The 57,671-nt window shown below is 40.2% G+C and carries 53 protein-coding genes (2 of these 53 cut by a window edge); 22 read left to right on the plus strand and 31 right to left on the minus strand.

Translation table 11 applies throughout. From position 1 onward, the window contains the following. Both AC2IOM_RS07890 and AC2IOM_RS07895 read right to left on the minus strand, forming a co-directional pair. Positions 1-1,332: the 5' portion of a methyl-accepting chemotaxis protein gene (locus AC2IOM_RS07890; protein WP_486358043.1), read on the minus strand. 306 nt of this gene lie to the left of the window's left edge; only the first 1,332 of its 1,638 coding nucleotides appear in the window; its start codon is at positions 1,330-1,332; its stop codon lies beyond the left edge, outside the window. Between the two features lie 144 nt (positions 1,333-1,476). Continuing rightward, positions 1,477-3,690 (minus strand): S9 family peptidase, encoded by a 2,214-nt coding sequence (locus AC2IOM_RS07895; protein ID WP_486358044.1) that lies wholly within the window; start codon positions 3,688-3,690, stop codon positions 1,477-1,479. 107 nt (positions 3,691-3,797) lie between these two features. On the opposite strand from AC2IOM_RS07895, the gene AC2IOM_RS07900 reads away from it, so the two are divergent. Then, on the plus strand, positions 3,798-4,196 hold the full coding sequence (locus tag AC2IOM_RS07900; protein ID WP_010561767.1) for an HIT domain-containing protein: 399 nt from the start codon (positions 3,798-3,800) through the stop codon (positions 4,194-4,196). A 157-nt stretch (positions 4,197-4,353) separates the two neighbouring features. Beyond that, positions 4,354-5,193, plus strand: a complete 840-nt coding sequence (locus AC2IOM_RS07905) for an HDOD domain-containing protein (protein ID WP_486358045.1) — start codon at positions 4,354-4,356, stop codon at positions 5,191-5,193. Positions 5,194-5,230: 37 nt separating this feature from the next. Here AC2IOM_RS07905 and AC2IOM_RS07910 read toward each other — a convergent pair whose 3' ends face one another. The 4 genes from AC2IOM_RS07910 to gpmM form a co-directional block, all read right to left on the minus strand. After that, positions 5,231-5,983, minus strand: a complete 753-nt coding sequence (locus tag AC2IOM_RS07910) for a divergent polysaccharide deacetylase family protein (protein ID WP_336435424.1) — start codon at positions 5,981-5,983, stop codon at positions 5,231-5,233. 150 nt (positions 5,984-6,133) lie between these two features. Continuing rightward, on the minus strand, positions 6,134-7,315 hold the full coding sequence (locus AC2IOM_RS07915; protein ID WP_486358046.1) for a S41 family peptidase: 1,182 nt from the start codon (positions 7,313-7,315) through the stop codon (positions 6,134-6,136). Positions 7,316-7,354: 39 nt separating this feature from the next. Further along, positions 7,355-8,479: a murein hydrolase activator EnvC family protein gene (locus tag AC2IOM_RS07920; protein WP_486358047.1), complete on the minus strand. Its 1,125-nt coding sequence runs from the start codon at positions 8,477-8,479 to the stop codon at positions 7,355-7,357. A 3-nt stretch (positions 8,480-8,482) separates the two neighbouring features. After that, positions 8,483-10,024: a 2,3-bisphosphoglycerate-independent phosphoglycerate mutase gene (gpmM, locus tag AC2IOM_RS07925; protein ID WP_486358048.1), complete on the minus strand. Its 1,542-nt coding sequence runs from the start codon at positions 10,022-10,024 to the stop codon at positions 8,483-8,485. A 204-nt stretch (positions 10,025-10,228) separates the two neighbouring features. Between gpmM and AC2IOM_RS07930 the strand changes: the two genes are divergently transcribed. Genes AC2IOM_RS07930 through gpsA form a run of 4 tightly spaced genes read left to right on the plus strand, consistent with a single transcriptional unit; the run spans position 10,229 to position 12,438 of the window. After that, on the plus strand, positions 10,229-10,660 hold the full coding sequence (locus tag AC2IOM_RS07930) for a rhodanese-like domain-containing protein (protein WP_100913906.1): 432 nt from the start codon (positions 10,229-10,231) through the stop codon (positions 10,658-10,660). Between the two features lie 2 nt (positions 10,661-10,662). Then, positions 10,663-10,917 carry a glutaredoxin 3 gene (gene grxC, locus AC2IOM_RS07935; protein WP_010561760.1) on the plus strand — a complete coding sequence of 85 codons (255 nt, stop codon included), beginning with the start codon at positions 10,663-10,665 and terminating at the stop codon, positions 10,915-10,917. Positions 10,918-10,938: 21 nt separating this feature from the next. Continuing rightward, positions 10,939-11,418 (plus strand): protein-export chaperone SecB, encoded by a 480-nt coding sequence (secB, locus tag AC2IOM_RS07940; protein WP_010561759.1) that lies wholly within the window; start codon positions 10,939-10,941, stop codon positions 11,416-11,418. 6 nt (positions 11,419-11,424) lie between these two features. Further along, a complete protein-coding gene (gene gpsA, locus AC2IOM_RS07945) occupies positions 11,425-12,438 on the plus strand; it encodes an NAD(P)H-dependent glycerol-3-phosphate dehydrogenase (RefSeq protein WP_010561758.1) in 1,014 nt (337 codons plus the stop codon). Between the two features lie 117 nt (positions 12,439-12,555). On the opposite strand, the gene trmL is transcribed toward gpsA, so the two are convergent. Then, complete coding sequence (trmL, locus tag AC2IOM_RS07950) at positions 12,556-13,020, minus strand: tRNA (uridine(34)/cytosine(34)/5-carboxymethylaminomethyluridine(34)-2'-O)-methyltransferase TrmL (protein WP_010561757.1); 465 nt, start codon at positions 13,018-13,020, stop codon at positions 12,556-12,558. 100 nt (positions 13,021-13,120) lie between these two features. Between trmL and AC2IOM_RS07955 the strand changes: the two genes are divergently transcribed. Beyond that, a complete protein-coding gene (locus AC2IOM_RS07955) occupies positions 13,121-13,990 on the plus strand; it encodes a cation diffusion facilitator family transporter (RefSeq protein ID WP_010561756.1) in 870 nt (289 codons plus the stop codon). Here AC2IOM_RS07955 and AC2IOM_RS07960 read toward each other — a convergent pair. The 3 genes from AC2IOM_RS07960 to AC2IOM_RS07970 are packed head-to-tail and all read right to left on the minus strand — an operon-like array spanning position 13,968 to position 16,944. Then, positions 13,968-14,888, minus strand: a complete 921-nt coding sequence (locus tag AC2IOM_RS07960) for an alpha/beta fold hydrolase (RefSeq protein WP_486358049.1) — start codon at positions 14,886-14,888, stop codon at positions 13,968-13,970. The genes AC2IOM_RS07955 and AC2IOM_RS07960 overlap by 23 nt on opposite strands. Further along, positions 14,881-16,260, minus strand: coding sequence for an ATP-binding protein (locus tag AC2IOM_RS07965; protein ID WP_486358050.1), 1,380 nt, complete (start codon positions 16,258-16,260; stop codon positions 14,881-14,883). The genes AC2IOM_RS07960 and AC2IOM_RS07965 overlap by 8 nt, the downstream gene beginning before the upstream one ends. A 3-nt stretch (positions 16,261-16,263) precedes the next feature. After that, positions 16,264-16,944, minus strand: coding sequence for a response regulator transcription factor (locus AC2IOM_RS07970; RefSeq protein ID WP_010561753.1), 681 nt, complete (start codon positions 16,942-16,944; stop codon positions 16,264-16,266). Between the two features lie 154 nt (positions 16,945-17,098). Here AC2IOM_RS07970 and AC2IOM_RS07975 point away from each other — a divergent pair, with 154 nt between their 5' ends. Beyond that, on the plus strand, positions 17,099-17,554 hold the full coding sequence (locus tag AC2IOM_RS07975; RefSeq protein WP_486358051.1) for a Spy/CpxP family protein refolding chaperone: 456 nt from the start codon (positions 17,099-17,101) through the stop codon (positions 17,552-17,554). Between the two features lie 197 nt (positions 17,555-17,751). Then, positions 17,752-18,474, plus strand: a complete 723-nt coding sequence (locus tag AC2IOM_RS07980) for a hypothetical protein (RefSeq protein WP_486358052.1) — start codon at positions 17,752-17,754, stop codon at positions 18,472-18,474. A 16-nt stretch (positions 18,475-18,490) separates the two neighbouring features. On the opposite strand, the gene yacG is transcribed toward AC2IOM_RS07980, so the two are convergent. From yacG to nadC, 13 genes are all read right to left on the minus strand, one after another. Then, on the minus strand, positions 18,491-18,724 hold the full coding sequence (yacG, locus tag AC2IOM_RS07985; RefSeq protein WP_486358053.1) for a DNA gyrase inhibitor YacG: 234 nt from the start codon (positions 18,722-18,724) through the stop codon (positions 18,491-18,493). A gap of 166 nt (positions 18,725-18,890) precedes the next feature. Beyond that, positions 18,891-20,573: a type IV-A pilus assembly ATPase PilB gene (pilB, locus tag AC2IOM_RS07990; protein ID WP_486358054.1), complete on the minus strand. Its 1,683-nt coding sequence runs from the start codon at positions 20,571-20,573 to the stop codon at positions 18,891-18,893. Positions 20,574-20,734: 161 nt separating this feature from the next. Further along, positions 20,735-21,328: a dephospho-CoA kinase gene (gene coaE, locus AC2IOM_RS07995; protein WP_486358055.1), complete on the minus strand. Its 594-nt coding sequence runs from the start codon at positions 21,326-21,328 to the stop codon at positions 20,735-20,737. 1 nt (position 21,329) lies between these two features. After that, a complete protein-coding gene (locus AC2IOM_RS08000) occupies positions 21,330-22,214 on the minus strand; it encodes a prepilin peptidase (RefSeq protein WP_486358056.1) in 885 nt (294 codons plus the stop codon). A gap of 5 nt (positions 22,215-22,219) precedes the next feature. Further along, positions 22,220-23,455: a type II secretion system F family protein gene (locus AC2IOM_RS08005; RefSeq protein ID WP_486358057.1), complete on the minus strand. Its 1,236-nt coding sequence runs from the start codon at positions 23,453-23,455 to the stop codon at positions 22,220-22,222. A 91-nt stretch (positions 23,456-23,546) separates the two neighbouring features. Beyond that, positions 23,547-25,232 carry a type IV-A pilus assembly ATPase PilB gene (gene pilB, locus AC2IOM_RS08010; protein ID WP_486358058.1) on the minus strand — a complete coding sequence of 562 codons (1,686 nt, stop codon included), beginning with the start codon at positions 25,230-25,232 and terminating at the stop codon, positions 23,547-23,549. A 222-nt stretch (positions 25,233-25,454) separates the two neighbouring features. Continuing rightward, a complete protein-coding gene (locus AC2IOM_RS08015) occupies positions 25,455-26,594 on the minus strand; it encodes an MBOAT family O-acyltransferase (protein WP_486358059.1) in 1,140 nt (379 codons plus the stop codon). Next, positions 26,591-27,472: a sulfotransferase family protein gene (locus AC2IOM_RS08020; RefSeq protein ID WP_486358060.1), complete on the minus strand. Its 882-nt coding sequence runs from the start codon at positions 27,470-27,472 to the stop codon at positions 26,591-26,593. The genes AC2IOM_RS08015 and AC2IOM_RS08020 overlap by 4 nt, the downstream gene beginning before the upstream one ends. Then, the gene (locus AC2IOM_RS08025; RefSeq protein ID WP_486358061.1) at positions 27,469-29,295 is read right to left on the minus strand and encodes a class I adenylate-forming enzyme family protein; all 1,827 of its coding nucleotides are present in this window, start codon (positions 29,293-29,295) and stop codon (positions 27,469-27,471) included. Before AC2IOM_RS08025 ends, AC2IOM_RS08020 begins: the two co-directional genes overlap by 4 nt. 4 nt (positions 29,296-29,299) lie before the next feature. After that, positions 29,300-30,106, minus strand: coding sequence for a hypothetical protein (locus AC2IOM_RS08030; RefSeq protein WP_486358062.1), 807 nt, complete (start codon positions 30,104-30,106; stop codon positions 29,300-29,302). Positions 30,107-30,111: 5 nt separating this feature from the next. Beyond that, positions 30,112-31,197, minus strand: a complete 1,086-nt coding sequence (locus AC2IOM_RS08035; protein WP_486358063.1) for a hypothetical protein — start codon at positions 31,195-31,197, stop codon at positions 30,112-30,114. Between the two features lie 22 nt (positions 31,198-31,219). Beyond that, complete coding sequence (locus AC2IOM_RS08040; protein ID WP_486358064.1) at positions 31,220-31,597, minus strand: pilin; 378 nt, start codon at positions 31,595-31,597, stop codon at positions 31,220-31,222. A 398-nt stretch (positions 31,598-31,995) separates the two neighbouring features. Beyond that, complete coding sequence (nadC, locus tag AC2IOM_RS08045; RefSeq protein WP_486358065.1) at positions 31,996-32,850, minus strand: carboxylating nicotinate-nucleotide diphosphorylase; 855 nt, start codon at positions 32,848-32,850, stop codon at positions 31,996-31,998. 238 nt (positions 32,851-33,088) lie between these two features. Between nadC and ampD the strand changes: the two genes are divergently transcribed. From ampD to AC2IOM_RS08100, 11 genes are all read left to right on the plus strand, one after another. Continuing rightward, the gene (gene ampD / locus AC2IOM_RS08050) at positions 33,089-33,631 is read left to right on the plus strand and encodes a 1,6-anhydro-N-acetylmuramyl-L-alanine amidase AmpD (protein WP_486358066.1); all 543 of its coding nucleotides are present in this window, start codon (positions 33,089-33,091) and stop codon (positions 33,629-33,631) included. A gap of 11 nt (positions 33,632-33,642) precedes the next feature. Continuing rightward, complete coding sequence (gene ampE / locus AC2IOM_RS08055; protein ID WP_486358067.1) at positions 33,643-34,491, plus strand: beta-lactamase regulator AmpE; 849 nt, start codon at positions 33,643-33,645, stop codon at positions 34,489-34,491. Between the two features lie 439 nt (positions 34,492-34,930). Beyond that, on the plus strand, positions 34,931-35,677 hold the full coding sequence (gene pdhR, locus AC2IOM_RS08060) for a pyruvate dehydrogenase complex transcriptional repressor PdhR (protein WP_274761587.1): 747 nt from the start codon (positions 34,931-34,933) through the stop codon (positions 35,675-35,677). A gap of 69 nt (positions 35,678-35,746) precedes the next feature. Next, the gene (gene aceE / locus AC2IOM_RS08065; protein WP_486358068.1) at positions 35,747-38,413 is read left to right on the plus strand and encodes a pyruvate dehydrogenase (acetyl-transferring), homodimeric type; all 2,667 of its coding nucleotides are present in this window, start codon (positions 35,747-35,749) and stop codon (positions 38,411-38,413) included. Positions 38,414-38,425: 12 nt separating this feature from the next. Beyond that, a complete protein-coding gene (gene aceF, locus AC2IOM_RS08070; protein WP_486358069.1) occupies positions 38,426-40,324 on the plus strand; it encodes a pyruvate dehydrogenase complex dihydrolipoyllysine-residue acetyltransferase in 1,899 nt (632 codons plus the stop codon). 226 nt (positions 40,325-40,550) lie between these two features. Continuing rightward, the gene (gene lpdA / locus AC2IOM_RS08075; protein WP_010561735.1) at positions 40,551-41,975 is read left to right on the plus strand and encodes a dihydrolipoyl dehydrogenase; all 1,425 of its coding nucleotides are present in this window, start codon (positions 40,551-40,553) and stop codon (positions 41,973-41,975) included. A gap of 130 nt (positions 41,976-42,105) precedes the next feature. Next, positions 42,106-42,777 (plus strand): tRNA-uridine aminocarboxypropyltransferase, encoded by a 672-nt coding sequence (locus AC2IOM_RS08080; RefSeq protein ID WP_010561734.1) that lies wholly within the window; start codon positions 42,106-42,108, stop codon positions 42,775-42,777. Between the two features lie 851 nt (positions 42,778-43,628). Further along, positions 43,629-44,630, plus strand: coding sequence for a Fe(3+) ABC transporter substrate-binding protein (locus AC2IOM_RS08085; protein WP_100913887.1), 1,002 nt, complete (start codon positions 43,629-43,631; stop codon positions 44,628-44,630). Then, complete coding sequence (locus AC2IOM_RS08090; RefSeq protein ID WP_010561732.1) at positions 44,630-46,276, plus strand: ABC transporter permease; 1,647 nt, start codon at positions 44,630-44,632, stop codon at positions 46,274-46,276. The genes AC2IOM_RS08085 and AC2IOM_RS08090 overlap by 1 nt, the downstream gene beginning before the upstream one ends. Then, positions 46,269-47,327 carry an ABC transporter ATP-binding protein gene (locus tag AC2IOM_RS08095; RefSeq protein ID WP_486358070.1) on the plus strand — a complete coding sequence of 353 codons (1,059 nt, stop codon included), beginning with the start codon at positions 46,269-46,271 and terminating at the stop codon, positions 47,325-47,327. The genes AC2IOM_RS08090 and AC2IOM_RS08095 overlap by 8 nt, the downstream gene beginning before the upstream one ends. A gap of 14 nt (positions 47,328-47,341) precedes the next feature. Continuing rightward, positions 47,342-48,253, plus strand: coding sequence for a Dyp-type peroxidase (locus AC2IOM_RS08100; protein ID WP_105170561.1), 912 nt, complete (start codon positions 47,342-47,344; stop codon positions 48,251-48,253). Positions 48,254-48,293: 40 nt separating this feature from the next. Here AC2IOM_RS08100 and argR read toward each other — a convergent pair whose 3' ends face one another. Then, the gene (argR, locus tag AC2IOM_RS08105) at positions 48,294-48,761 is read right to left on the minus strand and encodes a transcriptional regulator ArgR (RefSeq protein WP_010561729.1); all 468 of its coding nucleotides are present in this window, start codon (positions 48,759-48,761) and stop codon (positions 48,294-48,296) included. 286 nt (positions 48,762-49,047) lie between these two features. On the opposite strand from argR, the gene mdh reads away from it, so the two are divergent. Then, positions 49,048-49,986: a malate dehydrogenase gene (gene mdh / locus AC2IOM_RS08110; protein ID WP_010561728.1), complete on the plus strand. Its 939-nt coding sequence runs from the start codon at positions 49,048-49,050 to the stop codon at positions 49,984-49,986. A 109-nt stretch (positions 49,987-50,095) separates the two neighbouring features. Here mdh and AC2IOM_RS08115 read toward each other — a convergent pair whose 3' ends face one another. The 3 genes from AC2IOM_RS08115 to rdgB all read right to left on the minus strand — a co-directional run bounded on the left by AC2IOM_RS08115 (position 50,096) and on the right by rdgB (position 53,734). Beyond that, positions 50,096-51,922: a DUF885 domain-containing protein gene (locus AC2IOM_RS08115; protein ID WP_486358071.1), complete on the minus strand. Its 1,827-nt coding sequence runs from the start codon at positions 51,920-51,922 to the stop codon at positions 50,096-50,098. 82 nt (positions 51,923-52,004) lie between these two features. Continuing rightward, positions 52,005-53,141: a radical SAM family heme chaperone HemW gene (gene hemW, locus AC2IOM_RS08120; RefSeq protein ID WP_486358072.1), complete on the minus strand. Its 1,137-nt coding sequence runs from the start codon at positions 53,139-53,141 to the stop codon at positions 52,005-52,007. Further along, positions 53,141-53,734: an RdgB/HAM1 family non-canonical purine NTP pyrophosphatase gene (rdgB, locus tag AC2IOM_RS08125; RefSeq protein ID WP_105170564.1), complete on the minus strand. Its 594-nt coding sequence runs from the start codon at positions 53,732-53,734 to the stop codon at positions 53,141-53,143. The genes hemW and rdgB overlap by 1 nt, the downstream gene beginning before the upstream one ends. A gap of 204 nt (positions 53,735-53,938) precedes the next feature. On the opposite strand from rdgB, the gene AC2IOM_RS08130 reads away from it, so the two are divergent. Continuing rightward, positions 53,939-55,618, plus strand: a complete 1,680-nt coding sequence (locus AC2IOM_RS08130) for an alkaline phosphatase (protein ID WP_010561724.1) — start codon at positions 53,939-53,941, stop codon at positions 55,616-55,618. A gap of 89 nt (positions 55,619-55,707) precedes the next feature. Here the strand turns inward: AC2IOM_RS08130 and AC2IOM_RS08135 are convergent, their stop codons facing one another. The 4 genes from AC2IOM_RS08135 to AC2IOM_RS08150 form a co-directional block, all read right to left on the minus strand. Then, positions 55,708-56,148, minus strand: a complete 441-nt coding sequence (locus AC2IOM_RS08135; protein WP_486358073.1) for a DUF4426 domain-containing protein — start codon at positions 56,146-56,148, stop codon at positions 55,708-55,710. 92 nt (positions 56,149-56,240) lie between these two features. Further along, positions 56,241-56,777: a YggT family protein gene (locus AC2IOM_RS08140; protein WP_486358074.1), complete on the minus strand. Its 537-nt coding sequence runs from the start codon at positions 56,775-56,777 to the stop codon at positions 56,241-56,243. Beyond that, on the minus strand, positions 56,777-57,598 hold the full coding sequence (gene proC, locus AC2IOM_RS08145) for a pyrroline-5-carboxylate reductase (protein ID WP_486358075.1): 822 nt from the start codon (positions 57,596-57,598) through the stop codon (positions 56,777-56,779). Before proC ends, AC2IOM_RS08140 begins: the two co-directional genes overlap by 1 nt. Before the next feature lie 24 nt (positions 57,599-57,622). Then, positions 57,623-57,671, minus strand: the 3' portion of a protein-coding gene (locus tag AC2IOM_RS08150) for a YggS family pyridoxal phosphate-dependent enzyme (protein WP_486358076.1). Its footprint extends 638 nt past the window's final position; the window shows 49 of its 687 coding nt (coding positions 639-687); its start codon lies beyond the right edge, outside the window — the gene reads right to left on this strand; the stop codon is at positions 57,623-57,625.

Genomic DNA, 57,671 nt, shown 5'->3' on the forward strand with positions numbered 1-57,671 from the left:
CGCTTCTTGTGCGCCTTGCTGTAACTTTTGGATCATTTGTTGAATTTCTTCTGTGCTCTGCCCTGTGCGACTAGCAAGAGTTCTTACTTCATCTGCAACTACTGCAAAACCACGCCCTTGCTCACCTGCACGTGCGGCTTCAATTGCTGCATTTAATGCAAGTAAGTTGGTTTGTTCTGCAATGCCTCTAATTACATCCAGTACAGCGCCAATGTTGTCACTTTCTGCAGCAAGTGACGCAACGACGTCACTTACATGGTCAATGTTATTCGATAGTGATTCTATTTGACTGATAGTTTTAGTGACGACCTCTTTACCTGCTTGCGTGTTTTCTCTAGCTTGATTTGCTGCTTGCTCTGCGGCATTTGCGTTATCACTTACTTCTCTTATTTGTGCGGTCATTTGCTCCATTGCTGTTGCCACTTGCGTAGTATTATCAGACTGCATTTGAATATATTCTTGGCTGTTATCACTGGTTTTTGACACTGTATTTGCTTGCAACAGAACTTGCTCTGAGGCACTTGCGACTTGTTTTAATGAATCGCGTATTTTGTCTGAGTATTGATTGAAGTAGCCAGAGAGTCGCGCAATTTCATCATTGCCATCAGTCGTGAGTTTTCGCGTTAAGTCGCCTTCACCCTGCGCAACATCTTTCATTAATTTAGTTGCTTCGATAGTAGGAGTAATAATACTTTTACCAATCAAATATGCCGCTGCGCCGACAACTAAAATAATTAAAAGCGCTTCGATTAATAACGCAGTTGCCTGCTGCATAAATATTTTATTGAGATTGTCTAGGTAAATGCCAGAACCGATAATCCAGCCCCATGGTTTAAAACCTTTTACATACGAGATTTTATCAACCGGTTCATCAGCTCCCGGCATAGGCCACTGATATGGCACAAAGCCTTCCCCTTGTTGTCTGACGATATTGGCCATATCGACAAATAATCGCACGCCATTAGGATCTTTCACGTTACTGAGTGATTTGCCATTAAGTTCAGGTTTGATCGGGTGCATGATCATGTTTGGCGTTGTGTCATTGATCCAATAGTAGTTATTGCCTTCATATCGTAATTTACTAATGGTTGCTTTGGCTGCGTCTTTTGCTTGTTGTTCGCTTAGCTCACCGCTAATTTGCTTTGTGTGGTAGGCGGCAATTACGCTGTGCGCGGCTTCAACAATGCTTTTTGTTTTTTGGTAGGACTCGTTTTTAAGTAAATCGTATTGAGAATTTAATGTAGCGGCACTGAGCAAGGCAAGGCCGAGTATGATTAAGCCGACTAATATGGCCAATCTTTGTTGGATGCTTATGCGGCGGAGTGTTGTCATAATGCCACCTTCCGGGTACGTTGAATGTTTTAATATTAGACTATAAATTTCGAAATATAATTTGACCTAAGACATTATTTTTATAAAAGAAATAGAAAAAGCGGGCAAGCCCGCTTTTCGTTTATAAGACTAATTGTGTAGCTGTTACTGTTTGAAGTGACGGTTAAAAAAGTCGGTGATCGTTTGGTGTAGGTGAGTTTGTACTTTCTTACCTCGCAAGCTGTGCTTTGAGCCAGGGTAAGTCATCATTTCAAACTGCTGTGCGTTGTCTTGCAGCTGTTTAAATAACTTAGTTGCGTGAGTAAACAGTACGTTGTCGTCTGCCATGCCGTGATAGATCATCAGTGGGCCTGAGAGTCCTTCAGCATACGGGAAAACTGCACTTTGTTCATAACCTTTAGCATTGGTTTGTGGGTGACCTAAATAACGCTCTGTGTAGTGAGTATCGTAAAGCGCCCAATCGGTTACCGGTGCACCTGATACGCCAGCTTTAAAGTAGTCGCCGGCTTTAAACATTGTCATTAACGCCATGTAACCGCCGTAACTGTGGCCATAAATACCAATACGTTCAGGGTCAACAAAATCTAAAGTACGTAAGAACTCGACACCTTTGATCTGATCTTGTACTTCAATTTCACCTAGGTGTTTGTAGATTGGATCTTCAAACTTTTTACCTCGGTTGTATGAACCACGGTTATCCAATTGGAACACAATGTAACCTTGCTGCACCATGTATTGGAAGTAGAGGTTTTTGCTGCGCCAACTATTAGTAACACGCTGCGCATGTGGACCACCATAAACGTTAACCATTACAGGGTATTTTTTACCAGCCTCAAGCGCTTTCGGTTTAAACAAACGGTAATGCATTTGTTGTCCGTCATCAGCTTTTAATGTACCGTATTCTGGTTCAACTAGGTCGTTTAAATACGGTGTAAGAGGGTGGTTGTTATCAAGGCGATTCGGTTCTAACCAAGTAATAAAATTACCTAGGTTGTCACGCAGCGATACTTGTGCTGGTTGGTTTACACTTGAGCTACGGTCAATAAAGGTTTTGTTATCTTTCGCCATAACTACCGAGTGGAATTTACCTGTGTCGGTTAAACGGCGAGGTTTTGATTTTTCAAATAGCTTTGCCGAGTAAAGATGGCTCTCAAGTGGTGTGTCAGCACGGCCTGAAAAGTAAATAAGGCCATTTTTTTCGTCAATGCTCTTAATGCTTTCAACAATCCAATCACCTTGTGTGATTTGACGCACTAAGGTGCCATCTACTTTATAAAGATATAGGTGTTTAAAACCATCGCGCTCAGATGCCCAAACAAAATGCTTTTTATCGTTTAAAAAACGTAAATCAAAATGCAAGTTAATCCAAGTATCGCTGGTTTCAGTGAGTGCAACTTTTTGTTTTTTGCTTTCACTGTTATAAAAACGTAACTCTAAACGTTGTTGAGAGCGGTTTTGCCATTGGTATGAAAGTGTCTTGTCGTCGTTTAACCATTTAGCGCGTGCAAGATAGATGTCTTTATCTTTGCCCATATCAACCCAGTCAATCTGCTGCGAGTTAAGGCTAACTACACCCAATTGAATATCAACATTATTGGTGCCGGTGAATGGGTAGCGCTGATTAAATAGTTTTACTTCGTCAGCGTAAATTTCGTTGCGAATAGCTTCAGCAACAGGTGACTCATCAATACGGGTGAACGCGATTTTTGCTTCATCGCCGCTCCACCAATAACCTGTCATTCGGCTCATTTCTTCTTGTGCAACAAACTCGGCCATACCGTTTTTAATGGTATCTGCGCCGTCGGTTGTTAGCTGAACTTCTTTACCCGTTGTTAGGTTTTGTACATATAAATTCTGTGCACGAATATAAGATACAAAATTGCCTTTTGGTGAAATTTTTGCGTCGGTTTCAAACTCGGGTGTATCGGTAAGTTTGCGCGATTGCTGTTTAGCTAAATCGTAATAATAAATATCACCATTTAGTGGGAATAAAAGCGCTTTGCCGTCTTTAGACCAAATGTACTCCATAATGCCTTTACCGAATACGCGCATACGTTCACGACGCGCTTTTTCTTCATCTGATAAAGTTTCTGGACCTGAAAAAATACTGTTTGAATCAACTAATAGTCGATTGGTTTTATCTTTTAGGTTGTATTCCCATAAGTCGTAACGGTTGTAGTCTTCTTTTTTGCCTTGCAGATAAGTTACACGGCTACCATCAGGTGAAAATTTTAATTTTACCGGTGCTTTTCCTGCCAAACTTGGATCAGAAAAAATGCGCTCAAGAGACAGTGGCTGAGCCAGTGCACTCGTGCTGATTACGCTTGCACTTGCCAAAGCAATCAATCTTTTATTCATTATTTACTCATAGTTGCTGTTATGTGTGATAACCAGATGGTATGAAGATATAGAATTAATGGCAACAAATTGCTATAAACGACGTAAACAAATTATAAGGTAATGTGATGTTTGAATTAGCAAAAGAGCTAAAACGCGATTGTATAGAGATTGCCGATTGGTCACTTTGTAAAGTGCTGTTGATGAATGATAGCCAATATCCTTGGTTTATTTTGGTACCTAAAGTAGAGGGTGCGCGGGATATTATTGATTTAACAGAGCAGCAGCAGAATCAATTACAACTTGAGTCACGTCAATTACAGCACTTAATTCGTGAGGTATTCTCGCCTTATAAATTAAATGTGGCAGCGCTTGGTAATGTAGTGGAACAATTACATATTCATCACATTGCGCGTTATCAAAACGATATTGCATGGCCACAACCTGTATGGGGAGCTTTCCCAGTGAAACCATATAGTAACGAACAATTACTACAATTAATTGAGCAATTTAACTTAACTGAATAAATTGTTTAGCGCAGCAAAATTTATAGACTAAGCTTAGTTTAAAGCGCTTTGAAATATAACATAAAACTACTTAAATATGCTGGTAAAGACCTGTTGGTTAATCGGTGCAACGAGTTCGCTCGAGCAAACAGAAAACTATAAAAAGGACGATCTTTATATGTCGACAGAAAACGCATTACTTACCATTTTGGTTGAAAAAATTAACAATGATACTCTGGTATTACCAACCCTTCCGGAAGTTGCAGTAAAGGTAAGAGAAGCTGCTGACAACCCTGAGATTAATTTAATGGATATGGGGGATGTTATTGCACATGATCCTGCACTTTCTGCGCGTATGATTAAGGTGGCTAATAGTGCATTTTTAGGACGTGCCGTTAAAGTATCGACACTTAATCAAGCGGTAACACGAATTGGTTTAAGGCAAATTAAAAACATTGCTACAGCAATGGCAATGGAACAACTGTTTGTTTCAAAAAACAAAGTGGTAAAAGAGTATTTATCTAAAAGTTGGCAAAAAACAGTTGATGTTGCGTCGTCGGCAATTACGCTGTTAAGCCTGCATTTAAAGGATAACAAGCACAGCTCGCTTAACATCGATACCATTACCTTGGCATCGCTAGTTTATAATATTGGTATTTTACCAATTTTAACCGAAGCAGAGCGCCACCAAGATGTATTTGCTAACCCACAGTTTTTAGCGCAAGCGATTCAAAAACTCGGTGGCCGTATCGGTGGTCATATTATGCGTGCGTGGGATTTTACTGACGAGTTTGTGGAAGTAGCAGAACTTTGGGCAAACCCTGAATATAAGCCTGAAAACCCATGTTATGTTGATTTTATTCGCATGGCGGCGATTAGTGAAGGCCTGCTGAATGTTGCAGACAAAGAAAAGTCATTGCAAGCCTACGTAGATAAAGGTGTGCTCTGTGATGTAGGTGTTTTAGAGAGTGAGGAATACTCAGAACTACTTAATGATGTAAAATCAATGTTTGCTTAACAACTAACAACATCACATAGCATTTTATGTGATGTTGCTATTCCGCCGTAGTTTGATTTGCAAGTTGCATCGGCTTATCACCGATTAATTCTGACACAGGCACCAGTTCAATACCTTGTTCTTTTAATGCAGTAATCGCATTGGGTAGGAATTTAATGGTTTCAGGGTAGGGGTGAGCAATTGCGATACCGCTTCCTGACTTTTTAGCAATATGAATTAATTGCTTTAAGCGAAACATCATCTGTTTTTCATTCGGAATATTATCTAAAAATACCTGACGCGATGCATTAGCAACGCCAAACAGCTTAGCCATATTCTGCGCTTGACTGTCTTTAGTGGTTTTACTATCAATAAAAAACAGTGAGCGTTCACGCAGGATCTCCATGGTCCACGCCATAGGCACTACCTTTTGCGTTAAAAATGAGCCCATATGATTATTAATGCCGATCACATCGGGGTAATCATTTAACGCCTCTACCAATTGGGTTTGCAGTGCCTGTTTGTCCATATCCGACGTAAGCGCGCCAGGTCCTAGTGCTTTACCACTAATTGCTTCCATTGGCACATGCAGAATTACATCGCGCGATAATTGCGATGCTCTGGTTGAAAAAGGCTTAGCGTAAGGGGTATAAGGCAAAATTGCGTATGACAATTCACCTGAGATATCTAATGCCGTTAAGTCGTTAGCGTGGTTACCAATATCATCAATTAAAATCGCCACACGAGCGGCAAAACAATTGCTGCTGAAAAGGGTTACTGCTAGTAGAAACAAACAAGTAATTGAACGCACAGGTATTCTTATTATTCTTTTTAATTATTATACCAATTTACCTAAGTGGCTAAATATCTTAGTGGATACCTTCGAAACTCAGCCGCTTAACAAACGGGTATCTATTCAAGGCTCATCCTGAGCCTTTCTCGAAACGCTACTAATAATGACCTATTTTTCTAGTAATTGCCACGCTTTTTCAAGTTGTAGATCATGGACTTTGGCATTAATGAATGTCTCTGTTTGTGGCTGTGTAAAATCGCCATTATGGGCAAAGTTATGCTGTAAAACAGGGTAGTCAGGTAGTATGCCAGAACCTTCGATTGAGCGACCGCTAGGGGTGTAATATTTAGCTGTCGTAAGCTTTAAAGCAGTTTGTCCATCGCCTAGTGGAATAAGTGATTGCACAGAGCCTTTGCCATATGAACGTGTGCCAACTAATTGTGCACGTTGATTATCTTGCAGCGCACCGGCAAGAATTTCTGCAGCAGATGCAGACCCTTCGTTAATTAACACAATAATCGGCGCGCCGCCTAGTACGTCACCCTCTTGTGCATAATATTCTTGATTTGCTTCAGCAAAGCGCCCTTTAGTGCTCACTATGACGCCGCTTTCTAAAAATAAATCAGAGACTTCAATTGCACTATCAAGAATGCCACCAGGGTTGTCACGTAAATCGATAATTAGTCCGTTAATTTCACCGGCGACAATTTGCGAAAGATGGGCAAGCTCTTTGGCAACATCATACAAAGTATGATTGTTGAAATTGATAATGCGTAAGTAGGCGATACCTTGGCTGTTAATGTTACCTTTTACACTTTTGAGGTCGATTTTTTTACGCTCCACCTCGAAAAGTAACGGTTGTTCATGGCCATTTCGTGCAATGGTGAGTTTAACGTGTGGTTTTTGCTGCTGATTAATTAATTGAGAGACTTGCTTGATTGGTTGGTTGATCACTGAAATGTCGTTTATTTTCAGTAGAATATCACCTTTTGTTAACCCCGCTGTTTGAGCTGGTGAGTTTTCAATCGCAGCCACAATTACAATATGCTTCTCACGCTGCTCTACCTCTATACCTAATCCGGTGTAGCGGCCATTTGCAACATTAAACAAGGCTTCAAGTTCAGTTTGGTCAAGAAACTCAGAATGGGGATCGAGTTGTTTGAAAATGGATTCGATAGCATGTTGGTTAAGTTTGTTTGCGTCGATATCATCAACGTAAAAATGCTCGATATTGGCGAGCACTTCAGCCATCGAAATATGAGATGTAGTCTTCGCGTCAGCTGATACAGCCGACACCCAGAATAAACATGCTAAAGCACAGATTTTTAAACTATTAAGAAAAAAAGTCATTGGCTCACTCCTCAAATGAGGTGTAGCCAATTATGAATCCTAAATTCGTCTACACCATTTAATAGGGTTTACCGCTCTTCCCTTATGCCGTATTTCAAAGTATAGACTAGGATTTGATTGTCCACCGCTTTGTCCGACTAAAGCAATTTGTTCTCCGGCTCTTACTTTATCGCCAACTTCCTTCAAAAGCGCTTGGCTGTGGCCGTACAGGCTCATAAATCCTTTACCATGATCAATTACAATTACCCAGCCAAATCCTTTTAACCAATCGGCAAATAATACTTGTCCGTCGGCAATTGTTTTTACCGGCGCACCTTCTTTACCGTTCATTAAAACGCCTTTCCAGCGCAGGCTACCGTGTTTTTTCTGGCCGAACCTATGAGCTAATTTTCCGTGTGACGGCCAATCGAGCTTGCCTTTTTGTTTTTGTAGACCAATTAGCTTAACTTCGCTTTCTACGAGTTCTTGATTAAGTTGTTCAAGGGTTTGCTTTAATACTTGTTCATTTTGCTTTAAATACACAAGTTGAGATTGGGTTTTTTGTAAGGTGCTTTTCAGCGATTGGTAATTCGCTTTTTGCTCTTTTTTGGCAACCACTAGTTTTTCTTGCTGCTGCTGTTGTGTATTTAGCAGTTTTTCAAGCTGGGTTTGATTTTGTGCCAGTAATTGTCGGCTATTTTCTAATTCAATTAGTGTTGTTTTTAATTTTTCGAGTTCTTTTATGCGCGCGTTATTTAAATATTGATAGTAATTTAATGTGCGCTCAACATTCTGCACCTGATCTTGGCTTAAGAGTAACTTGCCATAATCATGGTTGCCAGTCATAAAAGCACTGCGCAGTTGCGCGGCAAGTGCTGACTGCTGATTTTTCTTGTCGATTTCGAGCGATTTTATTTTATCTTTAAGCGTTGCCTGTTCCGTTAGATTTAACTCAACATCAAACTTTAGCTGTTTTAGTTTTTTAGAGCTTTCGGCAATGGCGAGATCGGCTTTTTTAAGGTCTTTTTCAGTTTTATCTAGCAGTGCTTGCTGCTCTTTAAAGGTTTTATTAGTGTTCTTAAGTTGCTCTTGAACTTGGTTAAGATCATCTTTAGTACGTTCGGTATTAGCTTGCGAAGCGCAAGCTAATACCAATAAAACAACAAATAAATAACAGCGACGCATGGCTTAGTTTAACTTCATAATTGTTTCGCCAGTCATTTCGCTTGGCTGCTCCATGCCCATTAAGTGAAGCATTGTAGGTGCTACATCGCTTAACTTTTTACCCTGTAACGGTGTTGCATTGCGGCCAACATAAATAAATGGTACTGGCTCACTGGTGTGTGCCGTGTGTGCTTGACCCGTTGTTGGATTAACCATTTGCTCGGCGTTACCGTGGTCGGCTGTAATAAGTGCTTCTGCCCCTGTTTTCTCTAACGCTTCGACAACACGGCCGATGCAGCTATCAACGGCTTCGCACGCTTTCACCGCGGCTTCAAATACCCCAGAGTGGCCAACCATATCGCCGTTCGGGTAGTTACAAATAATTGCATCGTATTTACCGGATTCAATGGCTTCAACTAATTTGTCGGTTAGCATTGCTGAATTCATCTCTGGTTGAAGGTCGTACGTTGCTACTTGCGGTGATGGAATTAGGATGCGCTCTTCGCCTTCAAACTCGGCTTCACGGCCGCCACTAAAGAAGAAAGTTACGTGCGCATATTTCTCTGTTTCAGAAATACGAAGTTGGGTTTTGTTGTGTTTTTCTAACCATTCACCAAACACGTTTGCTAGTTTCTCTGGTGGGAAAGCCACGGTCGTTTTGATGTCTGCTGCGTACTCAGTCAACATCACAAAATCAGCAAGTTGTGGTGATTTTTGTTTAGTAAAACCAGTAAAATCAGCATCCACAAATGCACGTGTCATTTGACGCGCGCGGTCAGCACGGAAGTTCATAAATAACACAGCATCGCCATCATTAATAGTAGCGGGGCTGTCGTTATCAAGAATTGCGGATGCTGAAATAAATTCATCATTTTCGTCGCGTGAATAGGCAGCATTTAGCGCTTCTAACGGACAAGTATAAGAATGTTCTGCAGTGCCTAATGTCATTAGGTTATATGCGCTTTCTACACGTTCCCAGCGGTTATCGCGGTCCATTGCAAAGTAACGGCCAACTAGGCTTGCAATGCGGCCTACACCGAGCTCTTCGCACTTTTGTAAAACATCTTTAATCGGTTGCTCTGCGCTTCTTGGTGCGGTATCACGACCATCTAAAAAGCCGTGTACATAGATTTTTTTCGCGCCACGTTTTGCAGCTACTTCAATGGCAGCGATAATATGTTCATGGTGGGAATGTACGCCGCCTGGACTTAAAAGACCCATTAAGTGAACGGCTTTATCGTTGGCAATCGCTTTATCTATTGCGTTTACAATTGCTGGGTTTTCAGCAAATTCACCGTCATCAATCGCTTTGGTAATACGTGTGAAATCTTGGTATACGATGCGGCCAGCGCCTAAATTAACGTGACCTACTTCAGAGTTACCCATTTGGCCATGAGGTAAGCCAACATCTAAACCTGAGCCTGAAATAAGGGTACTTGGGTATTCTTGCCACAAACGGTCCATAACCGGTGTGTTAGCCGCTAAAATAGCATTGCTTTCTGTTTTTTCACTGTATCCCCAACCATCTAAGATAATCAGTACCAAAGGTTTTTTCTGTAACGACATTCTCATTCCTCATCCAAATAGAATTGCGCGTATCAGCACGGCGCACAAAATAGCGCGACATTTATACCATTTTTTAACCACAGATTCAGCAGTTAAGGTATTCACATTTAAAATTTTCAACTGAAACTCTAGCAGAGCTAGAATTTATTCATATCATCCGTGTATACTTGGCCACTTTTAATGTAAAGAAAAATTGAGAAAGTGATGGCACAATTTGTCGAATTTGTAACTAACAACCTGATTTTATGTTTAATTTGGGTTGGCTTATTAGGCGCCATTGTACTTGGGTGGTTTAAATCTCGCTTTTCAGCGGTAAAACAGGTTAATCCTCAACAATTGACACATTTAGTCAACCGTGAGAACGGTTTAGTTGTTGATATTCGTGCCTTAAAAGACTTTAATCAAGGTCATATTGCAGGCAGCGTTCACTTAGCTGCTGAAAAAGCCAAGCAAGGTGAATTTGTTGGCCTTGAAAAGTCAAAGAACGACCCAATTATCTTGGTATGTGTTTCAGGCATGACTGCGCAGTCTATTGCAAATGGGCTGGTTAAAGCAGGCTATGAACAGGTTAATGTACTATCGGGTGGTATTACTGCGTGGCAAAACGCTAACTTACCGCTGACTACAGGAAAATAATCATGGCAAATATTGTTATTTATACGAAACCAACATGTCCTTTTTGTGTGCGAGCAAAAATGCTGTTAGCGCAAAAAGGTGTTGAGTACACGGAAATTGATATTGCCGCTCAGCCTGAACTTCGCGATGAAATGATTGCTAAAGCAAACGGTGGATACACAGTGCCGCAAATTTTTATTAACGACCAACACATTGGTGGTTGTGATGATATGTTTGCACTAGAACAGTCTGGTCGTTTAGACAGTTTGCTTGTTTAAAACAAAATTTAGGAAAATAAAATGACAGAAGAGAATCAAAACTTAGGCGCAGAACAACAAGCAGAAGGTCCTCAGTTTGCAGTTCAACGTATTTACGTGAAAGACGTTTCTTTCGAAACACCAAACTCACCAACTATTTTCCAAAAGGAATGGACACCAGAAGTTAAACTTGACTTAGATACACGTTCTAACAAGTTAGAAGACGGCGTATTTGAAGTAGTACTTTCAGTAACAGTTCATGCGACACTTGGTGAAGAAACAGCATTTTTATGTGAAGTTCAACAAGCTGGTATTTTTGCAATTGGTGTTGCAAACGAAGGTCAACTAGCGCATATGCTAGGTGCTTTCTGCCCGAACGTATTATTCCCATATGCACGTGAAACTGTGTCAAACATGGTTAACCGTGGTACTTTCCCACAGTTAAACCTAGCGCCAGTTAACTTTGATGCGCTATTTGCACAATACGTGCAACAACAAGCCGCTCAAGCTGCTGACGCATAATTAATTATGACTACTTCAGCAGATAATGCTGTTGCAGTACTAGGGGCGGGCTCTTACGGGACCGCCCTTGCTATTTGTTTTGCACGAAATGGTCACAATGTCGTCCTGTGGGGTCGTAACAAAGATCATATTGAAGCATTAGCAACAGCACGTGAAAACCAGCAATACTTGCCTGGTGCACAGTTTCCTGAATCACTATCACTAAATGATGATTTAGCTGCGACAGTGGCATCGTCTGATGTAGTGCTGGTGGTTGTGCCAAGTCACGCATTTTCCGAAACGCTTAAAGCAATTAAACCGCACTTAACAGCGGGAGCAAGAGTGCTATGGGCAACCAAAGGGCTAGAGCCAAATACTGGGCGCTTGTTACAGCAACTTGCTGCCGAAGTGTTAGGTGATGATGTGAGCCTTGGTGTGTTATCGGGGCCAACATTTGCGAAAGAAATGGCTATTGGTTTACCGACCGCTATTTCACTGTCATCAACGGATACAAAATTAGTTGATGATGTATCTGAGATGCTTCACTGTGGCCGTTCATTCCGTGTTTATTCGAACGATGACTTGGTTGGTGTGCAGCTTGGTGGTGCGATTAAAAATGTGATCGCAATCGGAGCTGGTATTTCTGACGGTTTTGGTTTTGGTGCGAATGCACGTACTGCGTTAATCACCCGTGGATTGGCTGAAATGTCGCGTTTAGGCGTTGCTCTTGGTGCTAAACCTGAGACCTTTATGGGCATGGCCGGTTTAGGTGACTTAATCTTAACCTGTACCGACAATCAATCGCGTAACCGCCGTTTTGGTTTAGCGCTTGGTAAAGGTCAGTCAGTTGAGCAAGCACAACAAGAAATTGGCCAAGTGGTTGAAGGTTATCGCAATACCAAAGAAGTGTTTTTACTTGCTGAGCGCAGTGGTATTGAAATGCCAATTTGTGAGCAAATTTACAATGTGCTTTATAAAGGGCAAGACGTAAAGCTTGCTGCAATGAACTTACTTGGCAGGCAGAAAAAAGCGGAAGCTTAGTTCTAATTTCAAAAATAGCTATATCTGTTTAAAAAGGCTTTACCGCTTAAGTGTGGTAAAGCCTTTATTCTTATTAGCCTTGTATATCTTTTGATAACGTAGTTCTATTCAATTGGTTTACACAGCGCCTTCAAAATCAAACTGTCGCCATGCTTCGTAAATAAATACGGCAACGGCATTGGATAAATTCATGCTGCGGCTATCTGGCATCATTGGAATACGCAGCCTTTGCTCTGTTGGCAGTGACTCAATCACTTCATTTGGTAAGCCACGAGTCTCAGGACCAAACATTAAACAGTCGCCGCGTTCGAATTTAGCTTTATGGTAATGGCCTGAGCCTTTTGTAGTGCAGGCAAAAACGCGCTTTGGTTGTACTTTAGCAAAAAAGGCATCTAAATTTGCGTGACGTTCAACGTGGCTAAACTCATGGTAATCTAGTCCAGCTCTACGCACTCTTTTGTCGTCCCATTCGAAGCCTAATGGCTCAATAAGGTGAAGGTTAAAACCAGAATTAGCGCATAGGCGAATAATATTTCCGGTGTTGGGTGGGATTTCTGGTTGATAGAGTACAATGTCTAACATGGGAAGTCTCAAATTTATAGTTTCTCTTAGTTTAACAAAGCTTTCAGGTTAGATACTATATGTTTTGAGCGTGATGCAGGTAAGGTTTGTCATTTTAAAAATGAAAGAAAAAGATTATGCATATTGGGTTAAGCTCTCGAGCAGTTTAACTCTTGTTTTAGCAAGCACCATGGTTGCAGCAAAGTTTTGGGCGTGGATGAGCACCGGCTCTACCACTATGCTGGGTTCGTTAACTGATTCTTTGCTTGATATTACGGCATCTGCTATTAACTTTTGGGTGCTTCGAATTGCACTTGTACCAGCAGATGATGACCACCGCTTTGGTCACGGTAAAGCTGAATCGTTAGTAGGGCTTGGGCAAGCAGCATTTATTGCTGGTAGCGCGTGCTTGCTGGCGTTTTATGGTGTAGAGCGATTATTTAACCCGGTAAAAAGCGAAGCAGTATTTACCGGCGTTGTTGTTAGTATTTATGCCGTGGTGTGTACCTTATTAATTATCGCAATTCAGCATTGGGCATTAAAGCAAACTAAATCGGTAGCGATAAAGGCTGATTCAGTGCATTACAAAGGCGATTTACTGCTAAATTTAAGCGTTATTGTTGCCCTTGTACTGGCCAATATTGGTTGGGTATACAGTGATGGTGTATTTACCTTGCTGATTGCGGGTTATTTATTTTACAACGCTTATGATGTTGCAAAAGAATCAACTGATTATTTAATGGATAAAGAGTTAGCTGATGACATTAAGTTGCAAATTGAACAGGCGGTGTTATCTCACTCTGAGGTGCTTGGTTTTCATGAGTTACGCACTCGTCAAAGCGGGCCTACCAAATTTATTCAATTGCATTTAGAGCTTGATAGTAACCTTACTTTAGCAAATGCTCACCGTATTTCGGTTGAAGTGGAAGAGGCCATTCACAGTATCATGGATGGCGAAGTGGATGTGCTTATTCACAAAGATCCGTTTTAAAAAATTGAAAAATATCATTTAGAGCAAGATCGCGAATAGCATCTTGCTCAAATAAAATCTCATGCAAACTGCCGTGATAACATTTCTTTTGCATTGTTTTATTGCGTGCTACAACCTGATCTTGCCACGCGTTGGCAACTATCGTATCGCGCTCAGCCTGCATCAATAAAATAGGTAATTCTGTGGAGGTGGATTGGATTTGGTCAATTGCCCAAAATGCCTGTTTGAGCCAACCTACAGTTACCCCGCCGAGCTGCAGTGTTGGGTTCTCTTTATACAAAGTGCGAAATGCATTGTAGCGCGTTTCACATTGCATCAGTGGATTGTCCTGAAATGGCTTTTCTAGGTATCCAGATTGGCCAAAAAAGTAATGTGTATTTAAGCCAAGTAAATTGAGTATATTTACGATTAATTTTGCTAAAGGGTATGGAAAGCCAGGTGTTGGAATGCCGAACATAGGGGCACTGAGCACAGCTTTTTCAAATGGGTGTCTATGATTTGCCAAGTACAAATAGCTAATTGCAGCGCCCATTGAGTGTGCCAGTAAATAGTGTTTACCTTGCCAGTTTTGCTTTACGACTTGTTCAACAAAGAGTGAAAGCCCTTGTATATAGTCTTCGAAGCTATGAATGTAGCCCTTATCTGCAACGGGTAATAAACGGCTCGACACACCTTGCCCAAGATGGTCGCACATAAATACGGCAAACCCTTTGCTATAAAAATCATAGGCGAGCTCTTGGTATTTTAAATAGCTTTCACAGCGACCATTTACTATGGTCACAGCTGCTTTGGCGTTATTCGGTATTATAAACGCGTAGCCAAGTTGATTGCCATGAAACGCTAACTTAGCGTGAGTGACGGTTGACCAAAATTGTGCGATGTTATGTTGTTTAGTCATGATTTAGGGTAATGGTTACTTTTAAGCCTGAATTGTGTTGATTTTCGAGTGTAATGGCACCTTTGTGTATTTCTACAGCATGTTTAGTTATTGCTAGACCTAATCCAGTGCCGCCGCTATTACGCTCTCGCGATTGTGAAATGCGGTAAAAGGGTTCAAGTAGCATAGGTAATTCTGACGCTTCGACACCTTCACCATCATCGCTAATTGTTACAATTACGGCTTTATCGCAATCTGTAATATCGCAGTGAATCGTTTTTTTGGCATATCTAATAGCGTTACGCAAAATATTTTCAAATGCGCTGGCGATAAGTGCAGCATCTAACTCGAGTTGTTTGCTGGTAGAGCCTGTTACTTTGAGCTGTTTATGCTGTTGCTCCGATTCAAATTCCGCGTCTTTGAGCACTTGCTGAAGAATTGATTGCAATGGCTGAAGGTCTTTTTGAATATACTGATTATTCGCTTCTAACCTAGATAGCTTTAATACATCTGAGATCATCTGATCAAGATTGTTTGCCTCTTTTTCGATGCGTGATAAATAACTTTCTTGCTCGCTTGATTGTTTAAGTTGTGCAAGCCCTGTCGCCATTTGTAAGCGTGTTAAGGGAGAGCGTAACTCGTGTGATACATCGGCCATTAGGCGCTTTTGGCTGGTGACTAAAGATTCTAGGCGCTGCGCCATAACATTAAAGTCGCTTGCCAGCATTGTGAGCTCATCGCCTGATTTACGATTCATTTCAATACGGGTATCAAGTTGTCCATTGGCAAGTTGTGTTGTCGCGCGTTTAATTTTATTTATCGGTTTTATTAGTGTTCGACTAAACAGTAAACTTAACAGTAAGGTTGCGCCGATAACGACCAGCGTTTTTAGCCATGCTGGCATTAAAATAATTCGCAAACCAAGTGGCGGAGTACGCCAAGGTTCAATTTCATACATTAGGAATGTTTGTTGTTGATACGATACTTTAACTGGCCCTAACGCGCGGTATTTATCTGTGGTGATAATTTGTGGCTCTAGCTGTTGGGTAAATGCGAGTAAACTTACATCAGGCTGTTGCGTATTTTGCTGGTTAAAAAACGCCAGATTGGAGTCGATTTGCGTAAAATACAACAAACGATGACGGGCAATGCGTGGATGTGACGCCAGTTGCTCTAGCGTTTTATCGGGCTTTTTATGCTGTGCACGTTCGAGACCATTTGCCAAACGTTTTAGGTTGATAAGCTTTGGGCCATGAAGTTTATGACTATCAACATTAGACTCAGTAAGCTGGCTAAAAACAAAAAGCACAGTTAAAGTGAATAAAATGGTTAACCAAAACCAACTAAACACTTTAAAAAATAGGTAATTTCTTGGGTTAAATTTATTTAGCATCAGTTAATTTCCAAGCAAAATATAGCCTGCACCACGCACGGTTTTAATTTTTTCTTGCTCGATGTGCTCTGCTATTTTTTTACGAATATTACTGACATGCATGTCGATAGAGCGGTCAAAGGCGGCAAGTTTTCGACCTAGCACTTGCTCGCTAATTGTCTCTTTGCTAACGATTTCACCTTGGTTATTTAACAGTAAAAACAATATTTCAAACTCCGTACCAGTAAGCTCAATTTTTTGCTCTGCAGCAAATGCTTCGCGGGTATGCGGCGTTAGCCTAATGCCATTTTCTTCAATAATGGCGTTGCTGTGCATTTGCTGAATATTTTCGATTCGGCGTGTGATTGCTTTCACCCTGGCTAATAATTCGCGGTGATTAAATGGCTTGGCTAAATAATCATCAGCGCCAAGTTCTAAGCCAAATATACGGTCAAAATCTTCGCCTTTTGCGGTTAGCATAATAACAGGAGTAAGTTTGCTTTGGCGCAGCTGTTTTAATACTTCGAACCCGTCAAGGCCAGGTAACATCACATCAAGTAAAATAACATCGTAGTTTTGTGCAAGCGCTTGCTCTAAGCCCGTATCCCCGCGGTGACACGCTGTGATATTAAACTCATGGGAAGAAAGGTACTCGGTAAGTAACTCGCTAAGTTCTATGTCATCATCAATTAGAAGTACGTTCATTTCTTTGCCTTGCAATACAACTGATACGCTTATTTTAAGGGGAATTTATGCAGCCAAAAAGCAATTTACACAACCTTTACATTGCTTTGCGTTGCTTTTCATTGAGCTTGCTAAAGTAACCATAACACCAAATAAGACCCAACTGGAGAATGTTATGAAATTTAAAATGTTAGTTTCGGCGGCAGTATTATCAATTGCAGCACTTTCAAGCAGCGTAGCAATGGCAAAACCGCATAAAGAGGGCTTTAACATGTACCGAATGTTACTTTCAGAGCGCGGTATTTCACGTTTAGATTTAACTAAAGTGCAACAAGATAAAATAAAAAGTATTGCTGATGCAGAAAAAGCAGCGCTAAAAGCATTTAAAGAGCGCAATCCGAATACACGTGCTGATGCTAAAGCACTTGTGCATGCTGAAGTATTTGATGAAGTGGCATTTAGACAAATGCTTGCTAAACAACAAAGTGAACGCACCGAGCTTACTGTTATGAAGGCGAAAAATAAAAATGCAGTTTGGAATACGTTAACGACAGAGCAGCAGGAAAAGCTTAAAAAAGTAATGAAACGTAAAAATAAGCACAAGCGTTCAAAGCATCATGCAGAAAAGTAGCTAACAGATACTGTAACTAACCAAATATATTGTTTGTGTTTGGTTAGTGCGTCTTTTTATCGTATTTATGTTTGTGAATTTTTGTACAGTTTGAGGTGCGCAAGGCGTACGAATTTTATTCATTTAATCACAAAGTTAAACACTTTTTTCTTGCCCAAGGCGCTAATGTAATTTCAGGACAATAAGGAAATTACATTATGAATAATATAAAGAACAAACTAGGATCGGCATTTGTTGTGCCGGCATTATGTGTGCTGTCTGTTGCGTGTGATAGTGACTCGCATCAATATCGAGATACGTCTCAACCGGTCGTCATCGACTTTAATGATGACCATCATGATTTTTCAGCGCTATTCTCAGACTACCCGCAAGGGCAAGAAGGTTTTTTCGAACTGGCATCTTCTTACCAACAGTTACCAACACCTTATGAAGATAAGCATGCCTATCGCTTATATGGTAGTAACCGTTCAGATGATTTATTTATGGGGCTTTATGGCAAAATTGATAATTTAAAGCCAGCAAAGCGCTATAACCTTTCGTTTAAAGCCACCATAGTTACCAATATTCAATCAAATTGTGCAGGCATTGGCGGGCCACCAGGTGAGTCCGTTTATATCAAAGTTGCAACTCACTCAGAGCAGCCTAAAAATAGCCTTAAAGATGGAATATATCGCCTTAATTGGGATGTAGGCACACAAGGCGAACGAGGAGAGCACAGTCAGGTGGTAGGGGATATTAGTAACGGTATCGATTGTATGGCAGAAAATCGTTATATTGCGAAAGAGATGACTTCCGAGGTAAGTATTCCTGTCACGGCTAATGATAATGGCGATGTATGGGTTATGGTTGGCAGCGATTCGGGTTTTGAAGGGCCATCTGAATTATTTATTTCACATATTTCAGTGGCCTTTACAGATTAATCCGAGTTCAGGCTAATTAATCTTTAAAAAAGCCTTCTTGGTTTGCAGCAAGCATTGCTTCGATGTCTTCGATAGACTCAGGAGTAAATGCTTGCTCAGGCGTTAGAGGTGTGGAAATCGTGTGATTTTCTTCTGACCATTCGCCTAGATCAATAAGTTGACAGCGTTTAGAACAAAAAGGGCGAAATTTAGCGCTTTCTTGCCAGATAACCTCTTTTTGGCAAGTAGGGCAATTTACTGTTGTTGGCATAAAAATAACTTCAATTACGTTGATTGTGCAAATGTTAGAGAATAACTATGTTTGAGTAAAGCGCTTGGTTTAAATCAGCCGTTCAATATCCCATAGGTAATGCAGATCTCGTTCATCGTTCTCTAACCCAAGTTTATAGCGTAACTTAAACTCTCAATTCATGCGTTTAGTAACTGGTAACACGGTTAATCTCGGCAAGACTAGTTACCCCTGACGCAGCTTTTTCTAGACCTGAAAGTCGTAAACTATTAAATCCACTCGCTAATGATGCTTTGGCGATATCCAAAGAATTCCCGCCCGACATAATGATTTGTGATATTTCAGAGGTAATTCGCATTACTTCATAGATACCGACTCGACCTTTATAACCTTCTGTACAATGTTCGCACCCAACAGCTTTAAATAATGTAATATTGCCTATCTGCTCGTCTGAGAAACCCTGCGACTTGAGTTCTTCGATCGGTAAGGTTTCAGGTGTTTTACAATTATTGCAAAGGCGACGAGCAAGGCGCTGTGCAATGATTAAGCTAATTGAACTTGCAACATTGTACGCGGGTACGCCCATATTAAGTAAGCGGGTAAGGGTTTCGGGTGCCGAGTTAGTGTGTAGTGTACTTAATACTAAGTGACCGGTTTGCGCTGCTTTGATCGCGATTTCAGCGGTCTCTAAATCACGTATCTCACCAACCATTACAATGTCGGGATCTTGGCGAAGGAAAGCGCGCAGTGCGTTTGCGAATGTCATATCTGCTCTTGGGTTAATCTGTACTTGATTAACACCGACAAGGTTTATCTCGACAGGGTCTTCGGCTGTGGAAATATTAACCTCGGCTTTGTTTAAAATATTTAAGCCGGTGTAGAGTGATACCGTTTTACCTGAGCCTGTTGGACCTGTAACTAAGATCATGCCTTGAGGTTGTGACAGTGCATCTAAATACATGGCTTTTTGCGCCGGCTCATAACCAAGCACATCAATACCGAGCATTGCACTGCTCGAATCTAAAATACGCATTACAATTTTCTCTCCCCATAAAGTGGGTAGGGTAGAGACACGAAAATCGATACTTTTTTTCGCTGTAATTTTTAATTTGATACGGCCATCTTGTGGTTTACGCTTTTCTGCAATATCTAGTTGAGACATTACTTTCACACGAGCTGAAATTCGTGACGATAACATTTGCGGCGGCGATGCGACCTCATGCAGAATACCATCAATACGAAAACGGATACGATAGGTCTTCTCGTAGGGCTCAAAGTGTAAATCAGATGCACCTTTGCGTATTGCATCCATCAAAATTTTATTGATATATACAATAATAGGGGCATCGTCTTTGTCTTCTTGTGCAGCGTCGCTAAGATTAGCACTTGTGTCTTGAACTTCGATATCACCAAACTGCTCAAATTCATCATCTGTGAGTTCTAAATTATCAGTCTTACTGAAAATGGATTCGATAGATTGTTCAAGTCCATTGAAGTCGACGACAATGGCTTCTGTTTGAAGCCCTGTATTAAATTCAAAATCCTCAAAGGCATCAAAATTTGTAGGGTCAGAGGTGGCTAAAAATAACGTTCTCCCACGTTTTGATAAAGGGAGCAGGTGATGTTTTTTAACTAACTCTTCGCTAATGTTATCAAGTGGAATGCTACTTGGATCGACGCTCGCAATGTTTAAAGTTGGTAGGTTAAACCAAGATGAGCAATGAGCTGCAAGTTGCTTTGAAGACAGTTTGCTATTGTTGAGTATAAATTCACAGATGTGCGCCGATGCGTTTGCTGAGGAGCTAACCTGTTCATGTGCAATAAACCCCATCGCAACACATTTACGAATAAGCGGAGAGTTTACATTCATCGTTTGCCTCCAATTCAATCTACTTTAAGTGTTGTTGAGATTAATCGGATTGCAAGTTTTATGACAAATCAGGTAATTATTATGTTTTAGGATTTGAAGTTTTACTTTGAGCGCAAACTATTACGTAGCTACTGATTGTTTTCGGTATGAATACAGAAATTTTATCTGTTTGATAGCTTTTGATGAATTGCCATTGCTTGAGCATATGTTTTGTCTAATGACAATGTGTTATCAATAACGTAATCTGCTTTTTTTAACTTAATAATCCTCGGCATTTGAGCTGCAATAATCTGTTTTATTTGCTCTTTATTGACACCGTCACGCTCACTACCTCGCATAATTTGCAGTTCCTCGGGAATGTCCACTAATAGTGTTTTTTCACATAACTTATCAAGGTTATTTTCAAATAGCAGAGGCGCGTCCAAAATAACGTAGGGTCCATTTGCTACATTTAATTGCTCTAAGATTTCTTGGCGGATGACAGGGTGTAATAAGTTATTAAGCCACAGCTTCTCGGATTCGTTTGAGAAGATAAGCTTTCTTAGTTCAGCTCGATTGAGCTCACCATTATCTAAAACAATCTGAGAGCCAAAATGTGCTTTAATTTTTTTAAGGCTGGGTGAGTTAGGTGCAACAACTTGCTTTGCTATGGCATCCGCATCAACAACAGTGATACCGAGTTTTTTGAAATAGTTTGATACAGTGGATTTTCCGGTGGCAATACCACCGGTTAATCCGATTACTGGAGCTGGCATATTAAAAGGTTAAAAAATTAAAATAAGCTATTTGGATTTGCTCACCCCAAATGAGGGTAATCCAGCCTGCTATTGCAATGTAAGGCCCAAAAGGAATTGGTGTTGCTTTATCTTTCCCTTGTATTGAAAGAAGCGTAATCCCAATTATTGCACCTACCAAGCTCGACATTAACACTATCATTGGTAAATACTGCCAGCCTAAAAGGGCACCAAACACAGCCATTAGCTTAAAGTCACCATAGCCCATACCCTCTTTGCCGGTGAGTAATTTAAATACCCAATATACCGACCAAAAAACGAGGTAACCTGCGGCTGCACCAATAATAGCTTGCGATGGTTCAATAGTAAGTCCCATAACAGACGCTATTAATACCAACCACAGTAATGGCAATGTAATTTGATCCGGCAATAACATATGATCAATATCAATGAAAATAAGTGATATTAGTGCGTATGTCAGTATTAAGTACAAAGCGGCTTGCTCAGTTACGCCGAAATAATACGCTATCACAAGACCAGACAAACCAGTTAAAAGCTCAATGCTGGGGTAACGAACTGAAATTTTGTTACCACAGCAGGCCGCTTTACCGAGTAGAAGTAGCCAACCAAATACTGGTAAATTGAACCAAGGTTTAATTTGTGTATTACAATGCGGGCAAGTTGAGCTTGGCGTAATTAAATTAAATGCCTTTGTGCTTGCCTCATAAGGTGTTTTTAAATTGTCAGCAAGTAACAAACTGCATTCAGCCTTCCACTCATTTTCCATCATTTTAGGTAAACGATAGATAACAACGTTTAGAAAACTACCGATGCAAATGCTTACTAAAAAAACAGTTAAATAGTACAGCCAAGGTGCTAATGTAAATGCCTCTACAATATAATTCATGAATTTTAACCGCCGACTACGCTTCCTAATTGGAATATTGGCAAGTACATCGCAACAATTAATCCGCCTACAAGTACACCCAATACAGCCATAATCAAAGGTTCCAGTAGGCTAGAAAGACCATCAACTGCATCATCGACCTCTTGTTCGTAAATCGTAGCAACTTTACCTAACATTTCATCAAGTGAACCTGATTCTTCGCCAATAGCGACCATTTGAATAACCATATCAGGGAATACACCTGAATTTTTCATAGCGAAATTCATTTGGTTACCCGAGCTCACTTCATTTTTTATGTCTAAAATAGCATCTCGATATACCGCATTGCCTGACGCACCTGCAGCAGAATCCAGAGCATCAACTAAAGGAACGCCTGCTGCAAATGTTGTTGATAGTGTTCGTGCGTAACGAGCAACTGCAGCTTTATCTAAAATCATGCCTACAACAGGAAGTTTTAAGATTGCTTTATCAGTGTTGTCTCTTACGTTTTTGTTTGATGCATGAATTTTTTTGAAAGTGAATAATACTAAACCTATACCACCGAACACTATATACCAGTATGCTTGCATAAATTCAGATATACCGATAACAAATTGTGTGAATGCTGGTAGCTCAGCTCCGAAGCCTGCAAACACTTGCTCAAATTGAGGAACAACAAAGATAAGTAATATTGCAGTTACGATAAACGCAACTGTCAGTACTGCAACAGGGTAGAACATCGCCTTTTTAATTTTAGACTTTAAGGCTTCTGCTTTTTCCTTATAAAGTGCAACTCGATCAAAAATTCTATCTAAAGCACCAGATTGCTCTCCTGATTCAACTAAATCACAATATAAATCATCAAAATACTTAGGGTGAGCTCTTAGCGCTTTACTAAGGGGGTCACCAGCTTTCACTTCATCAGCTATTTTAGTGATAAGCTTTTGTAATGATTTATTTTCACTACCTGAAGCAATCATATCTAATGCTTGAATTAGCGATACACCAGCCAGTAACATCGTGGCAACCTGCCGGGTAAACATTGCAATGTCTTTGGCTCTAATTGGCTTGTCATTATTAAACCCAAACAAGGGCTGTGCTTTTTTCTTGACCTTTGAGGGTGTGATACCTTGTTTACGTAATTGAGCTTTAACTATGGCAATACTTGGACCGTTTAGCTCTCCTTCCATTTTTTTACCACGGGCATTTACACCAACCCAAGAAAATGTTGTCAGGCTTTTATTATTGTCTTTTTTTGCCATGTGTAATCCTTAAATGAAGCTGTAGTTTGGCTTTAAACTAAAAATAATTTATTAAGTTTAGCGTGTTACGAATATTCGGTCTAGCGAGCCTTTAATAACTTGTAACACGGTTTATTTCAACAATACTCGTTACACCACTAGCAGCCTTTTTTAAACCAGACTTTCTTAGGTTATTAATACCTTCTTGTTCTGCAATTGCGGCAATTTCTAGAGAGTTCCCGCCTTGCATTATAACGTCAGCAATTTTAGGCGTAATAGGCATAACTTCGTATATACCAACCCGCCCTTTGTAACCTTCGGTACATTTGTCACAACCTACAGCTTTGTAGAGCTGCATAGAAGTGACTTGTTCAGAAGTGAAACCGAGATTTAACAACTCTTGTTCAGGAAGTGTTTCAGGTTCTTTGCAAACCGGACATAGACGCCTGGCAAGACGTTGAGCAATAATTAAACTTACAGAGCTCGCTATATTATATGAGGGAACCCCCATATTCATTAAACGCGTAAGTGTTTCAGGTGCCGAGTTAGTATGTAGAGTGCTTAAAACTAAGTGACCAGTTTGAGCTGCTTTGATTGATATTTCAGCGGTTTCTAAGTCACGAATCTCACCAACCATTACAATATCAGGGTCTTGACGCAAAAATGCTCTGAGTGCATTTGCAAAGGTCATTTCAGCCTTAGGATTAATTTGGACTTGGTTAATGCCAACTAGGTTTATTTCTACAGGGTCTTCTGCTGTACTAATGTTTCTTTCTGGTTTATTAAGGATATTTAGACCGGTGTAAAGTGAAACCGTTTTACCGGAACCTGTAGGGCCGGTAACTAGTATCATACCTTGTGGTTGAGCAAGTGCATTTAAATAAAGCTCTTTTTGCTCGGGTTCGTAACCTAAAACATCGATGCCAAGCATAGCGCTGCTAGAGTCGAGTATACGCATTACAATTTTCTCCCCCCAAAGGGTAGGGAGTGTAGATACACGAAAATCAATACTTTTCTTTGCAGTAATTTTTAATTTTATACGTCCGTCTTGTGGTTTTCTTTTTTCCGCTAAATCTAGTTGAGACATTACTTTGATACGCGCAGAAATCCTACTTTCCAAACCTATGGGAGGGTTGGCTACTTCATGCAAAACACCATCAACACGAAAACGAATTCTGTAAACATGCTCATATGGTTCAAAGTGTAAGTCTGAAGCCCCACGCTTTATTGCGTCCATCAGAATTTTATTGATATAAACAATAATCGGAGCATCTTCCTCTTTGTTGTTTATATCATTTTCGTCGTCAGCCTTGTTATCTATATCAGAAGTTACACCACTCAACTCATTGAGCTGGTCATCGCTTAACTCAATTCCATCATTTTTCTCAAACAATGAATCAATTGCACGCTCAAGTTCGTCATATGCGACAACAATAACTTCAGTTTGTAGACCTGTATTAAATTCATAATCTTCAAATGCATCAAAATTTGTCGGGTCTGCACTCGCCAGATAAAGTGTTTTCCCTTTTTTGGCAATGGGTAACACACGATGCTTTTTGATAAGTTTTTCGTTACGCTCTCTGCCTTCGGGTAATAGATCTAAATCTAAGTTTACTATCGATAAATTTGGAACTTGGAACAACATTCCTGCCTTTTCTGCAAGCTCTTTAGGTGATAGTTTAGCGGCACTACACACCTGCTCTACGACCGATTGGCCTGAAGACGGGGACACGAGCGATGACTGAGTTAGGTAGCCGAAACTTTCTAATTTTCTTATAAGAGGAGATGATAGTTGCATTTTTGTTGTTTTTGGTTGTCAATTAAATATATTTCATATGATATTAAATAATTAGTCAATAAAGCATTTGTATTAGAACAGACTATAGATTTCCGTATTTAAAATAGAAGTCGGATGAGGCTGATAAAAATAAAATAGCTAAAATAATAATTGAGTAAATTACAGCCGTTAAAATAATGGCTGTGATCTCATTAAACCTTTTTTTTATTGACTCAAAAATTTTCATATATTGTAAATAGAAGTTAAATGGTTAAATAAAGATCCAAGCGTAGGGTATTTTACCAAGTAAAAGCCTACCCAAACAAAGTGTACCGTAATTATTATACTTAACAGTTTGGTAATTTTGTATTCATCGAATTTGACTAGATTACTTCTCGTTTTTTTTAGAGCTTGTACTTGTTGCCAAAATAGTATGCCCAGCGTGTGGTATAGAGCCCAAACGATATAACTTACACTCACTTTGTGCCAAAGGGCCATAATTAACAAGCTAGAAAACGTTGCTATGGCCTTACTTCTAAAAATGGCAAATAAGGGAGTGAAAATATACTTTTGACACCAACTAGTTAGAGAAATATGCCAGCTTTCCCAAAATTGAGAAATATTTTGTTTGAAAAAAGGGTTCTTGAAGTTTTCCATTACAGTAAACCCCAGCATATTTGCATAACCGATAGCAATATCCGAATATCCAGAAAACAGAATATATAAATTAATTCCGTATAGTGCTATATCTAGGTAAATTGTTAAAGTCGGGCTTGAAAAGGTAGTAATCTGAGGAATTAGTACCTGACTAAGAAGTAACTCCGACATAATAATGACTTTAACACATCCAAGTAAGAGTCTCTCCGCACCGTTGAATACTTGTGCACTATCCCATCTGTGGCGCCTTAAATCTTTTTGGAAAGAGTGAAGTCTGTGTATTGGTCCACACCAAATTGTTGGTAGGAAAAATAAGTAGCAAAATAGTTCTGAGGCTTTAATCTTATCACACGATTTCTGGCTATATTTCTCCGCAATTACATGGATACATCTCAAGCTGTAATATGAAAGTCCCAGTGGTACAAATGTTTCGTTAATGAAATTATGCTGAGATTCTCCGATTACTTTATAAATAATTAATATTGAGAAGATAAAAAAGCTAGAAAACAGCGTTACTAAGCCATTTATTTCTTTTTTATTGACTAGTTTTAATGCCAAAAGAAAAAATGAAAAAAGTAAAACTGCACTTTGAGGATCAAAATAAACTAGAAATCCCAATGTAAAAGCGCCCAATACGTATTTCCTAGTGTTGTCTGGAAAAAGCCAAAACAAAAGAAATAGCAACACAGCAGAGCCCGCCCATTCGGAAGATATCAGACTATTCATTTGACTGCTGTTGTGTATAGAGAGTTTAGGTATTTCGTCTTAAGGTTGCCTATGTTTTTTTTCTCAAACAAAGGGTAATCTAGAGTTTCTAATAATTCATTTAGAAGTAGCCCTAATGCGTTTTGTTCATAATCGGTGAGGCTAGGAATCTTTAACGTTTTGTGCACGCCTTTTGATTTTAAAAGCTTATGATCTGAAAATCCAAAATCATGATCAGAGTGCTCAAATGCTGATTTGAGAGTATCTGGTTCAAAGGGAACATCGATGAAGTCATGAATATCTTCTAAAACGTCAACAGGGTTATCAACAAAGTCCTCGTATTTACACAATATAATATTGCTTTGATGCTTATTTGCTAGCTCTAGAATTGCTTCTGTAGTGTTTTTCCAAGAGTGGGCGAAAGCAAATACAGCTGAAGGATATTGTTTTATATATTCGTATAGAGGGGCGGGATACGTGCCAATAGTATTACAAAATTCTATTGTACTTTTTATTACACTTATTGGATTTCGAATCAAACATATGTATTTTACATCATCTTTACATATTCGCTCGATTTCTTTGATGTAGAAAGCATCAAAAGCTGTCTTTTCGAGCCAAATTTTTTTTCTTTTTTTTAATTTGTATTCGTTTAAGAAAGAAAAAGCAAATTCTTTGAATTTTTCCAATACAAATTCATTATCGAACCCAATAAAATCGAGACCCATTAGTACTCCGAGTTCAACTCCTGAAGCTGTTTTATCACCAGATATAGCTTTTGCACATGCACTAAATAAATGTGTCTCTGGCGGGGCCGCAATGTGAGAGTGGGCTCCTAAAATTCTTTGGAGAAGGCTTGTGCCTGATCTAGGGTGACCGAAAATAATAACGTTTTTCAATTTATCATGCCTTCAATATGTTTTTTCAGATCCATTAGTGTAGTTGTATTTATAATTTGCTTGGGCGTAAATTTGATTTCTAATTGTTGTTCTAATTCTGCCAATAATAATAAAAACGACAATGAATCCCAATTTTCGGTTGTTTCTTGTGAGGATGCCATTGAAATGTCTGATTCATGACATTTAAATGTTATTGCAGCAGTCTTTAAAACTGTAACTTCTATGCTTCTGATATCACAGGGCGTATTAGTCTGTTTTAAAAAGTTAATAGCCTGTTCTACTAACTTCTTCTTCTCTACCTTACCTGAGGGACCGTAAGGCAAACTGTCTAATAGTATGAATTCATCAGGTACTTGTTCTTGTAAAAGGAAATTTTTACAGTGCGTATGTAAATCAATATTCGAAACTTTACTTTCTTCGGAAGTGAAGCAAAAGATAATCTTCTCTCCGAGTATTTTATGAGGTACGGAGACTGTTTCGCATTCTAGAATACTTGGGTGCAATCTCATTTTGTTATTAATATCTTCAGGGTTTACGTTGATACCTGCTCTTATGATAATATTTTTCACTCTACCGGTTATGCTAAAGAAACCATCGTTATCGATAATCGCGAGGTCCCCAGTTTTGTACCATCCTAAACTATCAAGATGCGGTGTTGAGTCATTTAAGTATCCATTAAATATTTGAGGACCTCGAAGTAATAGCTCGCCTTCAACATTCGGACTGGTTATATACTCGTTGTCATTTATTAATAACATGGCTTCAGTACCGTAGGGTTTGCCAATTGTCCCCACCTTCCTAGTAGCCTCATTTGGGCCACTGTAAAATACTTCGCTTACAGTCTCTGTCAGTCCGTAACAATTTACGATTTTACATTGAAAGCTTTTTTCAAAATCGCACCATAACTCGGTGGGTAGTGGTGCTGCAGTTGATTCAATAAACTTGAAGTTAGGATGAGTAAACGCATCATGTAACTGCTTCTCCAGGCGCTTAAACATTGCTAATACTGTTGGAATCGTAATTAGATGAGTAGCGTTATATTTATGGATAAGGTCAGTAAATTTTTCGAGGCTCTGCAATGATAAATCGCCTTGGTAAAGCCACGTAGCCCCGACAAAAGTCGTTAATAGAGATCCTTGATTTAATCCATCAGTATGATAAAGAGGTAAATGATTCGCGATGATACTTGTTTTGCTGAGATCGAATTTACTCTCAAGGGCAAGCATCTGGTGATACAAATTTGCATAGGATATTCTTACCGCTTTTGAATTAGATGTGCTTCCTGATGTGAACAAAATTAAAGCGTCTTCGTCTCTTTTTAAATTTTTTTGATTTTGAAAAGGCAGTAATTTATCGAGAATATTTGGAAATGTGTCATTTTCTATTTTGTTTTTATTGCCAGCAAATAATGAGGTTATGAACCCTTTTTTATATGTCGAACCTGTGAAAATGACGTTACTTTGATCATTAAAGTTCTGTTTACTTGTGCTTTCTGCAAAGATTAAAGGAGATTTAAAAAAAGAACATGTTTCTTGAATTAAGGATTTTGGGCTTTTTGGGTCGATAAAAGCAATTGGTTGTCCACTTACCAAACATGCTAAATATATAACACTAATAAAGTATGGATTACTATCTGCTACTAACACCGTATCAAAAGTTTGACCATTTTTATCATTTAAAAGAGTGCATGTTTTAAATACATGCTCTTTTAGTTTTTTGTATTTTATAATCTCTTTGTCAGCATTTACTAGGAATACTTGATTATCATTACAATCTCGTAACCTGTTAAAAACAAAGTTAGGTATAAATTCTGTATTTTCCATTATATTACATCTTAAAGGTGCTAATTTGGTCAATCATCCAAGCTGAGTATAATAGTCGCCCATCGTTATTCATATGAATAGTGTCACAATAAAACTCTTTACCCATAGTATCTACTTTTTGCCACTGTGTAGTAGCATCTTGAAATTCGATATCGTTTACCAAAAAATCATTGGAAACTGGGATGCTTAGAGCGACTACTTTTTGATTACCATTGAAATTTTTTAACTCTGCAATTTCATTTATCAAGACAGAGTTACCTCGTGAAAACCAAACAAAATCACTTAACTTCCTTTCCAAAACTTTTTCTTCTTGGTTGAGTGAGCTACAGTTTTTATCAAATTGCTCCAAATTTTTATCAAAGTGTATTGGATCCCAAGCGGTAGATGAAAATAGTGACCAATTTACAAACTCTCTTAGCTCGATAACTTTAGCTAGAAAGCTTTTTTGCTTAATAAGAAGGTCTTCTTGAATGATGACTAACTTAATATTTGATTTGGGAATTGATTCAAGAATTTTATCAAAGTCTGTAAGAATTCCTTTGTTTTTTGTAACTGATATAAAAAATACATTTTTATTTAGCAACTTACTTAAACTTTCAGAAAGTTCTATATCAGATTGCAACGCAAAACGTAATTTTGAGTCACCTATGGCAATTATTTTTATACCTTCCTTGGCCGAAAACTCTTTAAACCGTTCGTTGTTAAATGAAGTAAATTTTGTAGAGGGAGGGACTGGTATTGTACTTGTTAGTGCAAATAGTACAGCACTAACAAGTATTAATGTTAATAACCAAACGAATAACCTAGACATATCAGCTAAATTTTAAGACTTTCTCGTATTTGTTTCTTTCTCAACTTCCAAATTTGACTATCAACTATGTAGTGGTGAAAATTTATAGTTTGGTAAGCTAAAACTGTAAGTACAACTAAATTTAATTCCTTAAATGATTGCTGAGCTAAAGGAATCGCGAATCTATTTATAAAAAAGTCATAGAATACAAACGTTAGAATCAAAGTAATTGAGAAGTAAACTACTAAGTTCTTTTTTTGTGAAATTGTTGACAGAAATGGAGCTTTTTTTGTGTAGGTGTTTGAAAATCGCTTATTGTTAAATAGCCAAACGAACAAGATATATTGTAAGTTATGCCAAACATTAATAAGTAACCAGCCAAGCGTTAAATCATAGATAAAACTATAGGCCATCAAAAAAACTATATAATGGCTAATCAAGTATTTATTAGAAAGAGATATGTATCTAAGTTTCAAATAATCTGAAACGATTGATTTGATTTGTATTAGACATAATACACTAAAAGTAGCTATTAAAATTGAGTTTAATATAAATGGAATCGGAAGAGTCTTTACTTCCATAAATAAAAAGTGAGTTGGTGCTTTTAGTGATATAACCAAAAAGGCTAAAATGACAGGGGCATAAAATTGAATTCGTTTTGTTAAATCATATTGATCTATCTCTTTAGATTTAGATAAATACGACTTATACACTCCTTCGCTCTGTCTAGAATAATGGTATAGCTGCCAATATAGATATAGCGTACTAATTGCCCATAAGCCAAGCATCTTGTATAACACATAAGTACCAAGAATAACTGCGACCGGTAGCAGAGAGTTAAGTATGATATTACTTTTGAAATCATTTATCGAAAACGAGGTTCTTGTATAAGTTGCGATAACGTGGTGATAACCTAACAACCATAAATCAATGGTCAAAATAAGATAGAATAAACTAGGGTTCAATTCAGCAAACAAATAGAAAGAAAATCCGAGCGCCAGTGTGAGATAGATGAATGCAATGTCAAAAGGCTTTGAATAAAGGTGCTGAGAGTCGTTCATTTGCAATATATCCGTTTTCAAAAATAAAAATGCCAACTTTAAAGTTGGCATTTTCGTAAAACTCAAGCCTTTATTAAGGAGCTGGAGCTGCTGCTGCTGCGTCAGAACATGAACCAGTTCTTAGGCCACAAGAAATAACAGTTGCAGCGTCATCTTTCGATGTAAATGTGTAAGGGTCTGCAGGAAACGCACCGTTGGTATATGTTGTGCTAGTGCAAGCAGATGGAGTATAAGTAGGAAGCAATGCAATTGCTGCTGCATCAGTGCCTTCATTGCGCGCTACAGAAATACCGCGAGCTACACCAGTTGCTTCAGCAAGGCAAGAGCGAACTTTCGATTTGTTTGTGTAGTCTTGATATTGTGGTAGTGCCACTGCTGCAAGAATACCGATAATTGCAACAACGATCATTAATTCGATTAAAGTGAAACCCTTTTGGGCTACTTGTTTCATGTTTTTCATAATGTACCTCTAACGAGTGTTTATGGGGCTAAGTTATTAAAAAGAGCTGCCTGTTAAACAGGGCATACTCATTCCATTAATTAGTATAGTTAAACTTCTCTAATGAGAAAGTAAGTATTAGTAACTTTTCCCTAAGCGATTAATACCAAACCATAAAAAATTATTAATTTGTTTCTAAAAACCACCTAAAGGTACTACTAAGTTGGTTTACTAGGAACAAAACTAATTCCTTATTACTAGCCTGTACTTCCTGTACTCGCTATTTCTAATGAGATGCTAGCACGACATTTAAAACTTGTGTAGCATCTTTTTTTACAATTAGCTTACATGTTCCTAAATTAATACAAAAGGATTACACGTTCTGTATGAAAAAAGTTAAAGTTCACTAATTAGTCGCCATTATTTTCAAAACGCATTGATAAATCAAGCGCTTTTACATGTTTTGTTAATGCACCTGACGAAATAAAGTCGACACCCGCCTGTGAATAGGTGCGTAAAGTCTCTAATGTCATATTACCTGACACTTCCAGTTTGGCGCGTTTGTTGGTGATTGTTACCGCCTTGTTAATCATCTCAACTGTGAAATTATCAAGCATGATGATGTCTGCACCAGCATCAAGAGCCAACTCTAGTTCTGCTAAGTTTTCTACTTCTACTTCTACTTTTTTATCTGGGTGATTTGTTTTCGCTTGTGCTACCGCTTTCTCAATGCCACCGCAGGCAGCAATATGGTTTTCTTTAATTAAAAAGGCATCAAATAAACCAATACGATGATTTTCGCCGCCACCACATTTTACCGCATACTTTTGTAGTAAACGTAAACCCGGAATGGTTTTTCGTGTATCGAGCAATTGTGTACCCGTACCAGTTAACTCTTTTACATAGTGGGCGGTAGTAGTTGCTGTGCCTGAAAGTGTTTGTACAAAGTTAAGCGCGGTGCGCTCAGCAGTTAAAATTGCGCGTGCATTACCAACCGCGGTAAATAATGTTTGGTTTTCTTCAATGACTTCTCCATCATTAACTAATACATTCACTATTACACTTGGATCTACCTGTTCAAACACTTCTAAAATAAGTTGCTTTCCACAAAAAACACCCGCTTCGCGTGTGATTACTTTTGCGTTTGCTTGTTGTGTTGCCGGAATAAGCTGTGCGGTAATATCGCCGTCAGCACTTTGGTAGTTTAAGTCTTCGTCGAGTGCAGATTTAACAAGTTGAGAAATTAATTGTTGAGAGAGAGCCATAGTGAAATTACAGATAATGAACGTTGCAATAATTTTATCGTGTTGATTATAAGTTGGCTATGATTTTATTGGATTTCAGATTTCAGATTTCAGATTTCAGATTTCAGATTTCAGATTTCAGATTTCAGATTTCAGATTTCAGATTTCAGATTTCAGATTTCAGATTTCAGATTTCAGATTTCAGATTTCTTTCGGCAAGTGTTAATCTAAATCTAATTTCTGCAGGCTACTTCGAAACATGCAAATAGAACAACACGTATTACAAGGTATTAGCTTTTTACCTTCTCCTCATTTTAACGAACGACCAGATGAGCAAGATATTTCTCTGATTGTACTTCACAATATTTCGTTGCCAGCAGGTCAGTTTGGTTTACCGTATATTTCTGATTTATTTTTAGGTTGTTTGGATTGCAAGGCTGACCCGAGTTTTTCAGATTTAGAAGGGCTTGAAGTATCAGCGCATTGTTTAATTCGCCGCGATGGTGAGATTATTCAGTACGTACCATTTAATAAGCGTGCGTGGCATGCGGGTGTGTCTGAGTATAAAGGTAGGCAGGGATGTAATGACTTTAGTATTGGTATTGAATTAGAGGGGAGCGATCATGTTACTTTCACAAATGAGCAGTATGCTAGTCTTGAAGAACTGGTCAAAATGCTTTTAAAACATTATCCTAAGTTAAATTCAAAAGCGATCACGGGTCATAGTGATATCGCGCCAGGTCGGAAAACAGATCCTGGTCCACACTTTGATTGGGTCCGCTTTCATGCCTCATTAACCTAGCAGAGAACAAGATGATTTTAATTTCAGTAATCTTAGCACTTATTATTGAAAGACTAGCCGCAAAAGAAGATGCTTGGCAGCTTAATACCTATGTTAAGCATTTTATTAGTGTAAGTGAGTCAAACGGCTTATTTAGTAAGATTTACTCGCGTCGAGTGGATTTCTTTATTTGGCTATTACTTCCTGTGCTACTACTCTTTGCCGTGAGTGAAACATTTGATTTTGTTTTGCTTGAATTAGCGATTAACGTGGTTGTGTTACTCGTGTGTTTTGGTTGTGCTTACTTGCGTGAGAAATACAAAGGGTATTTAAACGCATTGCAGCGAGATGATGCAGAAGCTGCAACACTGTATGCGTTCCAATTAGGGCAAAAACGTACAGAACAGGATGGTGGTGAAACGCTCGGCCAAACAATCGCATGGATTAACTTCCGTTTTTATGGCGCGGTTATTTTTTGGTTTGTTATATTTGGAGTGTGTGGCGCACTTGGTTATGCGTTGATTCGAAATTTTGCAGACCTGACCCGTAATGACCCTGAATCAGCCTTTCGAAAACACAAAAAGGTGCTTCATAAAACACTTTATTGGCTGGATTGGTTACCGGCACGCATTGTCAGCTTTGGTTATTTAATTATTGGTAACTTTAGCCAAGGCACGGCTACTTATTTAAAATATGTATTTAACTTTTCAGTACCAAATCGACGAGTCATCGGTGACATTGCCCATGCCGCTGAACGTGTAGAACAAGAGTTTATCGGCTGCAGTTTTGAAGCCAAATGCATGGTGCGTTTGGTAAAGCGAAACATGCTGCTAATGCTAGCGGCAATTGCAATTCTTACTTTGCTGGGGTCGGTTGGTTAAAAAAGAGTCGAGATTTCAGGGTTTGGGTTTCAGAATTTTTGCCGAACCCTGAACCCTGAACCCTGAACCCTGAACCCTGAACCCTGAACCCTGAACCCTGAACCCTGAACCCTGAACCCTGAACCCTGAACTTCATCTGGTCTGACCATTTTACTTTTTAACCAATTAAATAATTATTCTGTTATTTTTTGTCTACCTTTAATGGTGTTTGATTTCTTATCTCTTACGTAACCTGAGGTTTAGTGCATCGTTGCCAAACTATTTTTAGGCAAAAACACTGCATTGAATAGTTATGCCATTAATCTTGATAATTTTGACTATTCACCGTATTTCTGATAATTTAAGCGCTAATTTTGGTATGACCAATTTACCTTTCGCAAATTTAACACTATATTTGTTTGATTAGGAACAGGAAAACAGAAGGTTACCTTATAAGCCTATGTCATTTAAGATAAAAGCAGCTAAGCTGTCGGATGTTATTTTAGAGCAACTTGAGAATATGATTCTTGAGGGCTCGCTTGCGCCTGGTCAAAAGCTACCGCCTGAACGCGAATTAGCAAAGCAATTCGAAGTCTCTCGTCCTTCTTTACGTGAAGCAATTCAAAAGCTTGAAGCAAGGGGCTTAGTTACCCGTCGTCAAGGCGGTGGTACTTATGTAAAAAATCAGCTTGAAGGTGGCATGACAGATCCGCTCTTTGATTTGATTTCGAAACACCCTGAATCACAATTTGATCTGCTTGAGTTTCGTCATGCATTAGAAGGGATTGCTGCATATTATGCAGCACTGCGCGGAACAGACACAGATTTTGAATATATTTCTAAATGTTTTGATGCCATTGCAACAGCTGATGATATTGAAACACAAGCTAAAATGATTAATGCCTTTCATTTTGCCGTAGCAGAAGCATCACATAACGTGGTGTTATTGCATTTGATCCGCGGTATGAAATCATTACTTGAGCAAAATATTCAGCAGAATTTAATGGTGTTAGTGCAAAAATCAGATGTTAAAACGCAGCTGGCAGAACACCGAAAAGCCTTATTTGATGCTGTGATTACAGGTGAACCAGATAAAGCACGTGATGCAAGTAATGCACACTTAGCCTTTATTGAAGAAGCTTTATTGCAAGCGGGTAAAGAGCACTCTCGTATTGAGCGCAGTTTACGTCGTTCGCAAAAAAATTAAACGATTTGAAACATAACTCGATTTATCTGTTAGGGATAAATTTGAATTTAAACATAAGGAACACTCCATATGTCTGAAGTCAATAAAATTGACGTTGACGCGTTAGAAACCCAAGAGTGGTTGCAGGCGCTTGAGTCAGTAGTAAAAGAAGAAGGCGTTGAACGCGCACAATTTTTACTTGAACAAGTTCTAGAACAAGCTCGTCTTGATGGCGTAGATATGCCAACTGGTATCACAACTAACTATGTGAATACTATCCCTGCAGATCAAGAGCCTGCATACCCAGGTGACACTACAATTGAACGTCGTATTCGTTCAATCGTGCGCTGGAATGCGATCATGATCGTATTACGTGCATCTAAAAAAGACCTAGAGCTAGGCGGCCACATGGCGTCTTACCAGTCTTCAGCTGCATTCTACGAAATGTGTTTTAATCACTTCTTCCGTGCACCAAACGAGAAAGACGGTGGTGATTTAGTTTATTACCAAGGTCACATTTCACCGGGTATCTACGCACGTGCTTTCTTAGAAGGCCGTTTAACAGAAGCGCAGCTTGATAACTTCCGTCAAGAAGTTGATGGCAACGGTATTTCTTCATACCCGCACCCTAAATTAATGCCTGAATTCTGGCAGTTCCCAACGGTATCTATGGGTCTTGGCCCAATCGCATCTATTTACCAAGCGCGTTTCCTTAAATACCTAGAAGGTCGTGGTCTTAAAGAGACGAACGAGCAGCGCGTATATGCGTTCTTAGGTGACGGTGAGATGGATGAGCCAGAATCACGTGGTGCCATTTCTTTCGCTGCGCGTGAGAAACTAGATAACTTATGTTACCTAATCAACTGTAACCTACAGCGCCTAGACGGCCCAGTAATGGGTAACGGTAAGATCATTCAAGAACTTGAAGGTCTATTTAAAGGTGCTGGCTGGAACGTTATCAAAGTAGTTTGGGGTTCTGGTTGGGATCTACTACTTGCGAAAGATACGACTGGTAAGCTACTTCAGCTTATGAATGAAACAATCGACGGTGACTATCAGACATACAAGTCAAAAGATGGTGCATACGTGCGTGAACACTTCTTTGGTCGTTACCCAGAAACAGCTGCATTAGTTGCTGATATGACTGATGAAGAGATCTTCGCACTTAAGCGTGGTGGTCATGAGCCTTCAAAACTGTTCGCAGCATTTAAAGCAGCGCAAGAAACGAAAGGTCGTCCAACGGTTATCCTAGCTAAGACAGTTAAAGGTTACGGCATGGGTGAAGCGGCTGAAGGTAAAAACATCGCGCACCAAGTTAAGAAAATGGACATGACGCACGTTGCGCACCTTCGTTCACGTCTAGGTCTTGAAGACTTGGTATCTGACGAGCAATTAGTTGAGCTTCCTTATTTGAAACTTGAAGAAGGTTCAGCTGAGTACGAATACTTACATGCACGTCGTAAAGCATTACACGGTTATACACCACAGCGTTTACCTAACTTCACGCAAGCACTTGAACTGCCAACACTTGAACAGTTCCAGCCGCTACTTGAAGAGCAAAAACGTGATATCTCAACAACAATGGGTTATGTACGCGCGCTAAATATCTTATTAAAAGATAAAGGCGTAGGTAAAAACATCGTTCCTATTATTGCTGACGAAGCGCGTACTTTTGGTATGGAAGGTTTGTTCCGTCAAATCGGTATTTACAACCCACATGGCCAAAATTACACGCCTCAAGACCGTGACATCGTTTCTTACTACAAAGAAGCAACATCAGGTCAGGTACTTCAAGAAGGTATTAACGAGTTAGGTGCAATGTCTTCATGGGTTGCTGCTGCAACGTCATACTCAACGAATGACTTGCCAATGATCCCATTCTACATCTATTACTCTATGTTTGGTTTCCAACGTGTTGGCGACATGGCGTGGATGGCAGGTGACCAACAGGCACGTGGTTTCTTACTTGGTGCAACGGCTGGTCGTACAACGCTTAACGGTGAAGGTCTGCAACACGAAGATGGTCACTCGCACATTCAAGCGGGTACTATTCCTAACTGTATTTCTTACGATCCAACATTCGTATTTGAAGTAGCGGTTATCTTACAAGATGGTATTCGTCGTATGTACGGTCCTGAGCAAGAGAATGTGTTCTACTACCTAACGCTAATGAACGAAAACTACGCTCAACCTGCAATGCCAGAAGGTGCGGAAGAAGGTATTCGTAAGGGTATCTACAAGCTTGAAGAAAATGCAGGCGACAAAGCACACGTTCAGCTAATGGGTTCAGGTACTATCTTAAACGAAGTACGTAAAGCTGGTCAGATCTTAAGCGAAGAGTATGGTATTGGTTCAGATGTATTCTCGGTAACTTCATTCAATGAGCTTGCGCGTGATGGTCAAGATGTTGAACGTTTCAACATGCTTAACCCAACATCAGAGCAAAAAGTACCTTACATCACATCTGTACTAGGTGAGTCGCCAGCGATTGCGGCAACTGACTACATGAAGAACTACGCTGATCAAGTACGTGCATTTATGCCAAGCGCATCTTACAAAGTACTTGGTACGGATGGTTACGGTCGTTCAGACAGCCGTGAAAACTTACGTCGTCACTTCGAAGTAAATGCAGGTTACGTAGTTGTAGCTGCGCTTACAGAGCTTGTTAAGCAAGGTAAAGTTGACGCATCAGTTGTGGCAGACGCTATCAAGAAATTTGATATCGACACAACGAAAACTAACCCACTATACGCATAAGAGGCAGATAGAATGGCAATCGAAATTCATGTTCCAGACATTGGTGCAGATGAGGTTGAAGTAACTGAGATCCTAGTTAAGGTAGGTGACACAGTTGAAGTAGATCAATCTCTTATTTCAGTTGAAGGTGATAAAGCTTCAATGGAAGTGCCAGCTGCACAAGCGGGTACAGTGAAAGAAATTAAAGTAGCTGAAGGCGACAAAGTTGCCACTGGCTCTTTAATTATGATTTTTGATGCTGCGGGTGATGCACCTGCAGCGGCCGAGCCTGAAGCACCAGCAGCCCCTGCGGCGGCTCCTGCTCCAGCTGCGGCATCTGAATTAGTTGAGGTTCACGTACCAGATATTGGTGGTGACGAGGTTGAAGTTACTGAAATCTTAGTTGCAGTAGGCGACGTGGTTGAAGCTGACCAATCAATCTTAAACGTAGAAGGCGATAAGGCTTCTATGGAAGTACCAGCGCCATTTGCAGGTACGGTTAAAGAAATTAAGGTTGCAGTTGGCGGCAAAGTGTCAACGGGCTCGCTAGTATTTGTATTTGAAACAGGTTCATCAGCAGCACCCGTTGCAGCGGCGCCTGTAGCAGCATCTGCTCCAGCAGCACCTGCAGCGGCAGAACTTATCGATGTTTTTGTGCCAGATATCGGCGGTGACGAAGTTGAAGTCACTGAGATTATGGTTGCGGTAGGCGATGTGGTTGAAGCTGACCAATCAATCTTAAACGTAGAAGGCGACAAGGCTTCTATGGAAGTACCAGCACCGTTTGCCGGTACGGTTAAAGAAATTAAGGTTGCAGTTGGCGGTAAAGTATCGACTGGCGCACTGGTATTTGTATTTGAAACGCAAGGCTCTGCACCTGCAGCAGCTCCAGTAGCGGCTGCACCTGCACAAGCGGCTTCGGCAGCACCTGCGGCAAAACCAGCGCCAGCAGCGGCACCTAAAGCTTCAGCACAAAAAGATGAGTTTGTAGCGAACGACCAATACGCTCATGCATCACCTGTAGTTCGTCGCCTAGCGCGTGAGTTTGGTGTAAACCTAGCGCGCGTTAAAGGCACGGGTCGCAAGAACCGTGTACTTAAAGAAGACGTACAAAACTACGTGAAAGAGTTAGTGAAGCAAGTTGAATCAGGTCAGCTATCTAAAGGTGGCAACACTGGCGGTGGCGAGCTAAACCTAATTCCATGGCCAAAAGTAGACTTCAGCAAATTTGGTGAAGTTGAAGAGAAGAAACTTTCTCGTATTCAAAAGCTTTCTGGTGCAAACCTACACCGTAACTGGGTACAGATCCCGCATGTTACACAGTTTGACGAAGCAGACATCACGACGCTAGAAGCATTCCGTAAAGAGCAGAATGTAATGGCTGAGAAGAAGAAAATGGGCGTGAAGATCACTCCATTAGTATTCGTAATGAAAGCCGCTGCTAAAGCACTAGAAGAGTTCCCAACGTTTAATTCATCACTGTCTGAAGATGGCGAAAGCTTAATCCTTAAGAAGTATGTAAATATTGGTATTGCAGTAGATACGCCAAATGGTCTAGTTGTTCCTGTTGTACGTGACGTGAACAAAAAAGGCATCATTGAGCTATCTCGCGAGTTGATGGAAATCTCTGGCAAAGCACGTGAAGGCAAACTAACTGCATCAGATATGCAGGGCGGTTGTTTCACTATTTCTAGCCTAGGTGGTATCGGTGGTACTGCGTTTACACCAATCGTAAACGCGCCAGAAGTTGCTATCTTAGGTGTGTCAAAGTCAGACATGAAGCCAAAGTGGAATGGTAAAGAGTTTGAGCCGCGCCTAATGGTGCCGCTAAGCTGTTCATACGACCACCGTGTAATTGACGGTGCGTTAGCAGCACGCTTTACTGCAACGCTTGCAGCTTACTTGAGCGACATTCGCCAGTTAGTGATGTAAGAAAAGAGCTTAACGCATAACTTCGGTTATGCGTTTTGTTTATAGCAAATAGTATTAATTGAACGAAATCTCTTGAAAATTGCACGACATATGTAAACGGCAATGCTAGAATTTCGCGCAATATTAATTTATCTGCCCAAAGTCTTGTTAATTGAGATAAATAGGCAGGAGTTTGGGTGATACAATTCTCGTATTATCCCGTTCGAATAACAGTTAAGGTAATAACATGAGCAACGAAATCAAAACTCAAGTTGTTGTACTAGGCGGTGGTCCTGGTGGTTACTCTGCAGCATTCCGTGCTGCTGATTTAGGTTTAGATGTAACATTAATCGAATCACGCAATACTTTAGGTGGTGTGTGCTTAAACGTAGGTTGTATTCCTTCAAAAGCACTTTTACACGTAGCTAAAGTAATTGATGACGCAGCTGAAATGGCGTCTCACGGTGTTACTTTCGGTGCTCCTCAAATCGACCTAGACAAAATCCGTTCATGGAAAGAGTCTGTAATTGGTCAACTTACTGGTGGCCTAGACGGCATGGCGAAAATGCGTAAAGTTAACGTTGTTAACGGTTACGGCAAATTCACAGGTTCTAACACAATTGCTGTTGAAGGCGAAAACGGTACGACTACTGTTACTTTCGATAACGCAATTATCGCAGCAGGCTCTCAGCCAGTTAACTTACCTTTCATCCCAGAAGATGATCGTGTAATTGACTCAACAGGCGCGCTTGAACTTAAAGACGTTCCTGAAAAGCTACTTGTATTAGGTGGTGGTATCATCGGTCTTGAAATGGGTACTGTTTACCGTGCACTAGGTTCACAAATCGACGTAGTTGAATTTGCTGATCAACTAGTACCAGCAGCTGATAAAGACGTTATCAAGATTTACCAAAAGTACGTTAAGAACAAGTTCAACGTAATGCTTTCTACGAAAGTTGTTGCTGTTGAAGCGAAAGAAGACGGTCTATACGTTTCATTTGAAGGTAAAAACGCACCAGCTGAAGCTGTTCGTTACGACAAAGTACTTGTTGCTGTTGGCCGTACACCGAACGGTAAACTACTTGACGCTGAAAAAGCAGGCGTTGCAGTTGATGAGCGTGGCTTTATCAACACTGACAAGCAAATGAAGACAAACGTAAACCACATCTTCGCGATTGGTGATATCGTTGGTCAACCAATGCTTGCACACAAAGCTGTTCACGAAGCACACGTTGCTGCTGAAGTTATCTCTGGTAAGAAACATTACTTCGATCCTAAGTGTATTCCTTCAATCGCTTACACAGATCCAGAAATCGCATGGGTAGGTGTAACTGAGAAAGAAGCAAAAGAGCAAGGCCTTAAAATTGAAACTGCGGTATTCCCGTGGGCTGCATCTGGCCGTGCAATCGCTTCAGCACGTACTGAAGGTTCAACAAAGCTTATCTTCGATAAAGACTCAGGTCGCGTTATCGGTGGTGCTATGGTTGGTATCAACGCAGGTGAAATGCTTGGCGAAATCGGCCTAGCAGTTGAAATGGGCGCAGATGGTGAAGACCTAGCGTTAACAATTCACGCTCACCCAACGCTGAACGAGTCAATCGGTCTAGCTGCTGAAATTTTCGAAGGTTCAATCACTGACCTTCCAAACAAAAAAGCAGTTAAAAAGAAGTAATCTAACACTTCTTTAGAAAAACCCAGCCACTGTGCTGGGTTTTTTATTATCTGGATTATGTTCATCGGCTTAGTATTAGCTCAAAGCGCCAAAAAACGTTAGAATACGCCGCTTGTTTGGGAGAGGTCGATTGAAAAATTCAGTATTAGCACTTAGGCAACAACAGATCGCTGCAGCAAAGCGTGAATATAAAGCGCGTGGTTCAAAATTATCGCGCTGTGAGCATTGTTTGTTATCTGAAACCTTATGTATTTGCGATGGTATCGAAGAGGCAAATTGTGATGCTGCAGTTTGTTTGCTGATGTATCACAATGAAAGTTTTAAGCCGTCAAATACAGGACGTTTAATTGCTGATATTGTGCCTGACAATTATGCCTTTCGTTGGGACAGAACAGAACCTGATAAAGCGCTTTTAGATTTATTACAAAGTGATAAATACCAGCCCTTTATCGTGTTTCCTGAAGATAATATGCCAGTAGACCGGGTTGTTAAACAGGTCAGTCGTATTGCAGGTAAAAAACCGTTATTTGTCTTTTTAGATGGTACTTGGCGTGAAGCGAAGAAAATGATTCGCAAAAGCCCTTATTTAGACGGTTTCCCGATTTTATCTATTAGCCCTGAAAAGCTCTCTGAATATCATTTACGTGTTGCCGCATTTGAGCACCAATTGGGTACTGCTGAAGTGGCCATTATGGTGTTGGAGCTTGCAGGAGAGCTTGATGCGTCTCAAAAGTTAGAGCGTCACTTTATTGATTTTAGAAATGCTTACCTAAAGGGTAAGCGCAGTAAATTAGTGCCGTAATAACGGGATTAAAACTTGCAGTGTGGCATTGCTGTTTTTAGAAATGAGCAATTTCCTAAAGCTAAAGGGTAAACGCAGTAAATTAGTGCCGTAATAACGGGATTAAAACTTGAAGTATGGCATTGTTGATTTTAGAAAGGAGCAATTTCTTGAAAGGGAAATGCAGTAAACTAGTGGCTTAAAGCGCATATTCAAAACGTGATATGTGAATTTTAGGCAAATAAAAAGCGCAGCTGAAAGCTGCGCCTTAACGGAATCTTATTAGCGTCCTGCTATGCACATATCGTTGTTTGATTAGTGCAATCCTTGATATCCCTATTTTGACATGACTCGTCAATGAGCTAAATCCGTGCTCAATCCATCTATCCTATTTACAATCCTGTAAAAAAATCCGTTTAAGGTCCACATCCTGTAAACCATCAATTCCCTTGGCATCCTAGCCCAAAATCCATCTAGTAAATCCTACCAGCTCCTGCCGCTTACTAATCCTAAGTAAGGTCAATTCAGTCCATTTCCTTTTGACAGTGTTAATTCTAGAGCAGTGGTTGTTGAATAAAACTATATAAAATGGCTTGGTGAATTTGTTTTATTGCTGAAATATAGAGTTTGACGTGGTTATATATTTATAAAACAAGGTGTTAACTATTTTGGGTGCGTGTGTGCACCTCGTTTTTTGAGATAAGTAGGGGTGTTCTGTGAGATATATCCTACAGCTAAATTCGCTAATGTCTTTTGCTCTTCTAACTGAAAATTGTTTTCATTTAATTAAATTGAGTGCATTTAACGCTGTACATTCAATATCAGATAGATACAATTCAAGTGATAATACTTCTTATTAATGGTTCTAGAATATGAAAAAAGCAATCGCATTACTCGCACTGCTAGCAGCTGGTGAAGTTGCAGCAAAAGATGTTGTTAATATTTACTCTTATCGTCAGGGCTTTTTAATTGAACCTATTCTGCAAGAGTTCACAAAAGAGACAGGTATTGAAACAAAAGTTGTTTTTGCCAAAAAAGGTTTAATTGAAAAACTTAAAAAAGAAGGTAAATACACGAAAGCCGATATGGTGCTTACGTCTAACTTTAGTGCGCTGTTACAGCTTGAAGATGAAGGCTTAGTGCAACCAATTAAAAGTAACGTTATTGAAAAAAATGTACCAAAGCAATTTCGTGATGACGAAGGAAATTGGGTTGCACTGACTAAACGTGTACGTAATGTTTACTCGTCTAAAGAGCGTGTTGGTAAGTTAGACACGTTAACCTATGAAGATCTCGCTAAACCTGAATACAAAGGCAAAATTTGTATGCGTTCAGGTAAGCACCCTTATAACTTGGGCTTAGTTGCTTCTATGATTGCGCATCATGGCGAGGCAGAAGCACGTGCGTGGCTAAAGGGTTTAAAAGCAAACCTAGCTCGTAAGCCACAAGGTAACGACCGTGCACAAGTAAAAGCAGTAAAAGAGGGCTTGTGTGATGTAGCGCTCGGTAACAGTTATTACTTTGGTAAAATGCTGAACGATCCAAAGCAAGTGCCTTGGGCTGAGTCTGTGTACATTAACTTCCCAAATCAGCAAGATCGTGGCTCACATATCAATGTATCTGGTGCGGTTTTAACCAAGCATGGTAAAAATACGACTAACGCATTAAAATTAATCGAATTTATGACTGACAACAAAGCTCAGAATATGTATGCTTCAGTGAATATGGAATATCCGGTAAAGACGGATGTTGAAGTGTCTGAGTTAGTGGCGTCTTGGGGCAAATTTAAGGAAGATGCACTGCCATTAACAAAGGTAAGTGAATACCGTCCATTGGCATTGAAGCTAATCGACGAGGTAAAATTTGATCTTTAATGCGCCTTAATTTTTCACTGTCTAAATGGCAGTTTATTGCTTTCGCGACAGGCTTTTGCCTGTCGCTTCCGTTATTGTTCCTGATTTTTGAATCCTTCCAGCCTGATAAGGAAGTCTTTGAACACTTAAAACAAACAGTATTGTGGGATTACACCTTTAATACCATAGTGTTGATTTTTGGTGTCTGTTTGCTCAGTTGTGTGATTGCGTTGCCACTAGCATGGCTTTGTGCCTACAGCGACTTTCCCGGTAAAAAACATTTTGAGTGGGCATTGATGCTACCACTTGCAATGCCAACTTATATTATCGCCTATATTTATACCGACTTATTTGATTATGCGGGCCCTATTCAGTCATGGTTGCGCGCGGTTTTCGGCTGGCAATCACCGAGTGATTATTGGTTTTTTGATATTCGCACGCTAGGCGGTGCAATCGTAATGATTGCATTAGTACTATACCCATATTTATTTTTGATTTTTAAAACCGCACTTAAAGAGCAATCTTATAAATTAGTTCAGGCCAGCCAAGTAATGGGTTACTCGCCCGTTAAAAGCTTTTTTAAAGTATCGATTCCATTAGGGCGTGGTGCAATTGCTGCGGCATTAGCACTTATTAGCATGGAATCAATGGCAGATTTTGCAACGGTAAATTATTTTGCAGTAAGTACCCTGACAACCGCAGTATACGATACCTGGCTTGGTTACTATTCACTTACTGCGGCAGCGAAAATTTCCGGCATTATGTTGCTGTTTTTGTTTGTCGTGATAGGCGTAGAGAAATTTAGCCGACGCAACCAAGCGGTATTTGAACGTGGTGCAAGTGAGAATAACGGACCACTTTATTACCTATCGGGAAAATCAGCGTGGTTAGCAACAGCATATTGTGCATTAATACTTTTTGCAGGGTTTGTGCTGCCAATTCTTATTTTGATGAGCTACGCAGTGAGCTATTTTAGTGAAGCGTTCAATAGCGATGCGTTTTTATATGCTTGGCAGAGCTTGAAAATAGCGCTAATCGTTAGTTTCGTTTGCGTTGCTTTAAGTGTGCTGGTGAATTTCTATCAACGTTCAAGCTTATCGCGCTGGGCAGGTGTGCCAGGCAAAGTTGCCAGTACTGGTTATGCATTACCTGGCACCGTATTAGCAATAGCAGTGCTACTGCCGCTCACCGCACTTGACCAACAGCTCAATATTTTTGCCGAATCAACACAGTGGTTTGCCGAACCAGGATTGTTGTTTAGTGGTTCTATTTTTGCCTTAATGTTTGCTTACGTTGTGCGCTTTTATGCGATTTCACAAGGTGCCATTGAATCTAGCTATGCGCGTATTTCACCATCGCTCGATATGGCAAGTCATTCAATGGGAGTAAGTGCTGGCAATACCTTGCGCCGAGTCCATATGCCACTGCTTAAGCGCGGTATGCTTACTGCTGGTTTAATTGTATTTATTGAATGTATGAAAGAGTTACCTGCGGCACTGCTATTACGCCCTTTTGACTTTGAAACGCTGGCAACCTATGTTTTCCAATACGTCAGTGATGAGCAACTTGAGCTTGCCTCAGTGTCGGCGTTATTTATCGTACTTGTCGGTTTAATCCCTTTATATTTAGTTAATAACACTATGGAAGCTAAAGCATCTCATGAGTAATTTGTCGATTAACAATTTAGAATATAGCTACAATGGCAAACCGATCTTAAAAGATTTGTCATTGCAGGTAAAAGACAATGAAATTGTGTGTTTACTCGGTGCAAGTGGCTGTGGCAAAACCACTACATTAAAAGCAATTGCTGGCTTGTTGAAACCTAGCAAAGGCGATATTTCTATTGCGCAAGTTGCGGTTAATGGTGATTCGCTTTATGTGCCGCCACAAGAGCGCAATATCGGTATGATGTTTCAAGACTATGCGTTGTTTCCTCATTTAACCGTTGAGCAAAACATTGCGTTTGGCTTACACAAAGAATCCTCGAGTGTACGCAACGAGCGTGTTAAAGAAATGCTGTCACTGATTAAGCTAGAGGCATTCGCCGAGCGATATCCTCACCAATTATCAGGTGGTCAGCAACAGCGCGTGGCCATTGCTCGCGCACTGGCATATAAACCGAGTTTATTATTGCTTGATGAACCATTTTCCAATATCGATCACCAAGTACGCTTTCAATTAATTGATGATATTCGCCGTATTATTAAAGATCAGCAAGTTTCCGCTATTTTTGTAACCCACTCCAAAGAGGAAGCTTTTGCTTTTGCTGATAAATTGGCGATCATGGAAGAGGGCAAAATTGCACAATTAGGCACAGCAGAAGCACTTTATCGCAAACCTGCGACAAAAGGTGTTGCGGCATTTTTAAGTGCTGGTATTTTTATCGATGCAGAAGCGACATCGAGCACTGAATTTAAAACTGAGTTTGGTACGATTACTTCACTTGAACCTGTTACCAATGACCAAGATGAAGTGTCAGGAAAAGGCTGTATATACTTAAAGCCTCAATATTTAACTTTAAGCGAAAACGAACAAGGAGTAGGCGAGTTTGTTGCGAGCCGTTTTGTTGGTAACCGCTATTTATGTCGTGTAAAACTAGGGCAACAAGAACTTGAAATTCCATGCACGCAACATCAGCGCTATGCTTATGGTCAGCGATTAGCTATTGATGTTCGTCCGCATTTGGTTAATTATTTCGCTTATACTAATAACAATTAAGTAGGAAATCCGCTATGCCACAAGCGCAATCAGGAGTTTGTGCTGAAGCCAATTTACATGGTGTGCATTTATTTTTAAATGTATTAGATGGCCAAGAACTCAGCTTGTCGAAAAAATTGGCAAGTATTATTGATATGCAAGAGCGGTTTGATCACGAATTTTCAGAAGCGCTTGTGTCTTGTGTTGTGGCGATAGGTTCGCAATTCTGGCCACATATTTACCCCAGTAAAATGCCAAAAACGTTGGCAGGCTTTCCGCAATTTGAACATATTGAGCATGCTACGCCATCACGTCCAATAGATTTAATGATACAAATTAGGGCAGATCGCCTTGATGTTGTTCATTTGTTTGTGATGGAAGTGATTGAATTACTGAGTGGTGATATTGAGCTGATTGACCAAGTTAAGTGTTTTCATTATTTAGATGGTCGTGACCTAAATGGCTTTATTTATGGTGTTGCCAATCCCCATGGTCGCAAAAAGCAGCTTGTTGCTTTAGTGGGAGAGGAAGACGTTGCATTTTCTGCAGGCAGTTATATTCATGTGCAGCGTTATCGTTATGATTTAAAGGCATGGCAAGAAATCTCAAAAGCTGAACAAGAAATTGTAATGGGCCGAATGGCTAATTCTAACCAAGCGGTTAGCTGCGCTCCGGAAAATAGTCATAGTGCTCGTACAGAGCTTTACGATGACCATGGCAATGCATTATTTTTAAATCAAGGCATGCCATTTGCTGATATTAACCAGCAGGGCTTTTTATTTATTAGCTGTGCAAATAACGGCTATGCCTTTCAAACGCTTCTCAAACACCGTTTAGGCTACATTGATGATAATGGCCCTGATATGTGGCTGGAGTTTGCGAAAAGTGATTTTGGTGCGGCATTTTTTGCACCATCAGTGAATATGCTAAGGGAATTAGCTAGGTAGCAGAGAGTTCATCAATGAGGATGAACTCTCAAAAATAGAGTTACACGTTTTCAAATAAGTTTTTTACGCGTTCAAGCGTGACATCAATTTCTGAAATTTTTGCTGGCGCAATGAAAATCGTGTCATCACCGGCAATAGTGCCTAACACTCCGTCTGCTTTGCCAAGTGAATCAAGCAAACGTGCAATTAGTTGTGCAGCACCTGGGCTGGTACGAATGATGATCATCATTTCGTTATGCATAATATCAATTACCAGTTGGCGCAGCGGGCTCTTCGCTGTCGGTACGCCCATTTCTGCAGGTAAACAATACACCATCTCTTGTTTTGCATTACGTGTACGTACAGCACCAAATTTACTTAACATGCGAGACACTTTGCTCTGACTAATATTGTCAAAACCCATGTCTTTTAAGGCATCAACAATCTCGCCTTGTGAGCCAAAGTTTTCTTCTTTTAAAAGGGCTTTGAACGCTTTAACCAGCGCTTCTTGTTTATCTTGTATTTGCATGTGAACGGGCTGTTTAACCAATTGATGGACGTTACCTTAAATTTTACACAAGTTAGGGTTAAATGCATTAATAAAATCGTCATCTTAAGTCAATTAGAGTTGAATTAATCTCAATGAAAACGCGATTTTTTAATTGATAGCGTTGTCAACTAATCTAGTCGGATAAAGTTTACAACTATGGTCGAGATTTATATAAAAAATACCTGTTTTATTTGTTTTTATGCGCACTTTTCATTATCTTTATGGCACTTTTTTAAATACCTACCTCTAATCACGGAGAATTCACATGAAAGTTGCAGTTTTAGGCGCAGCTGGTGGTATCGGCCAGGCCCTTTCTTTATTACTTAAAACACAATTACCAGCTGGTTCTGAGCTATCGTTATACGATGTAGCGCCAGTTGTTCCAGGTGTTGCTGTTGACCTATCACATATCCCAACTGCAGTTAAAGTTGAAGGTTTTGGTAAAGACGATTTAGATGCAGCACTTGCTGGCGCAGATATCGTAATTATTCCAGCAGGTATGCCGCGTAAGCCGGGTATGGACCGTGCAGACTTATTCAATGTTAATGCAAGCATTGTTAAAACACTTGCTGAAGGCATTGTTAAAAACTGTCCTAAGGCGCTTGTAGGTGTTATTACTAACCCTGTAAACGGCACTGTACCAATCGTTGCTGAAGTATTCAAAAAGGCAGGTACTTACGAAGCTAACCGTGTATTCGGTGTAACAACACTAGACGTTATCCGTTCAGAAGCGTTCATCGCTGAACTTAAGGGCGTAGACGTTGCTTCTGTTAAAGTACCAGTAATCGGTGGTCACTCAGGTACAACTATTCTTCCACTTCTTTCACAAGTTGAAGGTGTTGAGTTCACAGCAGAAGAAGTTGAAGCACTTACTCCACGTATTCAAAACGCGGGTACTGAAGTTGTTAACGCAAAAGCGGGTGGCGGTTCAGCGACACTTTCAATGGGCGCAGCAGCTGCACGTTTCACTCAGTCTTTAGTTAAAGGCTTACAAGGTGAAGAAGGTGTTATCGACTACGCATACGTTGCAATCGACGGTGGTGACGCTGCATACTTCGCACACCCAGTACGTTTAGGCAAAAACGGTGTTGAAGAAATCCTTTCTTACGGTGAGCTTAGCGCATTCGAAGAGAAAGCAAAGAACGACATGCTTGAAACGCTTAACAAAGACATTCAAGAAGGTATCGACTTCATCAACGGTTAATGCCGCGATAAGTTGTTACAGTAAAAAAGGCCGCAATTGCGGCCTTTTTTGTATCTTAATTGATAAAAAATAAAAGGCGCTTTATACGCCTTTTATTTTTTAATGCTTATTAACCTTGTTTGCTTGCAACCCAATCGTTTACAAAGCCTTCAAGAGTATTAAGTGGCACCGGGCCGCTCTTAAGCACTACATCGTGGAATTCACGAATATCGAACTTTTCACCAAGTTGCTTTTTCGCGCTTTCACGTAATTCTACAATCTTGATCATACCGATTTTGTACGCCGTTGCTTGTGATGGCATTACAATGTGACGCTCTACCATCTTAACGCCGTCTGAGGTTGCATTCGGCGTGTTATTTACGTAGTAGTCGATACCTTGTTGACGCGTCCACTTCATCGCGTGAATACCTGTATCTACTACTAAGCGACATGCACGCCATAACTCCATCGCTAAGCGACCAAAGTCTGAGTAAGGGTCTTCGTATAAACCCATTTCTTTAGGCACCATTTCAGAGTATAAACCCCAGCCTTCAACGTATGCTGTGTAACCGCCAAATTTACGGAACTTAGGAACGCCTTCAAGCTCTTGCGCGATAGCAATTTGCATGTGGTGGCCTGGAATACCTTCATGGTAAGCAAGCGCTTCCATTTGGTAAGTTGGCATCGCTTCCATATCGTACAGGTTGGCATAGTAAATACCAGGGCGTGAGCCATCTGGCGCAGGTTGCTGGTAAAATGCTTTACCCGCTGCTTTTTCACGGAATGCTTCAACACGTTTTACAATCATGTCGGCTTTTGGCTTAACGATAAATAACTCATCAAGGCGTGACTTCATGTTATCGATCATTGCTGTCGCATCAGCAAGGTATTTTGCTTTACCTTTTTCCGTGTTTGGCAAGTAGAACTGCTTGTCGGTTTTCATGAACTCCATGAACGCTTTTAAGTCGCCTTTAAAGCCAACTTTATCTTTGATTTCACGCATTTCATCATGAATACGTGCAACTTCAGCTAAACCAATCGCGTGAATTTCTTTTGCCGTAAGATCGGTTGTTGTCGTGCGTGCTAATGCATTGTTGTAGTAAGCCTCACCTTGCGGGAACTTCCAAGCACCATCGCGGTTATCAGCGCGAGATTCTAAACCAATTAAGTAGCTGATAAGCGATTCATAGGCAGGGCCAACCGCTGTTTTAAGCGCATTTGTTGCATCAGTGATAAGAGCGTCTTTTTCATCTTGTGCGATTTCTAACTTTGCCACTTTGCGTTTAAAGTCAGCAAGCAGGGTTGAATCTTCACCACTTGTGAAAGGCGCACCTTTTAAGATGTTTTTGCTTGAATCAATTACATGTGGGAACACGAATTTAGGCGCGATAATGCCTTTTTCAGCACGAGTTTCTAGATCTTTTTCAAGTTGTTCAAATACCGTTGGTACACCATTTAAACGAGAAATATACGCTTTTGCATCACTTAAATCGGCAATTTGATGTTGGTTAATCAAAAATGCAGGGATCATTGAGTGTGTGCCATACATTTGATTTACTGGATACGTGTGGTAGCGCCATTTAAAGTCATCAATGCTTTGTACTAAACGCTGTTCCATTAAGTCATAGCTAACTTGTGTCGTGCTATCTAGCTTGCTGCGGTCAAAAGCGCGCAGCGTTTCAAGGTCTTTTTTCGCAAGCGCTAAATCTTCTAACGCACGTGCTTCAGAACCGTCGTCCCATTTGTCATAGTCTTTTTTGATGCCCATGTAGGTTTGGTAAACAGGGCTGCGCATTACGCCGCGCATAAAAACTTCTTCAAAGAACGCGTTTGCACGTTCGTTTTCTGATTGTTGTTTAACTACTTCAGCAGTTGTATCTTGTGTTGTTGCTGGTGTTTGACAACCAACTAAAAAAACAGAGCTGATTGCTGCTGCAATTAATGAGCGCTTAAGCATTTTGTTTTACCTTTATAGTTATGACTTTATAACGAAGTATTTACTCAACGTTACTGTTTTACAGGGGTCGCTACAAACGACGTTACACAAATAATTGTAACAAGTCATTTAAAAAGCGGTGTCCTTTTGCGGTAACTTGCCAGATATTGTCGTTTTTTTGCATTAATCCTGCAGTAACCGCGTGATTTAAATTAGTTTCAACGTGTTCAAGTGGCAGCCCAGTAAACTCAACAAACTCGTTGATGTTGAATGATTCATGTAGGCGCAAGCGGTTCATGAAATATTCAAAAGGCAGTTCATCATTTGCGACGTGCCAGCTATCAAATAGGTATGGTCTGGTTAAGTCCATATAGCCTTTAGGGTGTTTTACCTTAACAGTGCGTACCAGTTTTTGTGTTGTTAAATCGGTGATTTTGCCATGGGCGCCACAGCCAATACCCAAGTAATCACCAAAACGCCAGTAATTTAAATTATGCTGGCATTGATAACCCGGTTTGGCGTAGCCTGATATTTCATATTGCTCGTAACCTGCATCTGTTAACAGCTGGTGGCCTTGTTCTTGAATCTGCCACAAGGTTTCATCTTCAGGCAGGACAGGCGGCTTTGATGCAAATTGGGTATTTGGCTCAATGGTGAGTTGATACCACGAAATATGAGGCGGATTGAGCGCGATAACTTGTTTAAGATCACTCAGTGCATCATCGATGGATTGATCTGGCAATCCATGCATTAAGTCCATATTAAAACTGTTTAAACCTATGGTCTTTGCCAATTTTGCTGCATTAATTGCTTCATCGGCATTGTGAATACGGCCAAGGCTTTTTAGTTTGTCTTGTTGCAGCGATTGAACACCAATCGAAATACGATTGACGCCAGCGGCGCGGTAACCAATAAAACGCTCAGTTTCAACGGTACCTGGGTTAGCTTCAAGGGTAATTTCTATATCCTTTGCAAATGGTATAAGGCGCTCAACACCTTGCAATAAGTTTGCAATAGCTTTTTCACTAAACAGGCTCGGTGTACCACCACCGATAAATATACTAGTGAGTTTACGGCCTTGTACATATGCAAGGTCGGTTTTTAAATCATCTAGCAAGTGCTGTACGTAAGCTGATTCAGGAATATCTGACTTTACGCCATGACTATTAAAGTCACAGTACGGGCACTTTTGCACACACCAAGGTATGTGTATGTAAAGACTTAATGGTGGCAGTTTCATTAATTAGCCTTGAGCAAGTCGAGCAGTTGATTAAGCGCCTTTCCGCGGTGGCTTAGGCTATTTTTAGTTGCCTTATCCAGCATTGCCGCGCTGCAATTTTTCTCGTGGCTAAAGAATACCGGGTCATAGCCAAAGCCTTGTTCGCCTTGACGCTCAGGTAAAATTTCACCTTGCCATACGCCCTGGCAAATCAGTGGAGTAGGGTCATCAGCGTGGCGCATTAAGACTAATACACACCAAAAACGGGCTGTACGATTCGGATTATCGCCCAGTTCACTTAATAGCTTATCAATGTTATCTGAGTCATTCGCATTAACACCTGCAAATCGTGCTGAGTAAATGCCCGGAGCACCGCCTAGGGCTTCAACTTCAAGACCGGAATCGTCCGCGATTGCCGGTAAGCCGGTAATCTTTGCCGCATGCCTTGCTTTGATTATGGCATTTTCAATAAATGTGGTGCCGGTTTCAGCAACTTCTGGCACATCAAACTCTGATTGTGCGACTACTTCAATATTCAAACTAGCGAGTTTATCCGCAAGCTCAGCAACTTTACCTTGGTTACCCGTTGCCAAAACGATTTTTTCAAATGACATAAAACGAAATTCTTAAAGGAATGATGTTAGTTATTATATCAAGAGCGCACGGGTATTGCTTTGTGGATTTTATGAAATGTTATATTGTTACTTTTCAATAGGTTAGGGTCTGAGCGATTATTCTAAATGCCATAAATATGAAATCTTAGTTTAACAATAGATAAGTAGGCTATCGCAAATTTTAAATCATACGGGTACAAAATAATGAAAAAAACATGTGTCGCCCTAGCAGTTGCTAGCTTACTTATGACGGGTTGTGGTTCTGACGATAAAGAAATCGTAGAAGTAATTAAAGAAGTTGAAGTAATTAAAGAGGTGGAAGTACCTCCAGTAGCGGTTACTGAAGTTAAAAACGTGATTTTAATGATTGGTGACGGTATGGGCCCTCAGCAAGTTGGCTTACTTGAAGAGTATGCACGCCGCGCACCTAATTCAACGTACAGTGCTAAAAATGGTGTGACTGCGTTATCTAACTTTGCCAATCAAGGTGTAATGGGCTTATCTCTTAATGCACCGCATGGTGACAATGGTAAGTTGGTTGTTGACTCAGCGTGTTCTGCAACACAATTAGCAACAGGCTTGGCGGCAGGTTCTGAAATGATTGGCCTTGATGACCAAGGTAATATCGTTGAAACCATTTTAGAAAAAGCGAAAAAAGCAGGTAAAGCAACAGGCTTAGTATCAGATACTCGCATTACCCATGCAACACCAGCGGCATTTGCCGCGCACCAACCACATCGTTCACTTGAACCTGCGATTGCTGAAGAGCTAATCGAAAGTGGTAATGTTGATGTATTACTTTCAGGTGGTGCTCGCGTATTCTTACCGTCTGATATTAAAACAGATGCAGCCGATCGTGACGTTATGAGTGCACTTGGCGCACCTGAGTCGGTGTATAAAAAATCAAAGCGTAGCGACAACCGTAACTTAGTCGTTGAAGCGAAAGAGCAGTTTGGTTATGAACTAGCGTTTGATAAAGCGCAGCTAGCTGCAACAGAAACAACTAAACTACTTGGTTTGTTCGCAAACTCGGGTATGGCTGACGGTATTGCCTACTCAGCATGTAAAGAAGCAAATAACTGTTCTCAGCCATCGCTTAAAGAAATGACTAAAAAGGCACTTGATGTGCTTTCTAAAGATGAAGATGGCTTCTTCCTAATGATTGAAGGTGGTCAGATTGACTGGGCAGGACACGCGAACGATGCGGGTTGGATGCTACATGAACTATTAAAGTTTGATGAAGCGGTAGAAGCGGTTTACGAATGGGTAAAAGATCGTAACGATACGCTGGTTGTTGTAACAGCTGACCATGAAACTGGTAGCTTTGGTTTTAGTTACTCACGTTACAATATGCCTGAAGCAACAACACTTCCTGGCGATGGCATGCAAGGTCGCGACTACAAGCCTAACTTCAACTTTGGTGATTTAAGCCACTTAGAAATGTTGTATAAGCAGTCGGGCACTTTCTACAACATGCTTGATATGGCAAACGCAGATTGGAACTTTGACGCTGCAACAGCAAACGACTGGATGACTGCAATCAATAACTACAGCGCGTATAAAGTGACACTAGAGGAAGCTGAGAAAGTAGGTGAGCGTGAAAACAACCCTTACTATGACCCAGATCACTCTTATCAAAGTGCTGATGTAACGCCAAAGTTTGACGACTTTAACGAGTTTTATGTATACGCAGACGAAGACCACACTGCAAAAATTGGTCGTGCACTTGCTCGTCACCAAAATGTTGTTTGGGGTACAGGTACACATACAGCAGCACCTGTTCCAGTTTATGCCTTTGGTCCTGAAGGTGTAACTAAGCAGTTCTCAACCATGCAACACCATGTTGATATTGGTCAGAAAATGATGGCTGCGCTTGGCTTGTAAACTCGCTTTAAGAGTAACACTAGCCAATAACAAAAAAGCGCCGTAAGGCGCTTTTTTAATGTGTAGACTAATTTGTTTAAGAAAAAATATTAATCAACATAAAATTTTTGTTGAAAGCTGAGTACTTCGCTTTTATTTTGCCCTTTAATATCAAGCTTAAAGCGGTACAGCTCTTCATTGCTGTAGCCAAGTTCTGCAATATAGTAAATTGCATCACCATCGATGATTTCTTTAAATGTGAGCGTTTCATTGTGACCAAGTAAGTTTTTGGCAGTGCCTGAAATAGCTACTTTTTGTGCTTTTTTCGTTGCTTTATCCAATACTGAAATATTGATAACCGCATTGTAGTTACTGCGCTCAATACCATAGTGTTGTGCTATTTTTGGTTGCAATACAGTTGATGGAAAAGCAATGTAATGCACTTGCCAGTTACCAAGCTCTTTGTATTGACCACCTTGCTCGGTATTCGCTAAAACGCTTGTTGTCATAAATGCACAAAATGCTAAACAAAGTGAAATTAGGGTTTTCATAATCCGCCCCTTAAATTAAGTATTAATATTAGTATAGATGACAAAAAAGCCGCATTCTGCGGCTTTTTTATTCTACCTGAATTTATTCGCTTTTATCTAAATAAATCAAGGAATAAGATCTGCAGAAACTGTAAGCCAATAATCAGCACCAAGATTGATAAATCTAACCCGCCAATTGGTGGAATGATTTTTCTAATCGGGCGTAGCATTGGCTCAGTGAGTTGATGGAAAATCGCTTCGATTGGGTTATACCCTTGGCTTACCCAGCTTAAAATTGCTCGGATAATTAGTACCCAAAAGGCCAAGTTTAAACCTTCTTTGATCACAGTAATTAAACTGCCAACCAATACGGTAACAGGTTCAATTCCACCAAAGAACAGCAGTGAAATGGTCACTATTTTGAGCGCGGCGACAATCAGTGCAAGCACTAATGAGGCAAGATCAAAACCGCCAAGTCCAGGAATTACCTTGCGAATTGGGTTAAGTAAAGGGCTGGTGGCTTTTACTACAAACTGGCTGAGCGGATTATAGAAATCAGCGCGCGCGGATTGTAGCCAAAAGCGCAGTAATACAACCATCAAGTACAAGTCAAAAACGACTTCAACTAAAAATCGAAACGCGTCATTCATTAAAATTCTTGCTCCATTTGTTGTGCGCGTGCGATACACGCATCCATCGCATCGGCGACAGTTTGCGTTAAGTTCTGCTGCTCTAAATGCGCAATTGCAGCGGCAGTTGTACCGCCTTTTGAAGTAACATTAGCACGTAACTGACTGATTGATAAGTCAGGCGATTTTGCCACCATATCGCTGGCACCTACAGCCACTTGCTGTACCAGTTCTCTTGCTTGTTCAGCGTTAAAACCGAGCTCTTTTGCTTTTTGTTCAATCGCTTCTAAGAACAAAAATACATACGCAGGAGATGAACCCGTTACCGCAATAATATCGTTAATTTGGTCTTCTTCTGAAAGCCAAGTAACAATACCTGTTGCACTAAATACCTCGGTAGCAAATTGTTTTTCTTGCTCACTGGTATTATTGCTGAACAAGCCGCTTACGCCTTTGCTTTGTAAGCTAGGGGTATTTGGCATACAGCGGATCATCTTAACCGGGTGGTCTAGCATTTCTTGTAAACGCGCCACTTTAATGCCCGCCGCAACGGAAATAAACACTTTGCCTTGGTAGGCGATACCTGAATCTTTAATGGTTTGGCATAGGTCTGCCATCATTTGCGGTTTAACCGAGAGTACAACGTAATCGGCCTGATCGATTGCTTTTATGTTGTCGTTAGTTACTTGAATACCAAAGTCATTGCCAACTTTGGCAAGTTTTTCTGCATTGCGATTGGTTGCGATAATATTGTTTGGGGCAAAGCCGCCATTGATTAATCCGCCAATAATGGCGTAACTCATATTACCGGTACCAATAAATGCAATGGTGTTTTGTGACATAGGAACTCTCTTTTTGGTTAATCGTTAGTTTCTTGGGCCAAAGATATCGGTGCCAATACGCACCATAGTGCTG

The sequence above is a fragment of the Pseudoalteromonas sp. NS-SX12 genome (assembly GCF_057367955.1).

Coding starts and splice junctions, on each gene's coding strand:
- AC2IOM_RS08135 (WP_486358073.1), bottom strand. CDS start 56,148: ATGAAAACCCTAATTTCACTTTGTTTAGCATTTTGTGCATTTATGACA.
- grxC (WP_010561760.1), top strand. CDS start 10,663: ATGGCAAATATTGTTATTTATACGAAACCAACATGTCCTTTTTGTGTG.
- rdgB (WP_105170564.1), bottom strand. CDS start 53,734: ATGTCATTTGAAAAAATCGTTTTGGCAACGGGTAACCAAGGTAAAGTT.
- AC2IOM_RS08015 (WP_486358059.1), bottom strand. CDS start 26,594: ATGAATAGTCTGATATCTTCCGAATGGGCGGGCTCTGCTGTGTTGCTA.
- mdh (WP_010561728.1), top strand. CDS start 49,048: ATGAAAGTTGCAGTTTTAGGCGCAGCTGGTGGTATCGGCCAGGCCCTT.
- AC2IOM_RS08005 (WP_486358057.1), bottom strand. CDS start 23,455: ATGGCAAAAAAAGACAATAATAAAAGCCTGACAACATTTTCTTGGGTT.
- AC2IOM_RS07965 (WP_486358050.1), bottom strand. CDS start 16,260: ATGCTAAATAAATTTAACCCAAGAAATTACCTATTTTTTAAAGTGTTT.
- coaE (WP_486358055.1), bottom strand. CDS start 21,328: ATGCCAGCTCCAGTAATCGGATTAACCGGTGGTATTGCCACCGGAAAA.
- AC2IOM_RS07955 (WP_010561756.1), top strand. CDS start 13,121: ATGAAAGAAAAAGATTATGCATATTGGGTTAAGCTCTCGAGCAGTTTA.
- AC2IOM_RS08040 (WP_486358064.1), bottom strand. CDS start 31,597: ATGAAACAAGTAGCCCAAAAGGGTTTCACTTTAATCGAATTAATGATC.
- secB (WP_010561759.1), top strand. CDS start 10,939: ATGACAGAAGAGAATCAAAACTTAGGCGCAGAACAACAAGCAGAAGGT.
- AC2IOM_RS08035 (WP_486358063.1), bottom strand. CDS start 31,197: ATGCCAACTTTAAAGTTGGCATTTTTATTTTTGAAAACGGATATATTG.
- AC2IOM_RS07900 (WP_010561767.1), top strand. CDS start 3,798: ATGTTTGAATTAGCAAAAGAGCTAAAACGCGATTGTATAGAGATTGCC.
- hemW (WP_486358072.1), bottom strand. CDS start 53,141: ATGAAACTGCCACCATTAAGTCTTTACATACACATACCTTGGTGTGTG.
- AC2IOM_RS07895 (WP_486358044.1), bottom strand. CDS start 3,690: ATGAATAAAAGATTGATTGCTTTGGCAAGTGCAAGCGTAATCAGCACG.
- pilB (WP_486358058.1), bottom strand. CDS start 25,232: ATGCAACTATCATCTCCTCTTATAAGAAAATTAGAAAGTTTCGGCTAC.
- AC2IOM_RS08130 (WP_010561724.1), top strand. CDS start 53,939: ATGAAAAAAACATGTGTCGCCCTAGCAGTTGCTAGCTTACTTATGACG.
- AC2IOM_RS08085 (WP_100913887.1), top strand. CDS start 43,629: ATGAAAAAAGCAATCGCATTACTCGCACTGCTAGCAGCTGGTGAAGTT.
- AC2IOM_RS08090 (WP_010561732.1), top strand. CDS start 44,630: ATGCGCCTTAATTTTTCACTGTCTAAATGGCAGTTTATTGCTTTCGCG.
- AC2IOM_RS07970 (WP_010561753.1), bottom strand. CDS start 16,944: ATGAACGTACTTCTAATTGATGATGACATAGAACTTAGCGAGTTACTT.
- nadC (WP_486358065.1), bottom strand. CDS start 32,850: ATGGCTCTCTCTCAACAATTAATTTCTCAACTTGTTAAATCTGCACTC.
- AC2IOM_RS07980 (WP_486358052.1), top strand. CDS start 17,752: ATGAATAATATAAAGAACAAACTAGGATCGGCATTTGTTGTGCCGGCA.
- trmL (WP_010561757.1), bottom strand. CDS start 13,020: ATGTTAGACATTGTACTCTATCAACCAGAAATCCCACCCAACACCGGA.
- AC2IOM_RS08095 (WP_486358070.1), top strand. CDS start 46,269: ATGAGTAATTTGTCGATTAACAATTTAGAATATAGCTACAATGGCAAA.
- AC2IOM_RS07960 (WP_486358049.1), bottom strand. CDS start 14,888: ATGACTAAACAACATAACATCGCACAATTTTGGTCAACCGTCACTCAC.
- AC2IOM_RS08030 (WP_486358062.1), bottom strand. CDS start 30,106: ATGTCTAGGTTATTCGTTTGGTTATTAACATTAATACTTGTTAGTGCT.
- ampD (WP_486358066.1), top strand. CDS start 33,089: ATGCAAATAGAACAACACGTATTACAAGGTATTAGCTTTTTACCTTCT.
- AC2IOM_RS08100 (WP_105170561.1), top strand. CDS start 47,342: ATGCCACAAGCGCAATCAGGAGTTTGTGCTGAAGCCAATTTACATGGT.
- gpmM (WP_486358048.1), bottom strand. CDS start 10,024: ATGTCGTTACAGAAAAAACCTTTGGTACTGATTATCTTAGATGGTTGG.
- proC (WP_486358075.1), bottom strand. CDS start 57,598: ATGTCACAAAACACCATTGCATTTATTGGTACCGGTAATATGAGTTAC.
- AC2IOM_RS07915 (WP_486358046.1), bottom strand. CDS start 7,315: ATGACTTTTTTTCTTAATAGTTTAAAAATCTGTGCTTTAGCATGTTTA.
- lpdA (WP_010561735.1), top strand. CDS start 40,551: ATGAGCAACGAAATCAAAACTCAAGTTGTTGTACTAGGCGGTGGTCCT.
- AC2IOM_RS08000 (WP_486358056.1), bottom strand. CDS start 22,214: ATGAATTATATTGTAGAGGCATTTACATTAGCACCTTGGCTGTACTAT.
- AC2IOM_RS07930 (WP_100913906.1), top strand. CDS start 10,229: ATGGCACAATTTGTCGAATTTGTAACTAACAACCTGATTTTATGTTTA.
- yacG (WP_486358053.1), bottom strand. CDS start 18,724: ATGCCAACAACAGTAAATTGCCCTACTTGCCAAAAAGAGGTTATCTGG.
- AC2IOM_RS08025 (WP_486358061.1), bottom strand. CDS start 29,295: ATGGAAAATACAGAATTTATACCTAACTTTGTTTTTAACAGGTTACGA.
- argR (WP_010561729.1), bottom strand. CDS start 48,761: ATGCAAATACAAGATAAACAAGAAGCGCTGGTTAAAGCGTTCAAAGCC.
- gpsA (WP_010561758.1), top strand. CDS start 11,425: ATGACTACTTCAGCAGATAATGCTGTTGCAGTACTAGGGGCGGGCTCT.
- pilB (WP_486358054.1), bottom strand. CDS start 20,573: ATGAATGTAAACTCTCCGCTTATTCGTAAATGTGTTGCGATGGGGTTT.
- aceE (WP_486358068.1), top strand. CDS start 35,747: ATGTCTGAAGTCAATAAAATTGACGTTGACGCGTTAGAAACCCAAGAG.
- ampE (WP_486358067.1), top strand. CDS start 33,643: ATGATTTTAATTTCAGTAATCTTAGCACTTATTATTGAAAGACTAGCC.
- AC2IOM_RS08140 (WP_486358074.1), bottom strand. CDS start 56,777: ATGAATGACGCGTTTCGATTTTTAGTTGAAGTCGTTTTTGACTTGTAC.
- AC2IOM_RS07975 (WP_486358051.1), top strand. CDS start 17,099: ATGAAATTTAAAATGTTAGTTTCGGCGGCAGTATTATCAATTGCAGCA.
- pdhR (WP_274761587.1), top strand. CDS start 34,931: ATGTCATTTAAGATAAAAGCAGCTAAGCTGTCGGATGTTATTTTAGAG.
- AC2IOM_RS07905 (WP_486358045.1), top strand. CDS start 4,354: ATGTCGACAGAAAACGCATTACTTACCATTTTGGTTGAAAAAATTAAC.
- AC2IOM_RS07920 (WP_486358047.1), bottom strand. CDS start 8,479: ATGCGTCGCTGTTATTTATTTGTTGTTTTATTGGTATTAGCTTGCGCT.
- aceF (WP_486358069.1), top strand. CDS start 38,426: ATGGCAATCGAAATTCATGTTCCAGACATTGGTGCAGATGAGGTTGAA.
- AC2IOM_RS08115 (WP_486358071.1), bottom strand. CDS start 51,922: ATGCTTAAGCGCTCATTAATTGCAGCAGCAATCAGCTCTGTTTTTTTA.